Raw genomic sequence first — 56765 nt, 5'->3', positions numbered from 1 at the left:
CCGGCATGTCCGGTGGCGTGGCCTACCTGCTCGACGGCGACCGCAACCGGGTCAACCCCGAGATGGTCGACCTCGACCCGCTCGCGGACGAGGACCGGTCGATCGTGCACGACCTCGTCGAGCGGCACCACGCCGAGACCGGCTCCGCGGTGGCGCACGCGCTGCTCACCGACTGGGACAACGCGGTCGAGCGGTTCGGCAAGGTCATGCCCAAGGACTACAAGCGCGTGCTGCTCGCGACGGAGAACGCCGAGCGCGAGGGCCGCGATGTCAACCAGGCGATCATGGAGGCTGCTCATGGGTGACCCCAAGGGCTTCATGACCACTCCCCGGCAGACGCCGACCCGGCGGCCGGTGGACCTGCGGCTGATGGACTGGCGCGAGGTCTACGAGGACTTCCCGAAGCAGACCCTCGAGAAGCAGGCCGGGCGCTGCATGAACTGCGGCATCCCGTTCTGTCACCAGGGCTGCCCGCTGGGGAACCTCATCCCCGAGTGGAACGACCTGGTCTACCGCCGGGACTGGCGCGAGGCGATCGAGCGGCTGCACGCCACGAACAACTTCCCGGAGTTCACCGGGACGCTGTGCCCCGCCCCGTGCGAGGCGGCGTGCGTGCTCGCCATCAACGACGACGCGGTCACGATCAAGCAGGTCGAGATCGAGATCATCGACAAGGCGTGGGACGAGGGCTGGGTGCCCCCGATGGTCCCGGAGGTGAAGACCGGGAAGAAGGTCGCCGTCGTCGGGTCCGGGCCGGCCGGGCTGGCCGCCGCCCAGCAGCTGACCCGGGTCGGGCACGACGTCGTCGTGTTCGAGCGGGCCGACCGCATCGGCGGGCTGCTGCGCTACGGCATCCCCGAGTTCAAGATGGAGAAGGCGCGCCTGGACCGGCGCCTGGAGCAGATGGTCGCCGAGGGCACCCACTTCCGGGCCTCGGTCGACGTCGGCACCGACATCACCGTCGAGCAGCTGCGCGCCGACTTCGACGCGGTCGTCCTCGCCGGCGGCGCGACGGCGTGGCGCGACCTGCCCGCCGAGGGCCGCGACGCCGAGGGCGTCTACCAGGCGATGGAGTTCCTGCCGTGGGCCAACCACGTGCAGCAGGGCGACATCGACGCACCGCCCATCTCCGCCGAGGGCAAGGACGTCGTGATCATCGGCGGCGGTGACACCGGCGCCGACTGCCTGGGCACCTCGCACCGTCAGGGTGCGCGCTCGGTGACCCAGCTGGAGATCATGCCGACCCCGCCGGAGCACCGCACCGAGAACATGCCGTGGCCGACCTACCCCATGGTCTACCGCGTCTCCTCGGCCCACGAGGAGGGCGGCGAGCGGCTGTTCTCGGTCAACACGACCGAGTTCGTGAAGGATGCCGACGGCAAGCTCGCCGGCATCCGGATCGTCGAGGTGAAGCGCGGGGAGTCCGGCTTCGAGCCCGTCGAGGGCACCGAGCGGGAGCTCCCGGCGCAGCTGGTGCTGCTCGCGATGGGCTTCGTCGGCCCGGAGAAGGGCGCCCTGCTGAACGACCTCCAGGTCGACCTCGACGAGCGCGGCAACGTCGCCCGCGACGAGCGCTACATGTCCTCGGTCGACGGCGTGTTCGTCGCCGGTGACATCGGCCGCGGCCAGTCGCTGATCGTGTGGGCCATCGCCGAGGGCCGCTCCGCGGCAGCGGGTGTGGACGAGTGGCTCACCGGCCGCTCCGTCCTGCCCCGCCCGATCAACCCGGGTGACCGGCAGATCGCCTGACGTCGTACGCACCCGAGGGGCCCGGCCGCACCGGCCGGGCCCCTCGGGTGTGTCCGGGTGTGTGCCGGGGCGTCCGTCCGGGTGTCCGTCCGATCAGTCCATGCGGATCAGCTCGAAGGCGTCGTCGCCGATCCAGATCCGCACGCCCTCGGCGTCGTCGGAGATGTAGCCGTCCTCCTCCTCGCCGAGCTCGCGGATCGCGCCGAGCGCGAGCCGGTCGAACTCGACGACGCCGCCTCCCACGTCGACCGGCCGGTACTCCCGGGCCAGCAACGCGGTGCGGCACTCCGTCGCCAGCCACGCCGCGTTCTCCGTACCGACCTCGACCCGCCACCGCTCATCACGCATGCGACCAGTATGGCCTGCGTCACTCCGTCCGTCGCCGGTCTTCTACCGGCGGTCGTGACGCACTGCTCCTCATCGGACGCCCACCGCGAGCTGCTCCCGCCCGTCGCGGGCGCGGCGCCGCTCACGGTGGCGGGCAAGACAAGGGCCACTGCACCCACAACCCGACGGCAGGTCGGGCGTTGAACCCCGTGACCGGCATCTGCAGAACCGGGAGCCCCTGTCGATGCCGGGCACCATCGGGTCATCGGGTACCGCGGCCACGCGCCGCGGGCCCGATGCCCGGTGGTGTAGTCCCCGCCCGCACGACCGATGAGATCGCCGGGGCCCGCCGGTCATAGGTGGTGAGCGCCCCGGAACCGCCGGGGCCGTGCTCGCGGAGGCACCATGACCACCCCCTCCCCCACCCGCCGCCTGCCGGTCGCCGCGCACCGCGCACTGTGGGTGCTCCAGATCCTGCTCGGACTGTTCTTCGTCCTGGCCTCTGCCCTGCCGAAGTTCTGGGGGACCCGTTCGCCGTCGCGATCTTCGACGGGATCGGCCTCGGCCAGTGGCTGCGCTACGTCGTCGCCTTCCTCGAGCTGGCCGGCGGGATCGGGCTGTGCATCCCGCGCCTCGCCGCCCCGGCCGCCGCCGGGCTCGTCCTGCTGATGATCGGTGCGGCGCTCACCCAGGCCTTCGTCCTGCACGGCGGGGTACTCGTCGTCACGCCCCTCGTCCTCGGCGCCCTGGCTGCCGTGATCGCGGTCACGCGACGGAACGAGACGCTCGCCACGCATCGCTGACCTGCGTTTACGCTCAGCGATCGTCGGGCATGCCCAACGGGAGAAGACCGTTCCGGATACCCCGGTTCGCCCAGTCAGTCCCGTACAGGGGAGGAACCCGCCATGGCCGACCGCCACGTCAAGCCGGTCGACGACGGCTGGACCGTCGAGAAGGAAGACGCCCGACGCCCGAGTGCCCGTACCAGCACCCAGGCCGAGGCCATCACCCGGGCGGTGGAGATCATCGCCAACGACGGCGGCGGCAACCTCGTCGTCCACGGTACCGACGGCTCGGTGCGCGAGCGCCGCTCCATCGAGCCCGACGCCGACGCCGGCACCGCCACGAAGGCCGCCGCGGGCGCCACCGCCACCGCGGTCAAGGACACCGCGTCGAAGGCCGCCGACACGACCGGGAAGGCCGCCGACTCGATCGGCTCCGACACCCGGACGACCGCCAAGAAGGTCGCCGGCGAGACCGGTGACGGCGTTTCGAAGGCCGCCGACGCCGTCAAGGAGGGCGCCGACACGGTGGCCGCCGAGGCGCGCAAGGTCAACACGAACGGCAAGGCCCCGAAGAACGCCGGCAAGGCCGCGGCCCGGGCGGCCAAGGCCACCGGTGAGCAGCTCGCCGGCACCGCCGAGCGGACCGGCAAGCAGGTCGCCGGCGAGGCCCGGGCGTCCGCGGAGCGATCCGCCGAGACCGTCAAGGCCGTCGCCGACCAGGGCGCCGAGTCCGCGGTGCGCACCGCGGACCGGGCCGCGCGGGTGAGCGCTCGCGTCGAGGACGACCTCGACGACCAGGGGGCCCGCCTGGCCCGCAGGCTGTACGAGAACGGCGAGCGTGCCGCCTCGCAGCTCGACGACTTCGCCCTGCGCGTCTACAAGCCGCTCAACCCGATCCGGTTCACCAGCCGCGTCGCCGCCGGGGCGGTCGCCACCGCGTTCGGCGTGACCGGTGCGGTCACCGCGCGCGCGGGCAAGCTGTTCCAGCGCGGGACCCACAAGGCCACCGGCCGCTGAGTCCCCGCAGTACCACGACGGTGCCCCCGCCGACCTCGTCGGCGGGGGCATCGTCGTGTGTGGTCAGGACGTCGGGCGCAGCACGTAGTCGCCGGTGTCGTCGCTCCACTCCATCTCGATGAGATCCCGGGCGCGGGCCGCCTTCGCGAAGGACAGGAAGCTGCCGAAGCCGTAGCGCTTCTCGGAGAAGTCCGGCACCCGCGTCCGGAGCTGGTTCTTCAGCCCGGACAGCTGCGGCGGGTCCCCGGCCGCGGCGATCTCCCGCACCACGTCGACGAGCAGCGCGAACGCGTCGTGGTCGGCGTCCGGGTCGTCGGGCAGCGCCACCTCGGGGTCGCCCTGCGCCGCACCGGTGGTCAGCGTGACCGCGCCGCGGTCCTGCAGGTGGCGCAGCAGCTCGCCGAAGCCGCGGAACCCGTGGTCGGACTCGTCGAAGGTCGGGTCCTTGCGCAGGATCGCGCGCTTGAGCCGGGACGCCAGGACCGGACCGTCGGCCTGGCGGGTCAGCCCGCCGAGGGTGCTGACGACGAGGCCCGCGAGGTCGCGCTCCTCGGCCCCGGTGGTGGCAGTGTCGTCGCTGCCGTCGGAGAAGGTGACGTCGAACGGGTCCGGCGGGACGACCGGGGCCGGTTCCGGCTCCGGGGTCGCGACCGGGGCAGGTGTCGAGACCGGTCCCGCGGCCGGAGCCGGTGCGGGGCGGGGGCTCCCCCGGCGACGACGCGGCGGCGCGGGCGCCTGGGTCGGCTCGACACCGGGGAGCCGGTCGTAGAACAGGAACTCGTCGCAGGCGGGCGGCAGCAGCGCCGAGGTCGAGGACTGCACGCCGATCCCGATGACGCGCTTGTCCAGCTCACGCAGCTTGTGCATGAGCGGGGTGAAGTCGGAGTCGCCGGTGCCGATGGCGAAGGTGGTGATGAACCCCCGCTCGTAGGCGAGCTCTATCGCGTCGACGGCGAGCTTGATGTCCGCCGCGTTCTTGCGGGAGCCGCCGATCCGCTGCGGGATCTCGATGAGCTCGACCTGGGCGCGGGCCATCAGGCGGCGGTCCTCGTCGAAGGAGGACCAGTCGGCGTAGGCGCGGCGGACGACGACCCGCCCGCGCTCGGCGAGCGCGTCGGCCACCGGGCCGAAGTCGAACGGCACGACCCCGAGCCCGTCGCGGGCGCCGATCGCGAGGTTCTCGTAGTCGAGCAGCAGTGCGATGCGTTCGTCCTCGTGGGCCACCGCGGAATCCTAATGCGCTGGCCCGTGCGGCCGCCCGCAGGGCACGCTGCACCGATGCGCGCGGAGGACGTCGAGGACGCGGTGGCGGTCCTGGTCCGGGCCCTGGAGCCGGTGCCCGACGACGGCTGGTCCGCCCCGGCCGGGCCGCTGGAGTGGTCGTGCCGGGACACCGCGGTGCACGTCGCGGACGACCTGTTCGGCTACGCGGCCCAGGTGGCGCTCGCCCCCTCCGACCGCTACCCGCCGTTCGAGATCGTGGTGCCCGAGGGCGTCGGCACCGCCGGGCTGCTGCAGGTCGTCGCGACGGGCGGGGCGATGCTCGCCGCGGCCGTCCGGACCGCGCCGCCGGGGGTGCGCGGCTGGCACCCGTTCGGCGACGCGGACGCGGCCGGGTTCGCGGCGATGGGCGTCGTCGAGGTCCTGGTGCACACCCACGACATCACCCGCACGACCGCCCCGGGGTGGACGCTGCCCCCGGAGCCGTGCCGGGACGTGCTCGCCCGGCTGTGGCCCGGCGTCGACGCGGGCGACGACCCGGCCGGGGCGCTGCTCCACCACACCGGCCGGGCGTCGTGGCGCGGTGTGCCCGCCCCCGTCCGGTGGCGCTGGCACGGCGCGCCGCGCTGAGGGCGGTCGGTTCCCGCCCGGCCCCTCACCGGCTGCTCTGCGCACCGGCCGGTCCCTCACCGGCTGCCCGGCGGTCGTCGACGCCACGTCCGCGGCGACCGGACCGGCATCACCCGTCGGGACGGTGAACTCAGCGGATCCTCACCGGGTTCTCACCCGGGCCTCACGGCGGCACGGGATGATCTCGCGGGCACGACACGAGGAGAACCGTCCATGGACGCCGGCACCACCGGGATCGACGCGGTCCCGATCACCACGTGGCAGTTCGTGACGGGGTTCGTCCTCGCCGGCGTGGTGGTCCTCGTGCTGGTCGTCCTGGGGGTGCGGCGGGCCGGGCAGTCCCGGCACCGGTCGCTGCGGATCCTCGCCCGGCTGGGCGCGACGGGCGTCGTCGCGGTGGTGCTGCTGGCGAACACCCTGGTCGGGGTGAACGCCGCGCTGGACTACCTCCGGACCGTCGGTGACGTGGCCGGGACCGGACCGGCCGAGGGGATCGGGGTCGCGCAGCTGCTGCTGAGCCGGAAGGTCCCGGCGACCGGTCAGGTCGTGGAGGTCCCCATCCCGGGGACGGCGTCGCACTTCGCGGCCCGGCCCGCGGTCGTGTGGGTGCCGCCCGCCTGGTACCAGCGACCCCGGCCACAGCTGCCGGTGATCGTGCTGCTGCACGGGACCCCCGGACGTCCGGTGGACTGGGTGGACTCCGGGGGCGCCGCCGACGTCGCCGATGCCTGGGCCGCCCAGCACCACGGGGTCGCGCCGATCCTGGTGATGCCCGACGTCAACGGCACCTACACCGCGGACTCCGAGTGCGTCGACACCCCGACCGCGAAGGTCGAGACCTACCTGACCCGCGACGTGCCGCGGGTGGTGAGCAGGCTGTTCGGGACCCGGCCACCGGGACCGGCGTGGGCGGTCGCGGGACTGTCCGAGGGCGGCAGCTGCGCGGTGATGCTGGCGCTGCGCCACCCCACGGTCTTCGCCACCTTCGGCGACTACGCCGGGCTGCTCGGCCCGCGGGTCGGGGACTCCAACGGCGGGGTCCCGGACACCGTCGCCGAGCTGTTCGGCGGGTCGCAGGCCGCGTTCGCCGCGCACGACCCGGCGACGCTGCTGGCCGCGAACCGCGCCCCCAGGATCGCCGGCTGGTTCGAGGCGGGCGACGCCGACACCGACCCGGCCGCCGCCGCACGCACCCTGTCGGCGGTGGCGACCCGGGCAGGTGTGGAGAACCGGCTGGTGATCGTGCCCGGGGGTGGGCACGACTTCGACCTGTTCTCCCAGGCGCTGGCGGACTCCTACCCCTGGCTCGTGGGACGGGTGTCGGTCCCCGCGCCCTGACCCGGGGTCACGGGGCGCCGAAGCCGGCCGCCCCGAGGACCTGACGGCCCTCGTCGCCGTTCACGAACTGCACCCACTTCTGCGCCAGCTCGGCGTTCCTCGTGTTCTTCAGGACGACGATCGGGTACTCGTTGACCGCCTGCGACGCCTGCGGGATGTCGACGCCCTGCGCCTGCCCGCCGGACGCGGTGACGTCGGTCCGGTAGACGAGCCCGGCGTCGGCGTTGCCGGTGGTGACCTTCTGCAGCACCGACTTGACGTCCTGCTCCTCGGAGACCGGCCTGATGTCCACGCCGGCGGCCTGCTCGACCTTCTCCGTCGCCGAGCCGCACGGCACCTGCGGGGCGCAGACCACCGTCCGCAGGTCCGGCTTCGTCAGGTCCTGCAGCGACGCGATCCGCTTCGGGTTCTGCGGCGCGACCGCGATCTGCAGGGTGTTGGTGGCGAAGACCTCGGGCTGCCCCTGGGCGTTGCCCGCGTCGGTCACCTTGGTCATGTTGTTCTGGTCGGCCGAGGCGAACACGTCTGCCGGGGCGCCCTGGTTGATCTGCTGGGCCAGGGCCGAGGACCCGGCGAAGTTGAACACCACGTCGGTGCCGGGGTTGGCGGCCTTGAACTTCTTCTCCAGGTCACCGAAGGTGCCGGTCAGCGACGCCGCGGCGAACACCGTCAGCGTGCCGCCCTGCGCCTGCCCGCTCGGCTGGGCGGCGGTCCCGCCGCCCCCGTCTCCCCCGCCGCAGCCCGCCACTGCGAACAGCGCCGTCACCGCCAGCGCGGCCCCGGCCACTCGTCCTCGGATCCTCACGAACACCCTCCCGGGATCGACACCTCGCGCCGTTCGTAGATCACGAACTGCGGCTCGGCGGGCATCTTATGCACGCAATCGCCCACTGCACACCACCGATCGGCACGCAGGGCCGGTTCTCCGCGCCGTGGCTCGGTCGTCGACTCTCAGTGATCGCTCAGCGTTCTCTGTGGTTGCTCTGCGCAACGACCGGAAGGCTCCACCGCGGCGGCGGATCATGCCGCCACGACGCAGGAGGACGACGGCGCATGGTGCTGGAGACGCTGGTCCCGCCGGGGGCCGTGGCCCCGGGTACGACGGCGGAGGGGGCGACCGGCGGGCGGGACGGGGCCACCCCGGATCCGGCGGTGCGGCGATGAGCGCGGTCGAGACCACCGTCGAGATCGCTCCGGCGTCGGGGCCCTCGCGGCGACGCCGGCGTCGTCGCCGGGTGGGCGCGGTCCTGGCGGTGCTCGTGGTGCTGCTCGGCGGCGCGGGGGCCGGGATCGGCGCGGTGACCCTGGCCGCGCCCCCCGGGACCGGGCCGGTCGAGGCGACCGCCGAGTGGGCCCGCGACCACGGGCTGAACTGGCTGGTGACCGGCCTGGAGAAGCTCCAGTACGCCGCGGACGCGCCGTCCGAGGGCGGTACCCCGGCCGGTGGGATCCCGCGGGCTCCGGGTGCGCTGCCCGACCCGGCGACGACACCGCCGCTCGCCCCGGTCGCGGCCGGTGCCCCGCGGGCCGGGGAGGGCGTGTGGCAGACCGTGGTCGCCGACCACGGACGGCCCGCGGTGCAGGTGACCACCCTGCGGGTCGACGACACCCACACCTCCTACCTCGCCGGGGTGCTGCGGATGGATCCCGCGCTGGTGCGGGGCACCCTGCATCCGGGCGTCGGCGAGCCGGCCGGGCACTGGCGTGCGTCGACGTCGCTGGCCGGACGGGCCGGTGACGGGGTGGCGGTGGCGTTCAACGGCGGGTTCAAGCTGTCCGACCCCAGTCACAACGGCTACTACGCCGAGGGCCGTACGGTCGCGCCGCTGCTGCCCGGCAAGGCCAGCCTGGTCCTGCACACCGACGGCCGGGCCGACGTCGGGGCCTGGGGCACCGAGGTCGGGATGGGGCCGGACGTCGCGAGCGTGCGGCAGAACCTGCTCCCGCTCGTCGACGACGGCGCGGTGAACCCCACGTGCGCCACGGGCGGCACCGCGGAGTGGGGCAGCACGATCGGACAGAACGCGTTCGTCCACCGTTCCGGGTTCGGCGTGACCGCCGACGGCACCGAGGTCTACGTCGCCGGACCGGCACTGTCGGTGTGCACGCTGGGCAGGCTGCTCGCCGACGCGGGAGTGGTCCGCAGCATGGAGCTGGACATCAACCCGGCCTGGGTCAGCGGGACCTACTTCCACGACCGGCCCGGGCACGCCCCGCAGGGGTTCCCGCTGTTCCCGGCCGAGCAGGTGCCGCCGACCCACTACCTCACGCCGACGATGCGCGACTGGTTCGCCTGGTACCTGCGGTCGTGACCGGCCGGCGGGTCCCGCCGGGGACGGGTCAGTCCTCGGGCGGGGCCTCACCCAGCTCGTCGGCGTCCGCACCGGCGGCGGCGATCTCCTCCTTGACCACCCCGTAGGCGACCCCGGGGCCGTAGCCCTTGCGCGCGAGCATGCCGACCAGCTTGCGGGCGCTGGATTGCCGCTCCTCGCGGCTCCCGACGGGCAGGCTCCGCAACCGCCGCACGACGAGCTCACGGGCCCGGTCACGTTCGGAGGCGTCGTCGATGCCGGTGAGTGCCTCGTCGGCGATCTCGCGGTCGACGCCCTTGCGGTGCAGCTCCATCGCGATCGCCCGCTTGCCGAGGCCGCGGTGACGGTGCCGGGACCGGACCCACTGTTCGGCGAAGGCCTGGTCGTCGACGAGGCCGACCTCGTCGAACCGCTCGAGGACGCGGTGCGCGACCTCGTCGGGGATCTCCTTGCGACGCAGCGCGTCGCCGAGTTCCTTGACCGTGCGGGCGCGGTCGGTGAGCAGGCGCAGGCAGATGTCGCGAGCGCGGCTCTCCTGCTCCTGCGGTGTCTCGACGCGCGGGGTGCGCTCCTCGCTCCGGCGGCTCCCCCGGCCACGACCCTCACCACGACGACGGCCACGGGAGGTGGCGCCCGTCTCCCCGGCGCCCGTCGCTTCGGGGCCCGGCCCGGCAGGACCGGCGCTCCGGGACAGGTCGGCCGCGGTGTCCGGAGTGGTCGTGGCCGCCGCGGTACCCGCACCGGTCGTAGCCGCTGCGGTGGTCGGGCGCCGTCGGGGGGCCGCACGGTCGCGGCGGACTCCGCCGCGGTGTGTGCCTCGTCCCGACAGCTCCTCGAACGAGACCACGCGGGGCGCACCGGATCCGTCGCCACCACCGTCCGTGCCGCTGCCGGAAGCAGGGCCGGGGGCGGGGTCGTCGAAGGTCAGCCTGCGGACCGGGGCGGGCTTCGCCAGCCCGTCCGTCGCAGCGTCGGCCGCCGGATCCGTCGGCCGGGCCGTCGCGGGCGGGTCGGTGATCGCCGTGGTGGCCCCGTCGGCGCCGCTGAGCGTCGCGAACGAGACCTGGTGCGGACTCGCGTCCCACCCGGGGACGGCCGGGGGCTCCGCGGCGGGATCCTCCGGCTCGTCGCCGGTCGGGTCGACGGTCCGGATCGCGTGCGGATCCGGTGCGGCGGCGCCCGGCGGGGTCACGCCGAACAGATCGTCGAGCGGGACGGTGCGGGGCCCGGTCGGCTCCGCACCGTCCCGTCCGGACGTGCCTCCGGACCGGTCGTGGTCGCCGGTCACGCTCAGAAGTCGACCGGGGCCGGGAGGGGCTCGACCGGGCTGGTCTCCTCGGCGTCGACGACCGCGCCGATCCCCAGCTTCTCCTTGATGCGCTTCTCGACCTCGGCGGCGACGTCCGGGTTCTCCTTGAGGAACTTGCGGGCGTTCTCCTTGCCCTGCCCCATCTGGTCGCCCTCGTAGGTGTACCAGGCGCCGGACTTGCGGATGATCCCCTGCTCGACGCCCACGTCGATCAGCGAACCCTCCTTCGAGATGCCGACGCCGTAGAGCACGTCGAACTCCGCCTGCTTGAACGGCGGGGCCACCTTGTTCTTCACGACCTTGACCCGGGTCCGGCTGCCGACCATGTCGGTGCCGTCCTTCAGCGTCTCGATGCGGCGGATGTCCATGCGGACCGACGCGTAGAACTTCAGCGCCTTACCACCGGTCGTGGTCTCCGGGGACCCGAACATCACGCCGATCTTCTCGCGCAGCTGGTTGATGAAGATCGCCGTGGTGCCGGAGTTGCTGAGGGCACCGGTGATCTTCCGCAGCGCCTGGCTCATCAGCCGGGCCTGCAGGCCGACATGGCTGTCACCCATCTCGCCCTCGATCTCGGCACGCGGCACGAGCGCGGCCACCGAGTCGATGACGATGATGTCGAGCGCGCCGGAGCGGATCAGCATGTCCGCGATCTCCAGCGCCTGCTCACCGGTGTCCGGCTGGGAGACCAGCAGGTCGTCGGTGTCGACACCGAGCGCCTTGGCGTACTCCGGGTCGAGCGCGTGCTCGGCGTCGATGAACGCGGCGACACCGCCCGCGGCCTGCGCGCTCGCCACGCAGTGCAGCGCGACCGTGGTCTTACCGCTGGACTCCGGGCCGTAGATCTCGACGACCCGGCCGCGCGGGATGCCCCCGACGCCGAGCGCGACGTCGAGCGCGATGGAGCCCGTGGAGATGGCACTGATCGGGACGCGGGCCTGGTCGCCCAGGCGCATCACCGATCCCTTGCCGTGGTTCTTCTCGATCTGGGCGAGGGCGAGTTCGAGCGCCTTGCCGCGGTCCGGAGCGGACATCTCTTGACTCCTCGCTGGTGGTCGACGGTCGGGTCCTGCTGGTGTCTTTCGGGGAGGCACACCACAACGGTATGGGGTACCCCCGACAGTTTCGGGCCCGGATCGGCGCCTGTGGACAACTCGTCCGACACCACGCCGCAGGACCGGTACCGCAAGCCCTGCCGGAACCGTAGACGAACACGCGTTCGATCCGACACCGCGACACGCCGACCGGGCGCCCACGGGAGCCGAGCGGTCAGCACGACCGCCCGGCACACCGCTACCGCCGTGCGGGTGGGACCTCGTAGGCCGCGCACACCGCGCGCCAGATCCGGCGCAGGTCGACGCCGGCCTCGATCGCCTGCTCGACGGTCCGGCCGCCGAGCTCGGAGAAGACGTGGTCGCGGGACAGCGACGCCGCCCGCACCGGCCCGAACTCGCCCTCCATCAGTTCCCGGAAGTGGCTCAGTCGCACGTCCGCGAGGGTAGACGGGTCACCCGTTCCGTGCGGCGTCCGCCCGATGACGCCCCGGAGCAGGTATCCTGGGTGATATGTCCGAACTGCTCGCCACCGTCCCGGTCGACGTCGCCGACGAGGTCCTCGCGACGACCGGCATCGGATCGCCGCTGGCGTGGCAGATCGTGTCCCTGCTCGCGCTGCTGTCCGCGCTGGTCGTGCTGGTGCGCTGGTGGCTCCACCAGCGCCGACGCTGAGAGTCCCGCTCAGCCAGCCGCCGGGCGTCACGCACCGGCCGAACGCACCGCCACCAGCAGGAACGGCACCGTCACCACGACCGCCACCGCGCCGAGCAGCGCGTAGGACGACACCGTCACGAGCACCCCGGCCACGATTCCGGCGGCGGCACCGGCCAGGTTCATCGCCACGTCCACCGAACACCTGAACCATCGCGAGAACCGTCAGCAGCCAGGGCTGCGGGGGTCCTGGGGCGGGGAGACGGCGTCGGGTGCGGCGGTCACGGACGGATGCTGCCGTGCGACGGCCGCCGTGTGCCAGGGCGTTACGCTCCGGCCCGGCCACACGAGCGGAGGACGGTGGACATGGCGGGGACGACCCCGAACGCACGCAGGTCGGCGGGCGCGGACGACGCGGAGCTGCGGAACGCCTACCGCATGGTGTCCGACGTGCTGGCCGGGGCGGTCCGCGAGACGCTCGCCGCGCCGGGGCCGGATCCGGCCCGGTTCGCCGTGCGCCGGCTGACCGCGGTCGACCGGGACGTGCCGCCGGACGCCACGCCGCCCGGCTGGTCGCTGGCCTTCCTGGTGCTGGCCGACTGGTACGACGCCGCCCGCGCCGCGCTCGTCGACCACGACGACCGCGCCGAGCGGGCGCTGGCCTGGATCGGGCAGAACCTGGGTCCGCGGTACGCGGCCCGGGCGCGCTACACCATCGCCCCGCTCGTCGACCCGGCCGACGCCCGCGAGACCTCGCACTACGTCGACGCGCTGGGCGTGGACTTCCTGGCGTCGATGGTCTGGACGGTCGCGGCGGTCGTCGCGGAGTTCCCGGCCGAGGACGCCGCGGAGGTCTGGCCCCGTACCAGGGCCGACGCCGCCCGCTGACCTCGCAGGTCACACCCCGGTTCGACGGGTGCTCGACGGGTGGCTCGACGGGTGACTGTCGGACCCCACCCGCATGATGGTCGGCGTGACCGCACTCGAGGGCTTCTCCCCCGCCACCCGCCAGTGGTTCGAGGGGGCCTTCGCCGCGCCCACCGCGGCCCAGGAGGGCGCCTGGTCCGCGGCGCAGGCCGGGCGCAACGCCCTCGTCGTCGCGCCGACCGGGTCCGGCAAGACACTGGCCGCGTTCCTCTGGGCGCTCGACCGGCTCGCGGCCACGCCACCGCCCGCCGAGCGCAAGCACCGCTGCCGGGTCCTCTACGTCTCTCCGCTCAAGGCCCTCGCCGTCGACGTGCAGCGCAACCTGCGCTCGCCGCTGACCGGCATCCGCCAGGCCGCGCAGCGGCTCGACGAGCCGGTTCCGGACATCACCGTCGGGATGCGCACCGGCGACACCCCGGCCGACGAGCGGCGCCAGTTCCAGCGCACCCCGCCGGACGTGCTGGTGACCACTCCGGAGTCGCTGTTCCTCCTGCTCACCTCGGCCGCGCGGGAGTCGCTGCGCGGGGTGACGACCGTGATCCTCGACGAAGTGCACGCCGTCGCCGGCACGAAGCGGGGGGCGCACCTGGCGGTGTCGCTGGAACGGCTCGAGGAGATCACCGAGGCCACCCCACAGCGGATCGGGCTCTCGGCGACCGTGCGCCCGGTCGACGAGGTCTCGACGTTCCTGTCCGGTACGCGCCCGGTCGAGGTCGTGCAGCCCGCGATCCCCAAGACGATCCGGGTCGAGGTCCAGGTCCCGGTGCCCGACCTGGCCGCGCTCGACGAGCGGCCCGCGCCGGGCAGCACCGACGATGAGGTCGTCGGGTCCGCCGCGGGCACCGCACGCAGGCCCTCGATCTGGCCCGCCGTCGAGGAGCGGCTGCTCGGCCTGGTGCGCGAGCACCGGTCGACGATCGTGTTCTCCAACTCCCGCCGGCTCGCCGAGCGGCTGACCTCCCGGCTCAACGAGCTCGCCGCCGAGCAGGAGGCCACCGCACTGGAGGAGGCCGCGCTGGAGGAGGCCGCCGACCTCGACACCGCGCCGGACGCGTTCCCGGCCGAGGCGGTCGGGCAGTCCGGGGTGGGCGGCGGGGCCGCACCGACGGTCGCCAAGGCCCACCACGGCTCGATGTCGCGCGACCAGCGGACCCTGGTCGAGGAGGAGCTGAAGTCCGGCGTTCTGCCCTGCGTCGTGGCGACGTCCAGCCTGGAGCTGGGCATCGACATGGGCGCGGTCGACCTGGTCGTGCAGGTCGAGGCACCGCCGTCGGTCGCGTCCGGGCTGCAGCGGGTCGGGCGCGCCGGGCACCAGGTGGGCGCGGTGTCCGAGGGTGTCGTGTTCCCGAAGTACCGCGGGGACCTCGTGTCCTGCGCCGTCGTCGCCGAACGGATGACGACCGGGTCCATCGAGTCCACCCGCTATCCCCGGAACCCGCTCGACGTCCTGGCCCAGCAGATCGTCGCGATGGTCGCGATGGAGTCGTGGCGGCTGTCCGACCTGGCCGCGACGATCCGTCGGGCGGCCCCGTTCGCAGCACTGCCGGACTCGGCGCTGCACTCGGTGCTCGACATGCTGGCCGGGCGCTACCCGTCCGAGGAGTTCGGCGAGCTGCGCGCCCGCATCACCTGGGACCGGGTCACCGACGAGCTGCGCGGGCGCCCGGGCGCGCAGCGCCTGGCCGTCACCTCCGACGGCACCATCCCCGACCGCGGCCTGTTCACCGTGATGACCCCGGGCGGCGCGGACGGCGCCGGGTCGCGGGTCGGTGAGCTCGACGAGGAGATGGTCTACGAGTCCCGCGTCGGGGACACGTTCCTGCTGGGGACCTCGTCGTGGCGGGTCGAGGACATCACCCACGACCGCGTGATCGTCACCCCGGCGCCGGGGGTGCCCGCCCGGATGCCGTTCTGGAAGGGCGAGTCGATCGGGCGGCCGCTGGAGCTGGGCCGGGCGGTCGGCGCGTTCGTGCGCGAGATGTCCGGGCTGGCCGACGCCGACGCCCGCGAGCGCGCCACCGCGGCCGGGCTCGACGAGTGGGCCTGCGACAACCTGCTGTCCTATCTGCGCGAGCAGCGTGAGGCGACCCGGCACGTGCCGAGCGACCGCACGATCCTGGTGGAGCGGTTCCGCGACGAGCTGGGCGACTGGCGCCTCGTCGTGCACTCGCCGTTCGGTGCTCAGGTCAACGGGCCGTGGGCACTGGCGATCGCGGCCCGGATGCGGGAGCGACGCGGGGTCGAGGTGAGCGCGTCGGGCGCGGACGACGGGATCGTGCTGCGCCTGCCGGACGCGGTCGACGACAACGGCACCGAGGTCGTCCCGAACGCGGAGGACGTGCTGCTGGAACCGGGCGAGATCGAGCAGATCGTCGTCGCGGAGCTGGGGAACTCGGCGCTCTACGCCTCCCGGTTCCGGGAGTGCGCCGCGCGGGCGCTGCTGCTGCCCCGCCGCGACCCGCGCCGCCGCAGCCCGCTGTGGCAGCAGCGCCAGCGCTCGGCACAGCTGCTGGGCGTGGCGGGCAAGTTCGAGCAGTTCCCGATCACCCTGGAGGCGATGCGGGAGTGCGTGCAGGACGTCTACGACCTGCACGGGCTCCGCGAGCTGATGGGCGACGTCGCCGCGCGCCGGGTCAAGGTCGTCGAGGTCGAGTCCGCGCAGCCGTCGCCGTTCGCGCGCAGCCTGCTGTTCGGCTACGTCGGGATGTTTCTCTACGAGGCCGACGCGCCGCTGGCCGAGCGGCGCGCGGCCGCCCTGTCGCTGGACTCGACGCTGCTGGCGGAGCTGCTCGGCTCCGAGGCGATCCGGGAGCTGCTCGACCCGGAGATGCTGGCCGAGATCGAGGGGCAGCTGCAGCGCACCGACCCGGAGCGGCACGCCCGTGACATGGAGGGTGCCGCGGACCTGCTCCGGTTCGTCGGTGACCTGTCCGAGGCCGACGCGCGGGCCCGAGGCGTCGACCCGGCGTGGCTGGCGCAGCTGGAGCGCGACCGCCGGGCGCTGCGGGTGCGGATCGCCGGTGAGGAGCGCTTCATTGCGATCGAGGACGCCGGGCGCATCCGGGATGCGCTGGGCACGGCGCTGCCGGTCGGGGTGCCGGAGGCCTTCACCGAGCCGGTGCCCGACCCGCTCGGGGACCTCGTGCTGCGCTGGGCACGCACGCACGGACCGTTCACCGCCGCCGAGCTCGCCCGTCGCTTCGGGCTGGGAGTGGCCGTGGTCGCCGGAGTGCTGGAACGGCTCACCGGCACCGGGCGGCTGATGAAGGGCGAGCTGCGCCCGCAGGCCTCGGTGCCCGCCGGATCCGGCGGTGAGCCGGAGTACTGCGACGCCGAGGTGCTGCGCCGGCTGCGGCGCGCGTCGCTGGCGAAGCTGCGCCACGAGGTCGAGCCCGTCGAGCAGCGGGCACTGGGACGGTTCCTGCCGCAGTGGCAGGGCGTGCAGGTGCGGTCGGGCTCCGAGCGGCGCGGCCGGGTGCGCCGTGCACCGGGCGCGGAGGACGTGCTCGGTGTGGTCGAGCAGCTCGCCGGGGCTCCGCTGCCGGCGAGCGCGGTCGAGTCGCTGGTGCTGCCCGCCCGGCTGCCGGGCTACACCCCCGCGCTGCTCGACGAGCTGACCGCCGCCGGTGAGGTGACCTGGATCGGGTGCGGCGCGCTGTCCGGGCAGGACGGCTGGCTCGCGCTGGCCCCGGCCGACGTGGCGGACCTGCTGCTGCCCGCCCCGGACCTCGACACCGCGGGCACCCCGCTGCACACCGCGGTGCTGGCCGCGCTCGGGCTGACCGACCCGGCCGCGCTGACCGACCCGGGGGCGGCGCCCGATTCCGGGGGCGGTGCGCTGTTCTTCCGCGAGCTCGCGACCCGGGCCGGGGTCCTGCTGACCGAGCAGGGCGAGCCGGCTCCCTCCGACGACGACGTCGTCGCCGCCGTCTGGGACCTGGTCTGGGCGGGTGCGCTCACCAACGACACGCTCGGCCCGCTGCGGGCCCGGCTGTCCGGGGGCGGCTCACGACGGGGCGCCTCCGGGCGGCAGGGCGGGGCGCACCGCACGGCGCGGCGACCGGCCCGCGGACGCTACGCACAGCTGCGTGCGGGGCGGCCGTCGATGCCCAGCCGGACCGGGCCGCCGTCGGTCGGCGGGCGCTGGTCGGTGGCGGTGCCGCGCGAGCCCGACCCGACCCGCCGCGCGCACGCCGCCGCGGAGGCGTTCCTGGAGCGTCACGGCGTGCTGACCCGGGGCGCGCTGGGCACCGAGCGGGTCACGGGCGGGTTCGCCGCGGTCTACAAGGTGCTCCGGGCGATGGAGGAGTCCGGCCGGTGCCGACGCGGCTACATCGTCGAGGGGCTGGGCGCGGCGCAGTTCGCGGTACCGGGTGCGATCGACCGGGTCCGGGCCCTCGCCGGCACCTTCGACGCCCCCTCCACCTCCCCGCAGACCGGCCCGCGCCGCCTCGGCGCCGGTCCCGGGGCGGTCATCGCCGACCCCGCCGACCGTCCCGGCCCGTCCGTCCCCGACCCCGACGACCTCTCGGAGCCCGGCGGCCACGCCCCGCACGACGGCCATCCGGATCCCACCGGGTCCGCCGGTGACGCCGGGGACGGGGACCCGCTGCCTGGCGACCTCGTCGGTGACGCGTCCGGCTCCCCCGGGACCGACGACCCGTACGCCGGGGTGCCCGACGACCTGCGCGGCGGCCTGGGCGGGCTCGGCGGCGCGGGTCGCCACGCCGAGTTCGACGGGGGTGCCGGTCGCCGCCCGCAGGCACCACGGGAGGCGTGGCGCGAGCTGTCCCGGGTGGTGCTCGCCGCCACCGACCCCGCCCAGCCCTACGGCGCCGCCCTGCCGTGGCCGGACACGACCGGCGAGACCCGGCACCGCCCCGGTCGCAAGGCAGGCGCCCTGGTCACTCTCGTCGACGGGGCACCAGCGCTCTACGTCGAACGCGGCGGGAAGTCGCTGCTGTCGTTCACCGAGGACCGCGACGAGCTGCGCGCCGGGGCCGAGTCGCTCGCCGGGGCGGTGCACGAGGGTTGGCTGGGCTCGCTCGCCGTCGAGCGCGCCGACGGACAGGACTCGCTGGCCTCGGCGCTGTCGGAGGTGCTCACCGAGGCCGGGTTCCGGGTGACGCCGAAGGGGCTGCGGCTGCGGGCCTGACCGGCGACACCGCGCACCCCGGGTCAGTACCGCCGGTTGGCCAGGACCGGGATCGCCCGGCGGGCCGCGGTGACCGCGTCGAGGTCGAGGTCCACGACCAGGGTCCCCGGTGCGGCGTTCAGCGCCGCGACGACCGAGCCGGTCGGGCCGGCGACCGTGCTCGCCCCGATCCCGGTCGGGGCGCCACCATCGGGGACCGGGCGCCCCGCCGCCTCCGGGTCCGCCTGGTCGCAGGCCACCACGAAGGCCGTCGTGTCGAGGGCCCTGGCACGCACCAGCAGCTCCCACTGCTCGCGCTTGCCCGGCCCCGCGCCCCAGGACGCGGGCACGACGACGAACTGCGCCCCGGCGTCGCCGAGGGTCTGGAACAGGCCGGCGAACCGCAGGTCGTAGCAGGTCGCGAGGCCGACGGTGACGCCGTCGACGGTGACCGTGACCGGCCGGTCACCCGGGGCGACCGTGTCGGACGCGGCGAACCCGAACGCGTCGAACAGGTGGATCTTGTCGTAGTGCTCCTCGACACCCGGGCCGGTGACGAGCAGGGTGTTGCGGACGCGGCCGTCGTCGGCGGGGGTGAACATCCCGGCGACCACGGTGACCCCCGCACCGGCGGCGATCCCGCGGACGCGGGACGCCCAGGGGCCGTCGAGGGGCTCGGCGACCGGGCCGAGCGGCACGCCGAAGCGGCACTGGGTGGCCTCGGGGAACACGACCAGCCGCGCGCCCCGGGCGGCCGCGCCGGCGACGCCGTCGGCGACCAGGGTGAGGTTCTCCGCCGGGTCGGTGGTGGCGGCGATCTGGACGAGGGCGATCCGCATGGCGTCTCCTGGGGTGGTTCGGTGTATACGTGTCGTATGCCGACGTCACGGGAGTCCGGTCGCGACCGCGCGTTGCACTACCTGCGCGAGACCGTCCTGGTGGACCCGCGGGTGCAGGGCACGTTCCTCAACGAGAACGAGCTCGCCGGCCGGATCGGGGTGTCGCGCACCCCGGTCCGTGAGGCGTTGCTGCTGCTCGTGGCCGATGGCCTGGTCGAGATGCTGCCCGGTCGCGGCGCCTACGTGCCGCCGTTGACCGGCCGGCAGATCTCCGAGCTGATGGAGCTGCGCGGGGTCCTGGAGAAGCACGCGGCGCGCGCGGCGATGGGCGCCGACGGTGTGCCGTTCGAGGCGATGAACGCTGCCCTGGACCGGCAGCGCGAGCTCGCCGGCGCCGGCGGGGACCCGGCCGAGTTCATCGAGCTCGACATGGTCTTCCACCAGGCGCTCGTCGACGCCACCGGGAACGCGCTGCTCTCGCGGACCTACGCCGGGCTGCGGGTGCGCCAGCGCCGGGTGGGCGTGACCGCGCTGTTCCGGACCGAGGACCGGCGGCAGGCGGTCTGCGCCGAGCACGACCGGATCGTCGCGGCGCTGGCCGGCGACGACCCGGACGCGGCGGCGGAGGCGATCGACGAGCACCTGCAGCTCACCCTGCGCGTGCTGCTCAGGGCGTGAGGGCGAGGTAGGCCTCGTCCTCGTCGTGGTCCGGGTCGCGACCGATGACCAGCCCGACGACGGTCAGCGCGCAGGCGATGGCCAGGTAGGCCGCGACCGGCACCCAGTTCCCCGACCCGCCGGACAGCGCGGTGAACGCCAGCGGCGCGACGGCGCCCCCCACCACGCCGGCGATGGTGTAGGCCAGCGAGCTGCCGGTGTAGCGCAGCCGCGGTGAGAACTGCTCGGTGACGAACGCGGCCTGCGGCCCGTACATGAACGAGTGCAGGCCGAGCCCGACCACGATGCCGACGACGAGCAGCGCGAACGAGCCGCCCGCGATCATCGGGAAGAAGACGAACGGCCACACCGCTCCCCCGACCGCGGCGACGCCGTAGACCAGGCGCCGGTTGAACCGGTCGGTGAGTGCCCCGGCCAGCGGGATCGCGGGCAGCTGCAGCGCCGAGCCGATCAGGATCGCGCCGAGCACCTCCGACCGGGAGAATCCGAGGTGGGTGGTGGCGAAGGTCAGCACGAAGACGGTGAACAGGGCGTAGCTGACGTCCGGACCGATCCGGCTGAGGATCCCGGCGAGCAGCGGGCGGCGTTCGGTGGTGAACACCTCACGCACCGGCGCCGACGGTCGGTCACCGGACTCGGCGATCGCGCGGAAGACCGGGGTGTCCTCCAGCTTGAGCCGGATCCACAGCCCGAACGCCACCAGCACGGCCGACAGCAGGAACGCCAGCCGCCAGCCCCAGTCCAGGAACTGCTGGTCGGTCAGCAGCAGGGTGAGCAGGGCCAGGACACCGTTGGACAGCAGGTTCCCCGCGGGCGGCCCGACCTGGGCGGCCGAGGCCCAGAACCCGCGCCGGCGCGGCTCGCCGAACTCGCTGGAGAGCAGGACCGCGCCGCCCCATTCCCCACCGACGCCGACGCCCTGGGCGAAGCGCAGCAGCACCAGCAGGATCGGGGCCGCGACGCCGATCGTGCCGTAGGTCGGCAGCAGCCCGATGAGGAACGTCGCGACGCCGATCAGCACGAGCGTGATGACCAGGACCTGCTTGCGACCGATGACGTCGCCGAGCCTGCCGAACACGACACCGCCGAGCGGGCGCGAGACGTAGCCGACGGCGTAGGTGGAGAACGCGAGCAGCAGACCGGTCACCGGGTCCGCGGCCGGGAAGAACAGCACCGGGAACACCAGCGCGGCCGCCGCGGAGTAGACGGCGAAGTCGTACCACTCGAGCGAGGTGCCGGTGAGGCTCGCGACGAAGGCCTTGCGCAGGTCACGGCGGTCGACCGGTGGTGACGAGGAGGCGGAGGGCGAGGTCATCGCGGGCTCCCGGGGTCGGGCGGTGGGGTGGACGGGCCTCATACTTGCTGTATACACAGTGTGTGCGCAACCCTCGTGCGCATCGGTAACGCGACGTACACATCTGACGGAGGTCCCCCGTGACGCTCGAGCTGACCCTGCCCGACGGCGACACCCGCTCGGTGGAGGTCCACCGGGTCTTCAACGCCGGCTACGCCGGCCGCGCCCAGGAGGAGGTCGCCGCGCACGTCGCCGAGCTGGCCGAGCTGGGTGTGCCCGCCCCGGACACGGTGCCCGCGCTGTACCCGGTCTCGCCGTACCTGGCGTCGCAGACCGACCGGGTCCCCGCCCAGCACGACCGGACCTCCGGCGAGGCGGAGTGGGCACTGGTCGTCGGCGACGACGTCACCGACCCGCTGCTGACCGTCGCGTGCGACCACACCGACCGCGCGCTGGAGGTGCACGGTGTGGCCTGGAGCAAGAACGCCGGTCTCGACGTCCTGGGGCGCAAGGCCTGGCGGCTCTCGGAGGTCGCCGACCGGCTCGACGACATCACCCTGCGCGCGTGGGTCCGTCACGGCGGCGACCACGACGGCACCGAGGCGCTCGTGCAGGACGCGACGCTGGCGGCCCTGCTGCCGCCCGCCTACTGGGTCGAGGTGCTGCGCGAGCGCGGCTGGCTGGTGCCCGGCACCGTCCTGCTGTCGGGGACCGTCGCGATGAAGGCGGGGGTCGACCAGTTCGCCGACGCCTGGCGGGTGGAGCTGCACGACCCCGCCACCGGCGACACGATCGGCCTGACCTACGAAGTCGACCGGCTCCCGGCGCCGATCGGCTGACCGCCCGGCCGGGTGGCACCATCCCGGTCATGATCCGTCGCTCCCTCACCACCCCGTCCCGCGACCGGCGCCTCGCCGTCGGGCTCGCGGGACTGCTCGGCACCGCCGCCGTCCTGCACGCGGTGCGGCCCGAGCCGTTCGACTCGATCGTGCCGCGCAGCCTGCCCGGTGAACCCCGGTTCTGGACCTATGCCTCCGGGGTCGCCGAGGGCGCCGTCGCCGCGGCGGTCGCGCTTCCGCGGACCCGGCGTGCGGGCGGCTGGGCCGCGGCCGCGCTGTTCGCGGCGGTGTTCCCGGCGAACGTGTCGATGGCGCTGCACTGGAACCGCAAGGCTCCGCTGTACCGGGCGATCGGCTGGGGGCGGCTGCCGCTGCAGGTCCCGCTGGTGCTGTGGGCGCTCCGGATCGCCCGCAGCGCCCCGCGCGGCTGACCCGAGGATGGGCCGCCGGTAGACCGAAGTCGATCGTCGGCCACCCGATGCCCGCTGCGCCGGAGGGACCCGCCGGGGTCTGATGGCGCCGGGCCCGGGACCGACGGCGCCCACGTCGTCGCTCGGGGGGACACATGACGTCGTCGACCACGGTCCGGGACTCCGACGCCGCACCCGCGGCCGTCCCTCCGCTCGCGCGGCTGCCCGTGGGGATCGTCGCCGCGGTGGTGGCCGCCGTCCACCTCGTGATGGGGGCGCTGGGCCGCGGGCACTGGTTCGACGAGGCGCTGATGCTCGCGATCGGGCGTCACCACCTGGACTGGGGATCGGCCGACCAGCCGCCGGTCGCGCCGGCACTGGCCGGGCTCGCCGACGCCCTCGCGCCGGGGGTGAACGGGGTGCTGCGGATCGTGCCGTCCCTGTCGACGGCCGGCGCGGTCGTCGTCGCGGCGCTGATCGCCCGGGAGCTGGGCGGGGACCGCAGGGCCCAGGTGCTCACCGCGCTCGCCCAGGCCACCGGGCTGTGGGTGACGATGTTCGGGCACTTCGTGACGCCGTACTCGCTCGAACCGCTGCAGTGGGCGCTGCTGCTGTGGCTGCTGGTCCGCTGGACCCGGGTCCGCGACGACCGGCTGCTCCTCGCCGTCGGGCCGCTGCTCGGCCTGGCCGCGCTCACGAAGTTCCAGGTGATCCTGCTCGGCGCGGTGCTGGTGGTCGCGATCGGCGTGGCCGGGCCGCGGGCGATGCTGCGCCGGCCGGCGTTCTGGTGGGCCGCGGTGGTCGGTGCGCTGATCGCGTCGCCGACGCTGGTGTGGCAGGCCGTGCACGGCTGGCCGCAGCTGCGGATGACCGCGGTCGTCGCGCAGGAGTCGATCCTGTTCGGCGGTCCGGGCCCGAACGCGGTGGCGATGCTGCTGCTGGCGGGCCTGCTCGGCACGGTGCTCGTGGTGGTCGGCGCGGTCGCGGCGTTCACGGTGCCGCGGCTGCGGCCCTACCGCTTCGTGGCGGTCATCTTCCTGCTGCTGTGGGTCGTGTTCGCGGTGACCGTCGGGCGCGCCTACTACCTCTGCGGGCTGCACGGCGCCGTCGCCGCGTTCGGTGCGGTGTGGTTCCAGCAGCGGCGCGAGGCCGGGCGACGACGGTGGTCTTGGGTGGCGTGGCCCGCGGGGGTGCTGTCGGTCGCCCTCGCCACGACGATGCTGTCCGCGAGCGTCGCCGCGGCCGACCCCGCCGTGCCGGAGCGGATCGTCACCGAGGTCGCCCGGGTGCGCGACGGGCTGCCCCCGGACCGGCGCGACCGTGCGGTCGTGGTGGGCGACTCCTACATCTTCGCCGCCTACGTCGACACCGCCGACCCCGCGCTGGGCCTGCCCCCCGGGTACAGCGGCAACCGCAGCTACGGCTACTTCGACCCGCCCCCGGACGACCAGGACGTCGTGATCTTCCTCGGGAAGGACCCCGGCCTGCTCGCGCCCACCGGGGTGGCGCTGCGGCCGGTCGCCGACCTCGGCGACGGCAACCGCATCTGGCTGGGCGAGGGCATGACGCATCCGTGGTCGCAGGTGTGGCCGCAGCTGCGGACACTCGTCGTCGGCTGAGCCGGCGACTGAGCCGGCGCCCTGGCCCGGCCGGGTCGTCCGCCGAGCCCGGGCCGGGTCCGGCCGGCCCGGGTAGCGTCGCGCTCGTGCCCGAGGGAGACACCGTGTACCTGGCCGGCAAGCGGCTGCACGCCGCGCTGGCCGGGCACGAGCTGCTGCGCGGCGAGCTGCGCCACCCGCGGCTGGTCGAGCACGATCTGGCCGGGCTGACCGTCACCGGCGTCGTCTCCGTCGGCAAGCACCTGTTCACCCGTTTCGACGACGGCCGCAGCCTGCACAGCCACTTCCGGATGGACGGCTCCTGGCACCTGTACCGCCCCGGGATGCGCTGGCGCCGGGTCGCCCACGAGGCGCGCGCGGTGCTGGCGACCGCCGACCGGGTCGCCGTCGGATTCGCCCTGCACGACCTGGAGCTACTCCCGACCGACGACGAGCACACCCTCGTCGGGCATCTCGGGCCCGACCTGCTCGACCCGGCCTGGGGGCCCGCCCACGACGCCGAAGCGCTGCACCGGATGACCGCCCGCGCCGACCACCCGCTCGGGCTGGTGCTGCTCGAACAGCGGGTCATGGCCGGCCTCGGCAACCTCTACCGCAACGACATCTGCTTCCTGCTCGGGTTCACCCCGTGGGTGCCGGTCCGCGACGTACCCGACCTGCCCGGGGTCATCGACCTGTCGCGGCGGCTGCTGTCGTCGAACAAGGACCGCCCGGAGCAGACCACGACCGGCTCGCTGGCCGCGGGCGAGGCGCACTGGGTGTTCGAGCGGGCCGGGCGGCCGTGCCGCCGCTGCGGCACCCGCATCCGGACCGCCGACCAGGGCAACGACCACCGGGCCCGGGTCACCTACTGGTGCCCGCGCTGCCAGGCCGGGCCGTCGCCGCGCCCGGTGCGCCGCGGCACCGGCCCGCGTCGCGGCGCACCCGGGCGGCCGCCGCCCGGCGCGGCCCGCACGCCCTGACCACGTCGGCCACGTCGCGACCGACGGCCGGAGCCGGCGAGACGCCCGGAGCCGCATCGCCCGGCCCGGACGGGCCCGGACACACGTCCGCCGCGGCCCCGGGATCGGGACCGCGGCGGACGGTGTGGAACGGCTGAGCGGCTCAGGCGGTGCCGGGCTGCTGCTGGTTCTGGGTGTTCTGCTGCTGGGCCGGTGCCGGCGAGGACGGCAGCTGCTGGGTCGACTCGCCCTGGCCGACCTGCGGAGCCTGCTGTCCACCGGCGATCGGCGCCCCGGACATCGACGCCCGGATCTGCTCCAGCCGCGACATGCCTGCCATGTCGGTGGTCGACTGCTGGACCTCCAGCATCCGGCCCTGCACCGAGTTCTGGGCCAGCTCCGCGGACCCGAGCGCGGTGGCGTACCGCTTCTCGATCTTGTCGCGGACCTCGTCGAGCGAGGGCGCGTTGCGCGGCGCGGACAGCTCGCTCATCTGCTGCAGCGACTTCGCGGCCTGCTCCTGCATCTTGGCCTGCTCGAGCTGGCTGAGCAGCTTGGTGCGCTCGGCGATCTTCTGCTGCAGCATCATCGAGTTCCGCTCGACGGCCTGCTTGGCCTGGGCGGCGGCACCGATCGACTGGTCGTGCAGCGTCTTGAGGTCCTCGACGCCCTGCTCCGCGGTCACCAGCTGGGTCGCGAAGGTCTGCGCCGACTGCTCGTACTGCTGGGCCTTCTCCTCGTCGCCCTGGGAGCGGGCCTGGTCGGCCAGCACGAGTGCCTGCCGCGCCGACGACTGCAGCTTCTCGATCTCACCCAGCTGCCGGTTCAGCTTCATCTCCAGCTGACGCTGGTTGCCGATCACCGCGGCGGCCTGCTGCGACAGCTGCTGGTGCTGGCGCTGGGCGTCCTCGATGGCCTGCTGGATCTGCACCTTCGGGTCGGCGTGCTCGTCGACCTTCGACGAGAACAGGGCCGACAGATAGCTGAAGAACTTGGTGAATCCGTTGGCCATCTCTGCGCGTCCTCCGCCTGCGTTCGCTCGCGACCGTGCCCGCCACCACGGCGGGCGTGCGGACCCCGGACCGACCCCGCGTTCCCCCCGTGGTCGGAACCGGGCCTCCGGCCCTGTCCATCCTGGCATCGCTGCCGGTCTGCCCGCACCCTACCGCGCAGGAGCGGTCGGCCGGGGTCGGCGGTGCGATCAGGCGGCCGAGGCCACCGGCCCGCCCGAGGACGCCGGTGCGGCGACCACGGAACCCGGCCGTCCGGCCAGGCGCAGCTCGGCGTGACGCTGCCCGATCGGGACGAGCACGTCGTCGCGGCGGCTCGCGGCCGCGGCGGAGGTCGCCGTCGCCATCTCGGCGGCGACGGTGGTCAGCAGGTCCGGCACGGAGACCCCGAGTGCCTCGCAGATCGCCGCGAGCAGCTCGCTGGAGGGCTCCTTGCGCCCGCGCTCGACCTCGGAGAGGTACCCGAGGCTCACCCGCGCGGCCCGCGAGATGTCGCGCAGCGTGCGCCGGCGCGCCGTGCGCACCTCACGCAGCCCACTGCCGATCGCTTCCCGCAGCAGCATGTGCCCTCCTCGACTGCTCCCCGGACATCCGGTGATGTCTCACCGTACCGACTTCTCCGGTTCCTCCGCGCCGTGACGCTGTACGCCCACGGCGAACACCTCAACACCACACGGGCGCCGGATCGTCCCCGCAGGTCAGGCGGCCCGGGGCCGGACGGCCTTGCGGACGTAGTCGGCGCCGGTCACCACGGTGAGCACCAGCGCGACGGCCATCACCACCCACTGGAGCACGAGCACGGCGGTGGCGGCCGCGGTGCCGGGGCCCAGCAGCTCCGGCAGCGGCAGCAGGAACAGCCCGATCGCGACCGTCTGGGCGACGGTCTTGGCCTTGCCGCCGCGACTGGCCGGGATGACGCCGTGCCGGCGGATCACGACGAAGCGCAGCACGGTGATGCCCAGCTCGCGGACGACGATCACGATCGTCACCCACCAGGGCAGCACACCGAGGATCGACAGCCCGATCAGGGCCGCGCCCATCAGTGCCTTGTCGGCGATCGGGTCGACCAGCGCGCCGAACCAGGTGACGAGCCCCCGGCTGCGGGCCAGCTGGCCGTCGAGCCGGTCGGTGGCCGCCGCGCCGACGAACACCGCGAACGCGACCAGCCGCCACACCACGTCCTCGCCGCCGCCGACGAACAGCGCGACCACGAACACCGGGACGAGCAGCAGCCGCAGGACCGTCAGCGCGTTCGCGATGTTCAGCAGGGGCGGGTCGCCGACTCCGGCGGCGCCCCCGGCCGGGTGCGAGCTCATCCGGCCGCGGAGGCCGCCGGGACGGCGGCGGCCGGTGCGTTCGGGTCGATCAGCTCGAGGGCCTCCACCAGCAGGTCGACGCCCTCGGTGTCCACGACGCGGCAGCGGACGAGGTCACCGGGACGCAGCGAGTCCGGCTCGGGGCCGTCCTGCGCCGCCGCGACGACGGTGCACTCGCCGTCGGCGTCGGGGCCCTGGTGGGCGGCACGGCCGGTGCAGTCGTCCTCGTCGCCCTCGGCGGACTCGACCAGCACGACGACCTCGGTGCCGATGCGCTCCTCGGCGCGCTGCTCCATCAGCTCGTCGACCAGCGCCGAGATCCGCGCGACGCGGGCCCTGACCTCGGCCGGATCGACGTGGCCGTCGTAGCCCTCGGCCTCGGTGCCGTCCTCGTCGGAGTAGCCGAACACCCCGACGGCGTCGAGCCGGGCGCCGGTCAGGAACGCCTCCAGCTCGGCGAGGTCCTCCTCGGTCTCGCCGGGGAACCCGACGATGACGTTGGAGCGGATCCCGGCCTCCGGCGCCAGCGCGCGGATGCGCTCGCAGAGGTCGAGGAAGTCGGTGCGCGACCCGAACCGGCGCATCCGGCGCAGCACCCGCGCCGACGCGTGCTGGAACGACAGGTCGAAGTACGGCGCGACGCCCGGCGTGGTCGCGATGACGCGCAGGAGGTCGGGCCGGAGCTCGGCGGGCTGCAGGTAGGCGACCCGGATCCGCTCGACGCCCTCGATCGCGGCGAGCTGCGGGAGCAGGTCGACCAGCGCGCGGGTGCCGCCGGGGAGGTCCTTGCCGTAGCTGGTGGAGTTCTCGCTGACCAGCACGAGCTCGCGCACGTCCTGCCGGGCGAGCCAGGCGGCCTCGCCGAGCACGTCGGCCGGCGGGCGGGACACGAAGCTGCCGCGGAAGCTCGGGATCGCGCAGAACGCGCAGCGGCGGTCGCAGCCCGAGGCCAGCTTGAGCGAGGCCACCGGCCCGCCGGACAGGCGGGTGCGCGCGATGTCGGGCACCCAGTCGTGGCCGGGGACCGAGACGTCCGCGGTCGCGGCCGGGCGCTCCGCCGGCGAGATGGGGAGGAGCTTGCGACGGTCGGTGGGGACGTGCGGGGCCGGGGCATGCCCGCCCAGGACGTCGCCGAGCCGCTCGGCGAGCTCGGGGTAGGCGTCGAAGCCGAGCACCGCGTCGGCCTCGGGGAGGTCGGCGGCGAGCTCGGCGCCGTAGCGCTCGGCCAGGCACCCGACCGCGACGACCTTCGCCCCGGCGGGACGCGCCACGTCCGCCGCGGCCAGCACCGTGTCGATCGAGTCCTTCTTCGCCTGCTCCACGAACCCGCAGGTGTTGACGACGATGACGTCGGGGCTGCCGTCCTCGGCGTCGACCAGTTCCCAGCCGGACCCGGCCAGACGGCCGGCGAGCTCCTCGGAGTCGACCTCGTTGCGCGCGCAGCCCAGGGTCAGCAGGGCGGCGCGCCGGGGCGCAGTCTCGGGGGAAGCCACGAATACCAGGGTAGACGGCGCCGTCGGCGACCCCGGTCTAGGCTCTCCTGCCGTGCCCGACCCCGTGTCCGCCCCGGTCCCCGACGTGATCGTCCGCCGCGCCCGCACCCGCGACGTCCGCCGGATCCGTGAGCTCGTCGACGAGTACGCGGGCACCGTCCTGCTGGCCAAGGAGACCGTCACCCTCTACGAGGCGGTCCCGGAGTTCCTGGTCGCCGAGGTCGACGGCGTGGTCGTCGGCTGCGGCGCGCTGCACGTGCTGTGGGAGGACCTGGGCGAGATCCGCACGGTGGCGGTGTCGCCGTCGGTGGTGGGTCGCGGGGTGGGCCACCGGATCGTCTCCGCGCTGATCGACGGCGCGCGCGAGCTGGGCCTGGAGCGGCTGTTCGTGCTCACCTTCGAGAAGCAGTTCTTCGCCCGGCACGGCTTCGCCGAGATCGACGGGACGCCGGTGTCGGCCGAGGTGTTCGCGGCCATGCTGCGCAGCTACGACGCCGGCGTCGCCGAGTTCCTCGACCTCGCCCACGTCAAGCCGAACACCCTGGGCAACGTGCGGATGCTGCTCACCCTCTGACCTCACCCGGCGGCGCTACCCTGGCCCGCATGTCCGACGGGGCCCGGCGCTGGCGTCCCTCCGCACGGCTGCGCCCGCTGGTCTCCGGGATCTGGTGCTGGTCCTCCCCCGCGGGTCCGACGGGGACGCACCAGGGCGTGTCCAGCGCCCACCTGACCGTCGTGCTCTGCCTGGACGGCACGGTCGACCTGCTCGCCGCCCCGGACCCGCGACGCGGCCCGGGCCGGTTCACCGCATCGGCGGCCGGCCTGCACACCGCGCCCGCGCTGCTCGCCTCCGGCGCCCCGCAGTCCGGGATGCAGCTGGAGATGACCTGGCGCGGCGCCCGCACGCTGCTCGGGCTGCCCGCCGGCGAGCTGGCCGGCGACGTCGTCGACCTCGCGCTGCTCCTCCCCGGCCTGGACACCCTGCTCGACCGGCTGCGCGCCGAGCCGGGGTGGGCCGGGCGGTGCGCACTGCTCGACGCCGCGCTGTGCCGCGTCGCCGACGCCCGGGACGGCCCCGGCGAGCCGGCACCGGAGGTCGTGCACGCCTGGGAGCTGCTGGTCCGCAGCGGCGGGACCGCCCGCGTCGCCGACGTCGCCGGGGAGGTCGGCTGGTCGCCACGCCACCTCGGTGAACGGCTGCGACGCGAGACCGGGCTCGGGACGAAGGCCGCGGCACGGGTCATCCGGTTCGAGCGGGCGTGCACGCTCCTGCGCCGCCCGCTCGCCCCTCCGCTCGCCGAGCTGGCCGCGACCTGCGGCTACAGCGACCAGCAGCACCTGGCCCGCGAGTTCCGCGAGCTCGCGGGGACCACCGCGCTGAGCTGGCGGGCCGAGCGGGTCGCGCCGGCGGCTCCGATTCGTCCACGACCGGCCCGCGCGGCCTCGGCACCCTCGTCCTCATGAGCGACCTGCCCAGCCTGTCCAGCCCCGACCCGCGCGCCCTGGTCACCTTCCTGACCTCGGCACTGGACTTCACCGAGCGCGCCGTCCACACCGGCGACGACGGCGCGATCGTCCACGCCGAGCTGGTACGCCCCGGGTCGACCGGCGCCCCCGGCGGCGTGATGCTCGGCCCCACCCACGACGGGTGCCGCCCGCCCGGCGGCGCCGCCGTCCATCTCGTGTGCGACGACCCGGACGCCCTGTTCGTCCGTGCCGTGGCGGCCGGCGCCACCGTCGTGCACGCGCCCTTCGACGCCGACTACGGCAGCCGCCTGTTCGAGATCGCCGACCCGGACGGCAACCACTGGAGCGCGGGCACCTGGTACGAGTAGCGGGTGGTCCGCCTCGCCCTGCACACCCCGGAGATCCCGCCGAACACCGGCAACGCGATCCGGCTGGCCGCCAACACCGGCGCCGAGCTGCACCTGGTGCGCCCACTCGGCTTCTCCCTCGACGAACGCTCGGTGCGCCGGGCCGGGCTCGACTACGCCGATCTCGCCGAGGTCGTCGTGCACGACGACACGGCCGCGTTCGCCGGCTGGGTGCGGGCCGCCGGGGCGCGGGTGTTCGCGTTCGTGCCCGGTGCGCCGGTCCGCTACACCGACGTCGCCTACTCCGGCGGGGACGTGCTGCTGTTCGGCCGCGAGTCGACCGGGCTGCCGCCCGAGGTCGCGGCGGCGGACTGGGTGACGGGCACGGTGGCGCTGCCGATGCGGCCGTCGAACCGTTCGCTGAACCTGGCCAACGCCGCCGCCGTCGCCGTCTACGAGGCGTGGCGGCAGCAGGGGTTCAGCTGATCCCGTCGAGGAGCCGGGCGATCCCGGTGTCGAACACCCGCTGCAGGTCGTACGGGTAGTCGCCGACCCGGCGCAGCGCGGGCCCGCCGTGACGGCGCAGCGCAGCCCGCAGCCCCGGGTCGTGCTCGGACCAGGTGTCGGCGTCGACGCCGGTGTCGGCCTGCGCCTCCTGCTCCGCGGCCAGGGTCAGCGCCATCCCCCGCACGAATCCGGTCAGCGCCAGGTGCAGGTCGAACCGCTCCACCGGGTCCGCGACGACCTCCTCCAGCGCGGCCAGCTCGAACTCGGCGAAGCGCAGCAGCGACGGCAGCGCCTGCGGCCGGGACAGCGACAGCACCCGCGCCAGCCACGGGTGCCGCCGGTGCACCCGCCACTGGGCGTGCGCAGCGCCCTCCAGCCGGGCCCGCCACGGCCCGTCGGCCGGGGGCAGCACCAGCTCGGCGAACACCGTCTCGAGCATCGCCAGCAGCAGCTCGTCCCGGCTGCGAACCAGCCGGTACAGCGACATCGTCGGCACGCCGAACGCCCCGGCGAGGCGCCGCATGGACAGCGCGGCCAGGCCCTCGTCGTCGGCGATGCCGATCGCGGTCCGCACCAGCCGGGCCGTGTCCGGTGGCGGAGCGGTGCCCGCAGGCGTGGCCCGCTCCGCCACCACCGACCCGACCCGCGCCGTCGTCCGCAGCAGGCCCTCCTCGCGCAGCCGGGTCAGCGCCCGGGCGGCGGTGGACATCGCGACACCGTGCTCGGCCACCAGCGCGCGCACCGACGGCGCGCGGTCCCCGGGCCGCAGATCCCCCGACTCGACACGGGCACGCACCGCGGCCGCGACCCGGTCCGTGGGCGAACCGTCCACCGGCCACCTCCCTGTACCACCTGTGCCGCTACACGACACCCGTCATCGCAGCTCGCAGCGGCATCGTCGACGCGTACACCGTACCGAGGAGGACACATGACCGACATCCTGATCAGCGGGGCCGGTATCGCAGGGACGACGTTCGCGTGGTGGCTGCGCCGGCACGGGTTCCGCCCGGTCGTCGTCGAGTCGGCGCCGGGGCCACGGCCCGGCGGGCAGGCCGTCGACGTCCGGGGGCCCGCGCTGACCGTCGTCGACCGGATGGGGCTCGGAGCCGCACTGCGCGCCGCCCGCACCGCGATGGACGGCATGTCCCTGGTCGACGAGGACGGCACCGAGGTCTTCCGCAGCACCGAGGTGACACTCACCGGGGGGCCGGTCGCGAGCGACGACGTCGAGATCCTCCGCGACGACCTCGCCGCGCTGCTCACCGGTGCGCTCGACGGCGTCGAGCACCGGTGGGGCGACCGGGTCGTCGCGCTCGATCCGGACCCGGCGGGCGGGGCCCGGGTGCGCTTCGCGTCCGGCACCGAGGAGCACTACGACCTCGTGGTGGGCGCCGACGGCCAGCACTCCGGCGTCCGGCGCCTGGCTCTCGGCCCCGACGACGACGACCGGCTGGTCCCCCTCGGCCAGCACGTCGCCGTGTTCACCCTGCCCAACACCTTCGGGCTGCGCCGCTGGCAGGTGTTCCTCCAGCGTCCGGACGCGATGGCCGGGCTCTACACCGCCCACGACGACACCGAGGTCCGGGTGATGCTCGGCTTCTCCGACCCGGACGCCACCTACCACCACCGCGACCTCGGGGCGCAGCGCGCGCTGGTGACGCGGCACTTCGCCGGCGAGGGTTGGTGGCTGCCCGAGCTGCTCGCGGGGATGGACCGTACCGAGGACCTGTACCTCACCCCGATCACCCAGGTCCGGCTGCCGACCTGGTCACGCGGTCCGGTCACGCTCCTCGGCGACGCCGCCTGGTGTCCCACGCTGCTGTCCGGTCAGGGCACCACGCTCGCCGTCGTCGGCGCCTACGTGCTGGCCGGGGAGCTCGCGTGCTCCGGCGGCGATCCCGGACCGGCGGCCGCCGCCCACGAGCGGCGGATGCGCGACTGGGTGGAGGCCAACCAGGAGCTGGCGCTGACCAACGCCGCGCGGGTCCGGGACCTCACCACCCCGGACGCCGCCGCTCCCGGGCTCGTCGAGCACTGGGCCGCGACCGCCGCGACGGCCCTCACGCTCCCCGAGTACTGAGCGCGCCGTGCGGGGTCAGTACTGCCGGACCGCCTGCACGTCGAGCTGGATCCGGATCGTCGACCCGACCACCGGCAGACCCTTGGCGATGGTCTGCTGCCAGTTGAGCGTGTAGTGCTCCCGGTGCAGCTGGGTGGTGGCGATCGCGCCGACCCGGTCGCCGTTCCACTCCGCCGAGCCCAGGAAGGTGGTGTCCAGCGAGACGTCGCTGGTCAGGCCGTGCAGGGTCGGGTCGCCGTCCACCGTCCACCGGTTCCCGCCGTGCGCGGCGAAGCGCACGCTGGAGAAGCGCAGCTCGGGGAAGCGCTCGACGTCGAGGAAGTCGGCGGAGCGCAGGTGGGTGTCGCGGGCGGCGACGTTGGTGTCGACGCTGGCCGCGTCGATCACGACGTCCACGGAGGACTCCTCGAACGGCTCGGCGATCCGGATCTGCCCCTGGAACCGGTTGAACCGGCCGTACACCTTGGACATCCCGATGTGCCGGGCGACGAAGCGGACCGAGCTGTGGTCGCCGTCGATGACGAAGACACCGGGCCGCGGCGGGCGCAGCGCCGGGTCCTCACCGAGGACGATGTGGCCCATGTCGGCGTGCTCGCCCCAGGACACCTCGACGACGTCGGTGACCTGCTGGTAGCCGCCCGCCTCGACCCGCACTCGGTACCGGCCGGGCATCAGCGACGCGGCGAACCGGCCGAACGGGTCGGTCTCGACGTACACGGCACGCCGGTCCGCGGGGTCCATCACGGACACCTCGGTGCCGGCCAGCGCACCGCCCTGCTGGTCGCGGACCTGGCCGGACAGCACCCCGCCGGTCAGCGGAATCGGGACGAGGGCGTGCCGGTCGGTGGTGCCCCGCGCCGGGCGACGACGGTCCTTCTTCCTCCAGAACACCAGCCAGTACCTCCCCTGCCCGGCGTCGACGGGCAGCACGACGTGCGATCACCGGACGGCGACCCGAGGCCACTGTGGCACGAACGTGACCGTCCCGTTAAGCCGTGAGCCCGAAATGTCGATCACCGGCGGTGTCGGGATCATCACCGCCCGAGACCGTCACCCGGCGGGGGGTCACTCGTCGTCGTCGGCGACCTCGCCGCCGTCGGCGGTCCCGCCGCCCCGGATCAGGAGGAGCGCGCCCTCCAGCTCGTCCGGCTTGACCAGCACGTCGCGGGCCTTCGAGCCCTCCGAGGGCCCGACGATGTTGCGGGTCTCCAGCAGGTCCATCAGCCGGCCCGCCTTCGCGAACCCGACCCGCAGCTTGCGCTGCAGCATCGACGTCGACCCGAACTGCGAGGTGACGATCAGCTCAGTGGCCTGCAGCAGCAGGTCGAGATCGTCGCCGATGTCGGCGTCGATCTCCTTCTTCTCGCCGGCCTTCTGCGCGGTGACGCCCTCGGTGTAGCTGGGCTCGGCCTGCTCCTTGGTGAACGCGACGACCTTGGAGATCTCGTCGTCGTCGACGAAGGCGCCCTGCATGCGGACCGGCTTGCCGGCGCCCATCGGCAGGTAGAGCGCGTCGCCCATGCCGATCAGCTTCTCCGCGCCCGGCTGGTCGAGGATGACCCGGCTGTCGGTCAGCGACGACGTCGCGAACGCCAGCCGGGACGGGACGTTGGTCTTGATCAGACCGGTGACGACGTCCACCGACGGCCGCTGGGTCGCCAGGATCAGGTGGATCCCGGCCGCACGCGCCTTCTGGGTGATCCGGACGATCGCGTCCTCGACGTCGCGCGGGGCGGTCATCATGAGGTCGGCGAGCTCGTCGACGATGCACATGATGTACGGGTAGGGCCGGTACACCCGCTCCGATCCGGGCGGGGCGGTGATCTCCCCGGTGCGGACCTTGCGGTTGAAGTCGTCGACGTGCCGGACCCGGTTGGCCTGCATGTCCTGGTAGCGCTGCTCCATCTCCTCCACCAGCCAGGCCAGCGCCGCGGCGGCCTTCTTCGGCTGGGTGATGATGGGCGTGATCAGGTGCGGGATGCCCTCGTAGGGCGTCAGCTCGACCATCTTCGGGTCGATGAGGATCATCCGGACCTCGTCCGGCGTGGCCCGGGTCAGCAGCGACACCAGCATCGAGTTGACGAAGCTGGACTTGCCGGAGCCGGTGGAGCCCGCGACCAGCAGGTGCGGCATCTTCGCCAGGTTCGCGACGAGGTAGTGGCCCTCGATGTCCTTGCCCAGACCGATGCCCATCGGGTGCTGCTCGGCGCGGGCGTTGCCCGAGCGCAGGACGTCGCCGAGGCGGACCATCTCGCGGTCGGTGTTGGGCACCTCGATGCCGACAGCGGACTTGCCGGGGATCGGCGCGAGGAGCCGCACGTTGTCGTTGGCGACGGCGTAGGCGAGGTTGCGCTGCAGCTGGGTGATCTTCTCGACCTTCACCGCCGGGCCGAGCTCGATCTCGTAGCGGGTGACCGTCGGGCCGCGGGTGAAGCCGGTGACCTGGGCGTCGACGTTGAACTGGTCGAGGACCCCGGTGATCGCCTCGATCATCGCGTCGTTGGCGGAGCTGCGGGACTTCGGCGGCGGGCCGGACTCCAGGGTGTCCGCCGGCGGAAGGATGTACTCGGTGTCGGACTGCGGCTGGCGGATCGCCATCGAGAGCTGCTCGCCCTCGATCGGCTCGTCGGCCACCTGCGGCGTCTCGACGACGGGCTTGCGCGGCTTCTTCGCCGGCGGCGCGGCGGCCGCGGGGACGGCGGCGGGGACGTCGTCCTCCGGGGCACCGGGCAGCGACGGGTCCACCGGGGCCGGGGCGTGCTCGCCCTCCTCCACCCGGAACGCGTCGGCCTCCGCGGCACCCTGCCTGCGCCGCGCCGGGCGACGCCGCTTCGGGGTCTGGTCGGCGTCCTCGGCACGGCCCTCCCGCTCGGCGACGGCGTCGGCCACCGTGCGCGGGCGGTCCGCGCCGGACTCGCCCTCGCCGTCCTGCTCGGGCGGCAGCTGCCCGGTGAGCCTGCGGACACGGTCCGGCAGCTCCCGCACCGGGATCCCGGTGACCAGCAGCACCGAGTAGAGGGTCAGCAGGACGAGGACGGGGACGGCCGTCCACAGGCTGAGCCCGGCCTTCAGCGGGGTCCCCGCGACGTAGCCGAGCGCGCCGCCCGCGCCACGCCAGGCGTCGGGCTCGGCGGGCGCTCCGGCGCCCAGGTGCACCAGCCCGAGCACGCCGAGGGCGAGCAGCAGGCTGCCGGTCACGATCCGCGGCCGGGCCTCCGGGTGCCCCTCGGTGGTGACCAGCACGATGCCGATGCCCAGCAGGATCGCCGGCAGCGCGACGCCGGCCTGCCCCATCACCGCCTGCACGAGGAAGGTGAACCAGTAGCCGACCGAGCCGCCGGCCTGCCACCACAGCCCGGCGGCGGCGATGACGGCGAGCACGAGCATGCCGAACCCGATGCCGTCGCGGCGGTGCGCGGGGTCGATCTCGCGGGTGCGCCCGACCGCGCGCCCGGAGGCGCGGACGGTCTTGGCCACCCCCCGGCCGACCGCGTCGATCCCGCGGTCGACCAGGTCGGGGCCCTGGCGCCGGGCCGGCGGCCTCCGGCCTGCCGACGGACGCCTGCGGGCGGTGGACGCGCGCGAGCCCGACCGCCCCGAGCCGCGGCCCGCGGCCGCAGTCGTGGTGGTCCTGCCCGTGCCCGTGCGTCCTGCCATGTCACACACGGTAGCCCGGTTCGGTGATCGAACCGGGGACCGACGCGGCTGTGGAGGGGTCGACGACCCCTCCACATGCTCACACCGCGATGACCGTGGGGACGATCATGGGGCGGCGACGGTAGGTGTCCGACACCCAGCGTCCGACGACGCGCCGCACGCCCTGGGCGATCCGGTGCGGGTCGGTGACGCCCTCGTTCTCCAGCCGGGACAGCTCGTCCTCGACCAGTGCCTGGGCGGCGTCGAGCGCCTTCGGGTCGTCGGAGAACCCGCGACCGGACAGCGTCGGGCGCGAGAGCGCGCGGCCGGTCTTGTGGTCGATCGCCACGTTGATCGCGATGAAACCGCCCTCGCCGAGCGCGATGCGGTCACCGAGCGTGGTCTCGCCCACATCGCCGACCGACAGCCCGTCGACGTAGACCTGCCCGACCTCGACCCGGCCGGTGATCGCCGCGCGGCCGTCGACGAGGTCGACGACCACGCCGTTCTCCGCGATGACCACCGACTCCTCCGGCACCCCCGTGCGACGCGCGAGCGCGGCGTTGGCCCGCAGGTGGCGCCACTCCCCGTGCACCGGCATGACGTTCGACGGGCGCACCGCGTTGTAGAGGAACAGCAGCTCGCCGGCCGGCGCGTGCCCGGAGACGTGCACCTTGGCGTTGCCCTGGTGCACGACGGTGGCGCCGAGCCGGGTCAGCCCGTTGATCACGCCGAAGACGGCGGTCTCGTTGCCGGGGATCAGCGAGCTGGCCAGGATGATCGTGTCGTCCGGGCGGATCGTGATGCTGCGGTGGTCCCCGCGCGCCATCCGGGACAGCGCGGCGAGCGGCTCACCCTGCGATCCGGTGGAGACGAGCACCAGCTTCTCGTCGGGCAGGCGCATCGCCTCGTCGATGTCGACGAGCAGCCCCGGCGGAATGTTCAGCAGCGAGTGGTCGTCGGCCAGGCCCATGTTGCGGACCATGGACCGTCCGGTCAGGCACACCTTGCGGCCGTGGGCCTGCGCGGCGTCGAGCACCTGCTGGACACGGTGCACGTGGCTGGCGAAGCAGGCCAGGATGATGCGCGACGGCGCCCGGCGGGCCAGGTCGGAGATGACCGGCCCGATGTCGGCCTCGGGGGTGACGAAGCCCGGCACCTCGGCGTTGGTGGAGTCGACCAGGAACAGGTCGACGCCCTCCTCGCCCAGCCGGGAGAACCCGCCCAGGTCGGTGAGCCGCCCGTCGAGCGGGAGCTGGTCCAGCTTGATGTCACCGGTGTGCAGCAGCAGCCCGGCGGGCGTGCGGACGGCGACGGCGACGGCGTCGGGGATCGAGTGGTTGACCGCGAAGTACTCGCAGTCCCAGCCGCCGTGGGAGACGCGGTCGCCCTCGCGGATCTCCTGCAGGTGCGGGGTCAGGCGGTGCTCCTTGCACTTCGCCGCGACCAGGGCGAGCGTGAACCGGGACCCGACGACGGGGATGTCCGGGCGCATCCGCAGCAGCCACGGCACGGCACCGATGTGGTCCTCGTGGCCGTGGGTGAGCACGAGCGCGTCGATGTCGTCGAGGCGGTCCTCGATGGTGCGGAAGTCGGGCAGGATCAGGTCGATGCCCGGCTCGGAGTCGGAGGGGAACAGCACGCCGCAGTCGACGATGAGCAGCCGGCCCTCGTACTCGAAGACGGTCATGTTGCGACCGACCTCACCGATGCCACCGAGCGCGTAGACGCGCAGGCCGCCCTGCGCGAGGGCGGGTGGCGGGCCGTCCGGGAGCTCCGGACGCTCGATGTGCTCCGGCGGCGCGGAGAGCGACCGGCCGGGCCGGTTGCGTCGGTCGTTGCGCTGGGGACTCACAGGGGTTCGTGCCTCACATGGGTTCGTGTTCTCGGGTTCGTGTCAGGGGGGTCGGGTCGCGTCGCCGCGGGGCGGGCCGGGCGCGCGACGGCGACCGGGGGACCTACGTCCGGTGGTAGGCGACCTCGGCGCCGAGGTCCGCCGCGGTGCGGCCGCCCAGGGCGCCGTGGCCCGGCTGGTACAGCGGGAGGTTCGGGCGGGCCTGCGGGTCGAGCGCCACCCCGGCGACGGCGAGGTCCCCGGCGATCGCGGCGATCTGGTCCTCGGTGGCGGGCGGCAGCGGCAGCCGGGTGTCGCCGACGTCGATGCCCCGCAGGCGCAGCGCGGTCTTGGCGAACACCGCGCCACCGACCCGGCCCATCCCGCGGATGACCGGGAGCATCGCGTAGTGCAGCGCGCGGGCCCGCTGGTGCTCACCGGCGTGGTAGGCGTCGATCATGGCGCGCAGCCGGTCGGCGACGACGTGGCCGATCACGCTGACGAAGCCGACCGCCCCGACCGAGAGCCACGGCAGGTTCACCGGGTCGTCGCCGGAGTAGTAGGCGAGCGTGGTGGTGGCCAGCACCTCGGTGCCGACGCGCAGGTCGTTGCGGGCGTCCTTCACCGCGACGATGCGGGGGTTCTGCGCCAGGCGCTGGAAGGTGTCGACGTCGATGCCGATGACGCTGCGCGGCGGGATGTCGTAGAGCATCACCGGCAGGTCGCCCGCATCGGCGACCGCGGTGAAGTGCGCGAGCAGGCCCTCCTGCGGCGGCCGGGAGTAGTACGGCGTGACCACGAGCAGCCCGTGCGCACCGGCGCGCTCCGCGCTGCGGGCCAGCTCGATCGAGTGCGCGGTGTCGTACGTGCCGGCCCCGGCGACGATCGTCGCCCGGTCCCCCACCGCGGACACGACCGCGCGGATCAGCTCGGACTTCTCGGTGTCCGACGTGGTCGGGCCCTCGCCGGTGGTGCCGTTGACGACGAGCCCGTCGTTGCCGAGGTCCACCAGGTGGGTCGCCAGCTCCTCGGCCTTGGCCAGGTCCAGCTCGCCGTCGGCGTCGAACGGCGTGACCATCGCGGTCAGCACCTCGCCGAACGGTCGGCGCGGCGGGTGCTGCTGCCCGCCGGGGGCGGGATCGGGACCGGTGCTCATGACTGGTGACGGTACCGCCCGGTACCGACGGATCCCGGTCAGATCCCGGTCGGTGCGCCGCGGTAGGCCTCCACGTCGGCGGGCAGACCGGTCACCTCGACCCGCGCCGCGTCCCGGCCGAAGGCGTGCAGCACCAGCTCGGCGGGCTCGCCGGTCACCGTGACCACGCCGAACCCGGTCGCGACGACCTGGGTCGCGCCCGCCGGGCGGGCCAGGACCACGCCGACCGGGCTGCGCCGGAACAGCAGCCTGGCCTGGGTGTGCAGCAGGTTCCACAGCTGCCCGTCGCGCCCCGGGTCGGACGGGCGGGGCTCCCAGCCGGGCTCCCCGCGGCGCAGGTCCTCGTGGTGGACGAAGAACTCGGCACCGTTGGCGATCTCGTCGATCTTGCCGACCTTGAACGGCGACCACGCGGGCGGGCCCTTGCGCAGATCGTCGATCATGTTCGGCCAGGCCGCGGACGCGTAGCCGTCCATCGCCTTGTCGGTCATCGCCGACAGCGCGGGCAGCACGATCCCCCCGGCGCTCCACGGCTGCCGCTCGCGGACCAGCAGGTGGGTGAGCAGGTCGCGGGCGTTCCAGCCCTCGCAGAGCGTCGGGCGGTCGGGTCCGGAGCGTTCGAACTCGGCGCAGAGGGCGGCACGTTCGGCGGTGGCGAGGCTCACCGTCCCCAACGTAGTACCGGACGTGCGCGACCGCACCGCGACGAACGGTCGACAGAAGTCCGACGGAACGCACGTCTTGTGTAGCTGGTGATACAGATCTCACCCGTCCGTGTGTCGATACTCCGATCCGTCCCACTCATCGCTTCTCGACGGGGAGAACACACGTGACGAACGCTGCCACCACGCAGCCACCGCGGTCGATGCGCCGGATCGCGCTCGCGAGCATGACCGGCACGGTCATCGAGTTCTACGACTTCTTCATCTACGGGACCGCCGCGGCCCTGGTGTTCAACAAGGTCTTCTTCCCCGAGCTCGGGGCGGCGGCCGGTACCGCACTCGCGCTGGCCACGTTCGGTGTCGCCTTCGTCGCGCGGCCGTTCGGGTCGGTGCTGTTCGGCCACTTCGGCGACCGCCTCGGCCGCAAGGGCACGCTGGTCACCACGCTGCTGCTGATGGGCTTCTCGACGCTCGCGATCGGCCTGCTGCCCACCACCGGCACGATCGGCGTCCTGGCGCCAATCCTGCTCGTGGTGCTGCGCATCCTGCAGGGCCTCGCCGTCGGCGGCGAGTGGGCCGGGGCGACCCTGCTCACCGCGGAGAACGCGCCGACCAAGGCCCGCGGGAAGTACGCGCTGTTCCCGCAGCTCGGCCCGTCGGTGGCCTTCGCGCTGGCGTCGGCGACCTTCCTGGTCACCGCGCTGACCATGAGCAACGAGGCGTTCCTGGCCTGGGGCTGGCGCATCCCGTTCATCGGCTCGGTGCTGCTCGTCGCGGTGGGGCTCTACGTGCGGCTCGCGCTGGAGGAGACGGCGGGCTTCCGCAACAGCGGCCCGGTGTCGACGAAGCTCCCGATCACCGAGGTGTTCACCACCCGGCCGGCCGCGGTGCTCCTCGGGGCCGGCTCGACCACCGCGGTGTTCGCCTTCTTCTACATCGGCGTCACCTACCTGACCAGCTACGGCACCCAGCAGCTGCAGCTGCCGCGCCCGTCGGTGCTGGCCATGGGCATCGTCGGCGGCATCGTCTTCGCCCTGACGACGATCGCCTCGGCGATCCTGTCCGACCGGGTCGGGCGACGGAAGATGGTCGTCGGCGGCAACATCGCCTCGGTCGCCGCCGGGCTGGTCGCGTTCCCGATCATCGACATCGGGACGGTGTGGTCGTTCGGGCTGGGCCTGTCGCTGGTGCTCGGCGTCGTCGGCATCGCCTACGGGCCGATCGGCGCCCAGCTGCCGGAGCTGTTCCCGACCCGCTTCCGCTACACCGGCGCCGGGATCGCCTACAACCTCGCCGGTGTGTTCGGCGGCGGCGTGGTCCCGCTCTTCGCCGCGGCACTCGCCGCGTCGACGCTGGGCAGCCTCGGCATCGGCCTGCTGCTCTCGGCGGTCTCGCTGCTCAGCCTGCTCTGCACGCTGGCCCTGCCGCAGACCGACGCGGACTCCCTCGCCGAGCAGGACGCACAGCTCGCGGCCGCCTGACCGGCCACCGGGGCGGCCCGTCCGGGCGGGCCGCCCCGCACCCACCCGGTGCCGGCGGCCGCCGGTCGGCACCCCCGGACCCGACGGCCCGGACGCACCCCTCGGCGTCCGGGCCGTCCGCCTACCCGCAGGCGCCCCGGCCCACTACCGTCCGGACGAACCATCGGCGACGGCCGGGAGGCGGGACCATGAGCAGCGCGGCGCGGAGGCCGGACGGCACCGTGCGGGCGCTGCCCGCACCCGATCCCGACGACCACCCGGTCTCACCGTTCCTGACCGCACCGTGGACCTCGGTCACCGCCCGGATCGCGGAGCTGGGCAGCCCCCGCCAGTACGCCCGTGGCGAGCACGTCTACACCCAGGGCCAGCTGTCGTCGCGGTTCCATCTCGTCGTCTCCGGGCGGGTGCGGATCTACCTGCACCGACCCGACGGCTCGGAACGCTCGCTGGCCTACGCCGAGCCCGGCGCCACCCTCGGCGAGGCGGCCTGCGTCGACGGACGGCCCCGCCACCTCGCCTCGGTCTGCACCCTGCCGTCGGAGATCGTCTCGGTGACCCGCGACGCGCTGCTGACCGCCGCCCGCGACGAGCCGGAGCTCCTGCTCGAGATCACCCGTCGGATCGCCTACAAGCAGCGGGTCATGCAGCTGCACGTGCTCATCGAGGGGCTGCCCGCCCGCGAGCGGATCATCCTGCTCCTCGGCCACCTCGTGGAGGCCTACGGCGAGATCGCGCTCGACGAGGTGGCCCGGCTGTCGATCCGCCCCGCCGTCGACGAGCTGGGGCTGCTCGTGGGACTCACCCGGGTCACGACCAGCCGGGAGCTGTCCCGACTGGTCGCCGAGGGCCTGCTGGAGAAGGAGGGACGCGGGTTCGTCGTGCGGGACCTGCCGGACCTGCGACGACGGGTGCACGCCGTCCTCGCCTGAGCTCTCGCTCGGCGCCGATGCTCGCTCGGCAAGCCTCGCTCAGCCTTCCGCGACCAGCGGGCTGGAGGCGATCTCGGTCCCGTCGGCGAGGGTCTGGATCTGGAAGTCCGCGAACACGTTCGGGACCTCGGCCTGCAGCTGGCGCAGGCACTCGACGGCGAGCTTGCGGATCTCGACGTCGGCGGCCTCGGAGGCGCGCATCGCGATGAAGTGCCGCCACGCCCGGTAGTTCCCGGTCACGACGATCTTGGTCTCGGTCGCGTTCGGCAGCACCGACCGCGCGGCCTGACGGGCCTGCTTGCGCCGCAGCGTCCCGTTCGGCACGTCGGCGAAGCGCGCCTCGAGCCCCTCGAGGAGCTTCTCGTAGGAGGCGAGCGCGTCGGCCGAGGCCTGCAGGAACAGCTCGTGCAGCTCCGGGTCCTGGGCGATGACGTCCGGCTCGACCATCGCGGCGTCCCGCTCGGGGACGTAGCGCTGGGAGAGCTGGGAGTAGGAGAAGTGCCGGTGCCGGATCAGCTCGTGGGTCAGCGAGCGCGAGATGCCGGTCAGGTAGAAGCTGACCGAGCCGTGCTCGAGGACCGAGAGGTGCCCGACCTCGAGGATGTGGGCGATGTAGCCGGCGTTGGTCGCGGTGCGCGGGTTCGGCTTGCCCCACGACTGGTAGCACGCGCGACCGGCGAACTCGGCCAGCGCCTGGCCGCCGTCGGCGTCGGTGGACCACGGGACGTCCGCGGGCGGGGTGAACTCGGTCTTCGCGACGAGCTGCACGGTCAGCGGGACGGTCTTCGGCGCGGTCTCCGGCATGCCGCGAGGGTAACGACCGGTGTGCCCGGCACCCGCCGGGCCCCGCGCCCGCACCCACGGTGGCGGCCACGGCACCCCCGGTACGCTGCGACGTCGCGGCCGACGCCACGAACCGGTGGCGTGATGTCATCAGTGACGCCATAGTGGTGTCATGGACCTCACGCCGTACGTCGCGCAGCTGCGCGACGACCTCGCCGCCGCGGCGGCCGCGGGCGACGAGCAGACCCGCCGCACCGCGGCACTGCTCGGCTCCGCGATCGAGCCCGCAGCCCGGCTCGCGATCATGAACGCACTGTCGGACCTGGCCTCGGAGGCGACCGCCGCGCTCGGCGACCGTTCTGTCGAGGTCCGCCTGCACGGCCGGGAGGTGCGCGTGTCGGTGTCCGGCGGCGACCCGGAGCCCGGACACGCACCCACCCCGGACCCCGCTCCGGCGGGCGAGGGGACGTCCCCGTTCGGCGGCACCGCCGCCTCCGGTGGTCCGACCTCCTCCGGCGGCCCGGCGACCGGCGGATCGCCGTTCTCCGGCGACGCCGGTGACATCAGCCGGGTCACCCTGCGCATCGTCGAGCAGATCAAGGCCCAGGCCGAGCGGGCCGCCCAGTCGCAGGGCGTCTCGCTCAACACCTGGGTGTCCCAGGCCGTGCAAGGGGCACTGGCCGGCGCGGAGGGGCGCACCGGCCGACCGCACCGCGACGGGCGCAGCCTGAAGGGATGGGTGCAGGGATGAGCGACGAGCAGACCGGCCCCGTCGGGCCGGACGACGCCGGCGGTGACGCCACGCACGGCGGCGGCGCCCACACCGACGGCACCGGTGCGAGCAACGGCGACGCCGGCCACCCGCCGACCGGTCACTCGTCGACCGGCGACACGGCCCCCGGCGGTGCGGGCACCGGGGACGCCGGCACCGGCACACCCTCCCGCGCCGAGCGGTTCGACTGCGCCGGTGCCGCCGAGATCGAGGTGACGACCGGCGCAGGCCGGGTCCGGATCGACCTGGTCGACGGCGCCGACGAGGTGCGCGCGGAGATCACCGCCGACCGCAGCGCCGCACCCTGGTCCGGCGGCCTCGGTGGGCTGCTGGACTGGATCGGCAGCTCGATGACCGGCCGCGCCGGCGTCCCCCAGGCCGGGGCGGGCTGGTCCGGGCGCGGGTTCGACCCGATCGTCGGTGCCCCCTGGGAGGCCACCGGAGATCCCTCGGCCGACGCCGTCGACGCCGTCACCGTCGAGTGGTCGGCGGCGACGCGACGCCTGGTGGTGCGCGGTCCGGACGACGCCGCCCTCGGCGCAGTGCCGCTGGTGGTGACCATCTCCGCGCCCGCCGGGTCGCGGCCCGCGGTACGGACCGGCGCGGCTTCGGTCGAGCTGACCGGCCGCGCGTCCTGGGCCGCGGTGCGGACCGGGTCCGGTGCGGCCCGGCTCGCCGAGGTGCACGGCGACGCCGACGTCACCACCGGTGCGGGGTCGATCGACCTGGGCACGTGCTCCGGCCGGGCCCACCTGCGTGCCGGCTCCGGCGGGGTCGAGGCCGGATCGCTCGGCGGCGCGTCGCGCATCCGGACCGGCAGCGGCGACATCCGTGTCGGCGAGCTCACGGCGGACCTGGAGGTGCGCTCGGGGTCGGGGGACGTGGTCGTCGCCGATGCGGTGTCCGGTGACGTCCGCCTCGGCACCGGGTCGGGGTCGGTCCGGGTCGGGGTGCACTCCGGTGTCGCCGCCGAGCTGGACCTGTCGACCGGGTCGGGCCGTGCCCGCTCCGAGCTCGACGTCCGCCACGACACCCCGCCGACGGCGCCGGCGGTGCGGCTGTCCGGGCGCACCGGCAGCGGTGACGTCCTGGTGACCCGCGCCTCCGTGGCGGTCTGACCCACACCAGGTATCTCGCTCGTCGAGATGATCGGCGAGCGAGATACCGGCGTAGGATCGGCGTCGTGGACCGCACCGAGATCGCCGCGACGAACGCCTCCATGACCGCCCGGGTCCTGCAGATGCCTCCGGCCCCCGTCCCGGACGGCGGCTATGCACTGCGTGTGCTGCGCACCCGCGGGCGGCGCAGCGAGGAGCCGCGCGACACCCCGATCGGCGTCGTCGGGCACGACGGTGCCACCTACCTGGTCTCCCCCACCGGTGGGCGGGACTGGGTGCGCAACCTGCGGGCGACGCCGGAGTGCGCGATCCGCTCCGCCGCGGGCGACGAGCCGCACCGGGCGGTGGAGCCCGACCGCGCCGAGGCCGCGGCGGCCGTCGTCGGCTACCTGCGGGCGCTCGATGTGCCGTGGACCCTGGCGGCGTTCCCGGTGCCGGCCGACGCCACCGAGGAGCAGGTCGCCGAGCACCTGGACGCGATCGCGGTGTTCCGTCTCGACCCCGCCTGAGCCGTCAGCGGGCGGCGACCTCGGCACGCAGCTCCGCGGCCAGGTCGCCCCGCTCCCCCACGGCGACGCCGTCGAGCCCGAGCCAGCCCGCCATCGTCGCGAGCTCACCGGCCAGCTCGGCGGCGATCCGCGGGCGCGGTGCGGTGGCCCCGGGCTCGGCGAACGCCCCGGGCACCCGCAGCACGCCGGCCGCCCGGTCGGCCTTGAGGTCGACGCGGCCGACGAGCTCGCCGTCGAGCAGGAACGGGAAGACGTAGTAGCCGTACTCCCGCTTCGGCTCCGGCACGTAGATCTCGATGCGGTAGCGGAATCCGAAGATCCGCTCGGTCCGGCCCCGCTCCCAGACCAGCGGGTCGAACGGACACAGCAGCGCCCGCCCGGTCACCGTGCGCGGCACCCGGGCGGCCGGGTCGCGGTAGGCGGGCCGGTCCCAGCCGCGCACGCTCACCGGCTCCAGGGCACCCGCGTCGACCAGCTCGGCGATCGCGGTGCGGGTGCGTTCCGGGCCGAGCCGGTAGTAGTCGCGCAGGTCGGTCTCGGTACCGACCCCCAGTGCGGAGGCGGACCGCGCGACGAGCTCACGCGCCGCGTCGGCCGGGTCGGGGGCGGGCAGCGCGAGGATCTCCGGCGGCAGCACCCGCGAGGGCAGGTCGTAGCGGCGCTCGAAGTGCACACGCGTGCCGACCGCCAGCTCGCCGACGGCGAACAGGTACTCGCAGACCCGCTTGACCTCCGACCGCTCCCACCAGGTCGCTCCCGGCGGGCGCGGGCGCACCTCACCGGCCCGCCCGTGCGGGGCGAGCGCCTTCTCGATCGCACCGGCGCCCAGCGGCCCGGACTCCGCCACCACGTCGAGGATGTCCCCCGCCAGGGACGGGTGCTTCTCCAACAGCGGGCCGTAGTGCTTCCACCAGCGCCGCGGCAGCGCCTCGTGGGAGAGCAGCGGCATGTCCTGGACCGGGACCAGACTCGCCTCGTGCGCCCAGGTCTCCGCCAGCAGGCGCGGTCGCCGCGCGCTCGGTGACCAGGCCGCGTCGTCGAGGAGGGCGGTGGGATAGGCACCGAGCCTGCTGAACAGCGGCATGTAGTGCGCGCGCACCGCGATGTTGACCGAGTCGAGCTGGAGCAGCTTCACCCGGTCCAGCACCCGGCCGAGGTGGCGACGGGTGACCGGCCCGGACGGCCGTGGATCGGTGAAGCCCTGGGCCGCGAGGAAGGTCCGACGGGCGACGTCGGCGGAGATCGTGCGCACGGCCGGGATGCTGCCACGGGGCACCGACAGGATCCGGCACGGCGTCGGGTGACCTCCGGCCGGCCAGCTGCCGGGCGGGGGGCCACCGGCACCCGGCCGACCACCGCCCGGGGCGGCTCCCGCGTCCGGCTGGGTGGTGACGTCGACGGCTGCGGTCAGCGCGACCGTGTAGCCCGTGGTCGGGTCGCCGGTGACCGTGGCGAGCTGCAGGGCCCCGCCGTCGTCGCCGAAGACGGTGTCGGAGGCGAGCGAGACCTTCGCCAGGTTCGTGACCGACTGCTCGTAGCCGGCGGTGGCGTAGACGGCGGCGCACACGTCCTGCGGGAGGGCCACCTGGGAGGTGGCGACCGCGTTGCCGGCGTCGGTGATGTCGGCCTGCGCGGGGTACACCTCGAAATGGATGTGCGGCCAGCGGCCGTCGTAGCAGGCCGGGACGATGCTGGTGAAGCGCACCGCCCCGTCGCTGCCGGCGACCTGGACCCCCCGCAGGTAGTTCTCGGCCTCCAGCCCCTCGGAGTACAGGGAGTACCGGCCTTCCCGGTCGCAGTGCCAGACGTAGACCGCGGCACCGGCCATGCCGGCGGCGGCCATGTCGGTGATCGTGAGCTCCAGGGTCATCGGTACCCCGGCCGCGGTCGCCGAGCCGCTGCCGAAGCTCGACCGGATGTCGCTGCGCACCACCCCGGACTCGGTGAGCACGTTCGCGCCGTTGGAGCCGTCGCCGGGGTACGGGCCCGCCGTCTCGTCCGGGATCTCGCCGGTCGAGGTCGCGGTCGTCGCCGACGGGGCCGCGGTGCCGCAGGCCGCGAGCCCGGCGGTGACGGCGCCGACGCCGAGCACGGCCAGCATGCGGCGCCTGCCGAGCAGGGTGCCGAGGTCGAACCCGAGACCCTGGTCGACGACCTCGTCGTCGGGGCGGGGCAGGGCACGGCCCTGGTAGCGCGGCATGGCGGGTCCTCCGGTGCGTCGTCGTGCGGGACTGTCGTGCGGAACGAGAACGACGGTAGGAACCGGACATGGGCCCCGGATCGCACCGCCCTGTGGACCCGCTGTGGACCCGGGCGGTGACGTGGCCCGCGGGGTCGCACGGTAGGCATGACCCATGGCCACCGCGACCGTCCGCCCCGCCACCGACGACGACGTGGGCGCGATCATGGCGATCCAGGACCGCACCTGGCGCACCGCCTACGCCGGGCTGCTGCCCGAGGAGGCGTTCGCGGGACTCACCTCGGACGCCGCGCGCTCGCACTGGAGCGACGCCGTGCACGCCGGCGACGGCTACCACCTGTTCGTCGCCGTCGAGGGGGACGAGACCGTCGGGTTCGCCGCCGCCGCCCGCTACGCCGGGGCCGACGGTCTGGCGATCGCCGAGGTCAGCACGCTGCTGGTGGAGCCGCGCTGGGGCAGGCGCGGGCACGGCGGGCGGCTGCTCGCCGCCGTGGCGGCCGCGCTGCGGGAGTCCGGCTCGGACACCGGGCGCACCTGGGTGCCCGAGGCCGACACCGCCTCACGGAACTTCTACAGCCGCGCCGGTTGGGCGCCCGACGGCGCGGTGCGCACGCTGGACACCGGCTCCTCGACGCTGCGCGAGGTCCGCCACGCCGGGACGCTGGACCTGCACCTGGTCGACTGAGGACTCAGCCGAGCCCGAGCAGCGGCTCCAGCCCGATCGTCAGCCCCGGGCGCTCGCGCACGGCACGCACCGCGAGCAGCACGCCCGGCATGAAGCTGGTCCGGTTCATCGAGTCGTGGCGCAGGGTGAACACCTCGCCGTCGGTGCCGAGGACGACCTCCTGGTGCGCGATCAGCCCGGGCATCCGGACCGCGTGCACGTGGATGCCCTCGACGACCGCGCCACGGGCGCCGTGCGGGTCGTCGGTGGTGGCGTCGGGAACCTTGCCGAGGCCGGCCTCGCGCCGTGCCGCGCCGATCACCGACGCGGTCCGCGCGGCGGTGCCGGACGGGGCGTCGACCTTGCCGGCGTGGTGCAGCTCGATGACCTCGGCGGAGTCGAAGAAGCGGGCGGCCTGTGCCGCGAAGTGCATCATCAGCACGGCGCCGACCCCGAAGTTCGGGGCGACGAGCACGCTGCCCGAGCCGTGCTCGTCGAGGATCGCGCGGACCTCGTCGAACTTGGCGGCGTCGAAGCCGCTGGTCCCGACGACCGGGGCGACCCCGCGCGCCAGGCACTCGCGGATGTTGGCGATCGCGGCGCCGGGGTGGGTGAAGTCGACGGCGACGTCGGCGCGGTCGAGGGCGGACAGGTCGTCGCCCGCGTCCAGCGCGGCGACCAGCTCGGTGTCCTCGGCGGCCTCGACCGCCCGGCACACCTCGCTGCCCATCCGGCCCTTCGCGCCGAGGACCGCCACCTTGATCGTCACCGTGTCCGTGCTCACGGGCGTCACCCTACGACGAGGCCGCCGATCCACACCGCGACCGTGACCAGCCCCGCGGCGAGCTCGATCAGGATGCTCCAGCCCACGGCGGCGAGCGCCTCGCGTGCCGAGCGCCAGGCGGTGGCGGCGTCGGGCAGACGGGCGAGCTCGGCCAGCCAGACCCCGAGCACGAACCCGAGGAACAGCCCGACCACGGGCACGACGAAGAACCCGACGACGCCCAGCACGAGCCCGGCGAACAGGGTGCGGGTGGGGACCCCGGCGGCCTTGAGCCGGCGTCCGGGGAGCAGGTACTTCGCGACCTGGCCGGCGACGGTGACGAGCACCGCGATGCCGAGCACCCACCAGCCGACCGCATCGCCGCGCGGGACCGCCCAGACCGCGACCCCGCCGACGATCAGCAGCGGCCCGGGCAGGACGGGCAGCACGATCCCGGCCAGGCCGACGAGCATCATCAGGCCGGCGACGACGGCGAGGGCGGTCATGGCGCCCAGCCTGCCAGCAGGTCCGGCGATTCCCTCGGACGAACCCGCGGCGACGGGAGGGTGTCATCATCACGAGTGGGTAAACGCTGTGAGCCGGGACTACCAACTTCTGGTACTGGCGTGCCAGCCTCGAAGTCACCCGAAACAGTGACACCCGCTCACCTGCGGTCGTCCCACCACCCGCGCGCTGCCGGTCACCACCGCACCGCGGACGAACAGAGAAGAGCAGCGTGCTCCGGTACCTCCTGCGCAGGGGCGCCGGGTGGCTCGCGATGATCGTCGTCGCGACCAACCTGGTCTACTTCCTCGCGAACTCCTTCCTCGACCCCCGGGTCAACTACCTGCAGTTGCGACCGCCGCGCACCGACGCGGAGATCGCCCGGTCGCTGGGCCAGTACAACCTGGACTCGAACGTCCCGGTCCTGGAGCGGTGGTGGATCTGGATCACCGGGATCGTGACCCGCTGGGACTGGGGCACCAGCCCGATCGGCGACCCGGTGAACGCGCAGGTGGCGTTCCGTGTCGTGGTGTCCGGGCAGCTGGTGTTCTTCTCGCTGCTGCTGTCGATCGTGATCGGGGTGGCGCTCGGGGTCTACTCGGCCCAGCGCCAGTACCGGCTCGGTGACCGCGCCGCCCAGCTGACCTCGGTGTTCACCCTGAACATCCCGTCGGCGGTCGCGGCGCTGGCGGTCGTGTTCGTCGCCATCGCGATCAACCAGGGTGTCGGCGGGACGCTGTTCTACGTCGCGGGGTCCGAGTCGCCCGGGGTCACCGGGTTCTGGCCGCTGCTGGTCGACCGGGCCCAGCACCTCGTGCTGCCGACGATCTCGCTGCTGATCATCTCCTACGCGGGTTACCACCTGCTGCAGCGCTCGATGCTGCTCGACGTGGTCAACTCCGACTACGTGCGGACCGCCCGGGCCAAGGGGCTGACCCGCAGGCAGGCCATCCGGCGTCACGGGCTGCGCAGCTCGATGATCCCGGTGGCGACTCAGGTGGCGTTCGCGATCCCGGCGCTGTTCACCGGTGCGGTGATCACCGAGAAGACCTTCGCCTGGCAGGGCATGGGCGACTACTTCATCCGCACCATCTCGACCAACGACATCCACGGCGTCGTCGCCACGGCGGCGTTCGGCGCGGTGACGACGGCGGTCGGCGCCATGCTCGCCGACATCGCGGTCGTCGCCCTCGACCCGAGGGTGCGGGTGAACTGACATGAGCCTGAACATGCCCGAGCTCGCCCCCACCGTCTCCGACGGTGCCGACGGCGCCCCGGAGCCGGGCGCACCCCGTCGTCGCCGGGGTGCGCGCGCCGCGCTGGTGTGGCGTCGCTACCGGCGCAACCGGCCCGCGATGGCAGGCCTGGTCGTCTTCGGCCTGCTGGTGCTGTTCTCCCTGGTCGGCGGGTTCCTCTCCCCCTACGACCACACCGACGTCGACTTCGCGGCGCTGACCGCGGCGCCGTCGCTGGACCACCCGCTGGGCACCACGGCCGGCGGCAACGACGTCTACGCCCAGGCCGTGCACGGCCTGCAGCGCTCCCTGACCATCGCCGTCACGGTCTCGCTGCTGACCACCCTGATCGCCGCGGTGGTCGGGGCGGGCGCGGCCTACCTGGGCGGCGGGCGGACCTGGGCCCGGCGCGGCGAGCGCGTCCTGCTCACGGTCGTCCACTTCCTGATGGTGGTGCCGTCGTTCCTGATCCTGGCGCTGGCCTCCCAGTGGGGGTCGGGCGACTACCGGATCCTGATCGTCGCCCTGACCCTGCTGGGCTGGATGACCACCGCCCGCGTGGTCTGGACCGTCGCGACGACGCTGCGCGAACGCGAGTACGTCTCGGCCGCCCGCTTCATGGGGGTGTCCGGGCCGGGGATCGTCTTCCGCCACCTCATCCCGAACATCGGCTCGCTGCTCATCGTCACCTTCACCCTGAACGTGGCGAGCACCGTGCAGAGCGAGACCGCGCTGTCGTTCATCGGGTTCGGCGTGCAGATCCCCGACGTCTCGCTGGGCACGATGCTCGCCGACGGCGGCTCGTCGATGGCGACCGCGCCGTGGATCTTCATCGTGCCGTCGGTGCTGCTGGTGCTGCTGACCGCGTCGCTCGCGTTCGTCGGCGACGGCCTGCGCGACGCCCTCGACCCGACCTCCCGGGCCGGAGGCAGCGCATGAACGCCCCCGTGCTGTCCGTGCGCGACCTGACCGTCGCGTTCCCCTCCGAGGCCGGCCGGGTGGCGGCCGTCCGCGGCGTCGACTTCGACCTGTTGCCCGGGCGCACGCTCGGCATCGTCGGCGAGTCCGGATCCGGCAAGTCGGTGACCTCGCTGGCGGTGATGGGCCTGCTGCCCGAGACGGCGTCGGTGACGGGCTCGATCACCCTGGCCGGCCGCGAGCTGGTCGGACTGTCCGACGAGGACCTGTCCGGGATCCGCGGCAACGACATCGGGATGATCTTCCAGGACCCGCTGTCCTCGCTGACGCCGATCTTCACCGTCGGCGACCAGCTCGTCGAGGCCATGCAGATCCACCGCGACATCGGCCGCGCGAAGGCCCGCGAGCGTGCGGTCGAGCTGCTCGACCTGGTCGGCATCCCCGACCCCCGACGACGCGTGCGCGCCTTCCCGCACGAGTTCTCGGGCGGCATGCGCCAGCGCGTCATGATCGCGATGGCGATCGCGAACGACCCGTCGGTGATCATCGCCGACGAGCCGACGACCGCCCTGGACGTCACCGTGCAGGCCCAGATCCTCGACGTGCTGAAGGTGGCACGCGACGAGACCGGCGCCGCCGTCGTCATGATCACCCACGACCTGGGGGTGGTCGCCGGGGTCGCCGACGACGTGCTCGTCATGTACGCCGGGCGCCCGGTCGAGACGGCCCCGGTGGACGAGCTGTTCGCCGCGCCGCGGATGCCGTACACGATCGGTCTGCTCGGCGCGGTCCCCCGCGTCGACAGCGTCGAGCGGCGCCCGCTGGTCCCGGTGCCCGGCAGCCCGCCCGCACCGACCGACCTGCCGACGGGCTGCCCCTTCGCGCCGCGCTGCCCGGTCGCCGTCGATGCCTGCCGCACCGCCGAGCCGCCGCTTCGGCCCGTCCCGGGTCGCGACGACCACGCCGCCGCCTGCGTGCGGACCGGTGAGATCGTCGACGGTGCGATCGACGGCGAGCCCGTGTTCGCCGTTCCGGACCTCCTCCTCGACGACGACCGCACCGGCGACCGCGAGAGCCGCCCCGCGGTGCTGTCGGTGAGCCACCTGCGCAGGACGTTCCCCCTCATGAAGGGGTCCCTGGTGCGACGCCGGGTCGGCACGGTGCACGCCGTCGCCGACGTGGACCTCGACATCCGGCGCGGTGAGACCCTCGGCCTGGTCGGCGAGTCCGGCTGCGGCAAGACCACGACGCTGCTGGAGATCATGAACCTGCTCCCGCCGGAGAGCGGGACGATCGAGATCGCCGGAACCGACGTCGCCACGCTGCGCGGCCGCAGCGACATCGCCGCGCTGCGGCGCGAGATCCAGATCGTGTTCCAGGACCCGATGGGCGCGCTCGACCCGCACATGACGGTCGGCGACATCCTCACCGAGCCGCTGCGGGCGGCCGGCTGGACCGACCGGGACCGGGTAGCCACCCGGGTCGACGAGCTGATGGCGCTGGTCGGTCTGGACCCGGAGCACGTCGACCGGTTCCCGGCGGCGTTCTCCGGCGGGCAGCGCCAGCGCATCGGGATCGCCCGCGCGCTGGCGACGAAGCCGTCGCTGCTGGTGCTCGACGAGCCGGTGTCCGCCCTCGACGTCTCGGTGCAGGCCGGGGTGCTGAACCTGCTCACCGAGCTGCAGCGCGAGCTGGGGCTGAGCTACCTGTTCGTCGCGCACGACCTGTCGGTGGTGCGGCACGTCGCGGACCGGGTCGCGGTCATGTACCTGGGCCGGATCGTGGAGTCCGGCGCGGTCGCCGACGTGTTCGGCAACCCGCAGCATCCCTACACCCAGGCGCTGCTGTCGGCGATCCCGGTGCCGGACCCGCAGGTCGAACGGACCCGGCAGCGGGTGGTGCTCTCCGGGGACCTGCCCAGCCCGACCGACGACGCGCCGGGCTGCGCGTTCCTGGGCCGCTGCCCGCTGGCCCGGACGCTGTCCGAGCAGGAGCGCTCGCGCTGTGCCGGCGAGACCCCCGAGCTCCTGGTCAAGGACGGCGCGAGCGACGCCGACTCCGACCACCGCAACGCCTGCCACTTCCGCTGACCCACCTCGACCCCGACCGGGGAACCGAACGAAGGAGAGACATGCGCAGACCCATCCGACGCGGGGCGACCACCGCCGCCGTCGCGGCGCTGGCCCTGGTGCTGGCGGGCTGTGGCGGAGGTGGCTCCGGCGGGCCCGCGCAGACGGCCGAGTCGCTGTCGACGACGCCGTCGTACAACGCCCAGCCCTACGAGAACGTCAAGGACGGCGGCCAGGTCACCCTGCCGTTCCGCTCGGACCTGAACCCGCAGTTCAACTACTTCCAGGGAGACTCCACCACCGACACCCGGCTCTCCTGGACCTTCTACAACCCCGTGGTGATCTCGTTCAGCCCGACCGGGGACCCGATCGTCAACCCCGACTACGTGACGAAGGCCGAGCCGGTCGACAGCGGCGGGAAGACCACCGTCACCTACACGATCAACCCGAAGGCCGTCTTCAACGACGGCACGCCGATCGACTGGCGGGCCTTCGAGTCGACCTGGAAGGCCAACAACGGGAAGGACACCGCGTTCATCCCGAGCTCGACCGACGGCTACGACCGGATCGCCTCGGTGACCCGCGGTGCCGACGACAAGCAGGCCGTCGTCGCCTTCAACGGGCCCAACCCGTGGTGGCCGAGCCTGTTCAACTACCTCGTGCACCCGAAGGCGGCCACCCCCGACGTCTTCAACAAGGGCTACCTGAACAACCCGCACCCCGAGTGGGGAGCGGGCCCGTACACCGTGGCGAACTACGACAAGCAGAACGCCACGATCACCTTCGAGCGCAACCCGAAGTGGTGGGGCAAGAAGGGCAAGCTCGACCGCATCACCCTGGTGCAGATGGAGCAGCAGGCCAAGATCAACGCGTTCCGCAACGGTCAGCTCGACGCGACCGAGGCCGAGACCGCGGACTTGCTCGCCCAGGCCCGCTCCGTGCCGAACGCCGACATCCGCATCTCCGGCACCCCGGCGAACTACCTGCTGATGCTGAACAGCACCACCCCGGTCCTGAAGGACCCCGTGGTCCGCAAGGCGATCTTCGACTCGGTCGACCGCCAGCAGATCGCGAAGATCACCTTCCAGGGCCTGGACTACACCGAGACCCCGAGCGGGTCGCTCACGCTGCAGCCCTATCAGAAGGGCTACGAGGACAACCTCGCGAGCGCCGTCACCTTCGCCCCGGAGGCCGTCAAGCGGGATCTGGACGCGGCGGGCTGGGTCGCAGGTCCGGACGGGATCCGCGCCAAGGACGGGCAGAAGCTGACCTTCTCCTACGTCCAGACCGGAGACACCCCGACCAAGCGGGCCACCTCGGGTGCGCTCGTCGCGATGCTGAAGAACGTCGGCATCGACATGCAGGTCCGCGTCGTGCCCTCGACCGACTTCTCGAAGATCCTGTCGAACAAGGAGTTCGACATGGTCTTCCTCGGGTTCAAGTCCACCGACCCGTACGGCGTGGCCTACATCTGCCAGCAGTACTGCTCGGACTCGCAGCTGAACCGCTCCGGGACCGGTAGCAAGGAACTCGACGCCGAGCTGCGCAAGGTCAACACCCTGCCGACCGCCGACGAGCAGTACGCCGCCGCCAACGTGGCCGAGAAGAAGGCGCTCGCCACCTATGGCGTGCTCCCGGTCTACTCCGGTCCGAGCATCTGGGCAACCAAGCCCGGCCTTGCGAACTGGGGTTCGGCGCTGTTCGCGTTCCCGCCGCTGCCCGAGACCCTCGGCTGGCAGAACGGCAGCTGACCCACCGGCATCATCACGCCGGGGAGCCCCGGACCACCCGGTCCGGGGCTCCCCCGCGTCGTGGCACCCGCGTCGTGGCACCGGCGTCCTGGCCACCCCGCGTCCCGCTCCCAGGGTCACCCTCGTTGCCCTAGACGCCACGAGGGTGACCCTGGGAGCGCCTGGGAGGCCCTCGTGTGCCCCTGAGGGCGGCCGCAAGGGTGGCGTCAGGCCAGGTCGCGCAGGGCGACCGGGAGGTCGTCGACATCGGCGTAGGGCCCCACGACCGCCGCCGTCAGCGGCTGGGCCAGCAGGTCCGCGGCCAACGCCGCGACCTCGCCCGGGGTGACGGCGTCGATGCGGGCGAGGCTGTCGGCCAGCGACCGCTGCCGACCGTGGTCCAGCTCGGCGCGGCCGAGCCGGTTCATCCGCGACGCGGTGTCCTCACAGCCCAGCACCAGTCCCCCGCGCAGGGCGCCCTGGGCACGGACGACCTCCGCCTCGGTC

Annotated in this window: 53 protein-coding genes and 2 pseudogenes (1 of these 55 running past the window's edge); 30 read left to right on the top strand and 25 right to left on the bottom strand. The window is 74.0% G+C overall.

All coding sequences use genetic code 11. The features are described from left to right. Positions 1-305, top strand: partial view of a glutamate synthase large subunit gene (gene gltB / locus KPL59_RS34390; RefSeq protein ID WP_374111714.1) — the 3' end only. The gene continues 4177 nt to the left of window position 1, outside the view; 305 of the gene's 4482 nt are visible here — the last part of the coding sequence; its start codon lies off the left edge, out of view; its stop codon occupies positions 303-305. After that, positions 298-1749, top strand: a complete 1452-nt coding sequence (locus tag KPL59_RS34385) for a glutamate synthase subunit beta (RefSeq protein WP_226363276.1) — start codon at positions 298-300, stop codon at positions 1747-1749. Before gltB ends, KPL59_RS34385 begins: the two co-directional genes overlap by 8 nt. A 93-nt stretch (positions 1750-1842) precedes the next feature. On the opposite strand, the gene KPL59_RS34380 is transcribed toward KPL59_RS34385, so the two are convergent. After that, positions 1843-2097, bottom strand: a complete 255-nt coding sequence (locus KPL59_RS34380) for a hypothetical protein (protein WP_226363275.1) — start codon at positions 2095-2097, stop codon at positions 1843-1845. A 437-nt stretch (positions 2098-2534) separates the two neighbouring features. Between KPL59_RS34380 and KPL59_RS34375 the strand changes: the two genes are divergently transcribed. Further along, entirely contained in the window at positions 2535-2879 is a 345-nt protein-coding gene (locus KPL59_RS34375) for a DoxX family protein (RefSeq protein WP_226363274.1), read from the top strand. Between the two features lie 102 nt (positions 2880-2981). Next, entirely contained in the window at positions 2982-3878 is an 897-nt protein-coding gene (locus KPL59_RS34370; protein WP_226363273.1) for a DUF2188 domain-containing protein, read from the top strand. Between the two features lie 63 nt (positions 3879-3941). Here the strand turns inward: KPL59_RS34370 and KPL59_RS34365 are convergent, their stop codons facing one another. After that, entirely contained in the window at positions 3942-5102 is a 1161-nt protein-coding gene (locus tag KPL59_RS34365) for a PIN domain-containing protein (RefSeq protein WP_226363272.1), read from the bottom strand. A gap of 54 nt (positions 5103-5156) precedes the next feature. Between KPL59_RS34365 and KPL59_RS34360 the strand changes: the two genes are divergently transcribed. Together KPL59_RS34360 and KPL59_RS34355 are read left to right on the top strand one after the other, a co-directional pair. Next, positions 5157-5729, top strand: coding sequence for a maleylpyruvate isomerase N-terminal domain-containing protein (locus tag KPL59_RS34360; protein ID WP_043278606.1), 573 nt, complete (start codon positions 5157-5159; stop codon positions 5727-5729). 213 nt (positions 5730-5942) lie between these two features. Further along, positions 5943-7067: an alpha/beta hydrolase family protein gene (locus KPL59_RS34355; protein WP_226363271.1), complete on the top strand. Its 1125-nt coding sequence runs from the start codon at positions 5943-5945 to the stop codon at positions 7065-7067. Between the two features lie 7 nt (positions 7068-7074). Here KPL59_RS34355 and modA read toward each other — a convergent pair whose 3' ends face one another. Next, on the bottom strand, positions 7075-7872 hold the full coding sequence (gene modA / locus KPL59_RS34350; protein ID WP_226363270.1) for a molybdate ABC transporter substrate-binding protein: 798 nt from the start codon (positions 7870-7872) through the stop codon (positions 7075-7077). A gap of 355 nt (positions 7873-8227) precedes the next feature. Between modA and KPL59_RS34345 the strand changes: the two genes are divergently transcribed. Further along, entirely contained in the window at positions 8228-9379 is a 1152-nt protein-coding gene (locus KPL59_RS34345) for a hypothetical protein (protein WP_226363269.1), read from the top strand. Between the two features lie 28 nt (positions 9380-9407). Here the strand turns inward: KPL59_RS34345 and KPL59_RS37350 are convergent, their stop codons facing one another. The 3 genes from KPL59_RS37350 to KPL59_RS34330 all read right to left on the bottom strand — a co-directional run bounded on the left by KPL59_RS37350 (position 9408) and on the right by KPL59_RS34330 (position 12176). After that, positions 9408-10667: a RecX family transcriptional regulator gene (locus KPL59_RS37350; RefSeq protein WP_308188003.1), complete on the bottom strand. Its 1260-nt coding sequence runs from the start codon at positions 10665-10667 to the stop codon at positions 9408-9410. A gap of 2 nt (positions 10668-10669) precedes the next feature. Next, the gene (recA, locus tag KPL59_RS34335; RefSeq protein ID WP_020624149.1) at positions 10670-11722 is read right to left on the bottom strand and encodes a recombinase RecA; all 1053 of its coding nucleotides are present in this window, start codon (positions 11720-11722) and stop codon (positions 10670-10672) included. A gap of 259 nt (positions 11723-11981) precedes the next feature. Then, positions 11982-12176 (bottom strand): DUF3046 domain-containing protein, encoded by a 195-nt coding sequence (locus KPL59_RS34330; protein WP_043278601.1) that lies wholly within the window; start codon positions 12174-12176, stop codon positions 11982-11984. A gap of 77 nt (positions 12177-12253) precedes the next feature. Here KPL59_RS34330 and KPL59_RS34325 point away from each other — a divergent pair, with 77 nt between their 5' ends. Next, the gene (locus KPL59_RS34325; protein ID WP_020624151.1) at positions 12254-12415 is read left to right on the top strand and encodes a hypothetical protein; all 162 of its coding nucleotides are present in this window, start codon (positions 12254-12256) and stop codon (positions 12413-12415) included. Positions 12416-12442: 27 nt separating this feature from the next. On the opposite strand, the gene KPL59_RS34320 is transcribed toward KPL59_RS34325, so the two are convergent. After that, positions 12443-12592, bottom strand: a complete 150-nt coding sequence (locus KPL59_RS34320) for a hypothetical protein (RefSeq protein WP_226351627.1) — start codon at positions 12590-12592, stop codon at positions 12443-12445. Between the two features lie 168 nt (positions 12593-12760). Between KPL59_RS34320 and KPL59_RS34315 the strand changes: the two genes are divergently transcribed. Beyond that, the gene (locus KPL59_RS34315) at positions 12761-13282 is read left to right on the top strand and encodes a hypothetical protein (protein ID WP_226363268.1); all 522 of its coding nucleotides are present in this window, start codon (positions 12761-12763) and stop codon (positions 13280-13282) included. Between the two features lie 76 nt (positions 13283-13358). Beyond that, positions 13359-18476, top strand: a complete 5118-nt coding sequence (locus tag KPL59_RS34310; RefSeq protein WP_374111713.1) for an ATP-dependent helicase — start codon at positions 13359-13361, stop codon at positions 18474-18476. A gap of 23 nt (positions 18477-18499) precedes the next feature. Here KPL59_RS34310 and KPL59_RS34305 read toward each other — a convergent pair whose 3' ends face one another. Next, positions 18500-19294 carry a carbon-nitrogen hydrolase family protein gene (locus KPL59_RS34305; protein ID WP_226363266.1) on the bottom strand — a complete coding sequence of 265 codons (795 nt, stop codon included), beginning with the start codon at positions 19292-19294 and terminating at the stop codon, positions 18500-18502. A 36-nt stretch (positions 19295-19330) separates the two neighbouring features. Here KPL59_RS34305 and KPL59_RS34300 point away from each other — a divergent pair, with 36 nt between their 5' ends. Then, entirely contained in the window at positions 19331-19972 is a 642-nt protein-coding gene (locus tag KPL59_RS34300; protein ID WP_020622813.1) for a GntR family transcriptional regulator, read from the top strand. Here KPL59_RS34300 and KPL59_RS34295 read toward each other — a convergent pair. Next, positions 19962-21287: an MFS transporter gene (locus KPL59_RS34295; RefSeq protein WP_226363311.1), complete on the bottom strand. Its 1326-nt coding sequence runs from the start codon at positions 21285-21287 to the stop codon at positions 19962-19964. The two genes, KPL59_RS34300 and KPL59_RS34295, sit on opposite strands and share 11 nt — an antisense overlap. A 119-nt stretch (positions 21288-21406) precedes the next feature. Here KPL59_RS34295 and KPL59_RS34290 point away from each other — a divergent pair, with 119 nt between their 5' ends. The 4 genes from KPL59_RS34290 to KPL59_RS34275 all read left to right on the top strand — a co-directional run bounded on the left by KPL59_RS34290 (position 21407) and on the right by KPL59_RS34275 (position 25096). Beyond that, positions 21407-22105, top strand: coding sequence for a DUF2848 domain-containing protein (locus KPL59_RS34290; protein WP_020622815.1), 699 nt, complete (start codon positions 21407-21409; stop codon positions 22103-22105). Between the two features lie 29 nt (positions 22106-22134). Beyond that, a complete protein-coding gene (locus KPL59_RS34285; protein WP_226351611.1) occupies positions 22135-22536 on the top strand; it encodes a MauE/DoxX family redox-associated membrane protein in 402 nt (133 codons plus the stop codon). Positions 22537-22670: 134 nt separating this feature from the next. Then, positions 22671-24134 carry a glycosyltransferase family 39 protein gene (locus KPL59_RS34280; RefSeq protein WP_226363265.1) on the top strand — a complete coding sequence of 488 codons (1464 nt, stop codon included), beginning with the start codon at positions 22671-22673 and terminating at the stop codon, positions 24132-24134. Positions 24135-24220: 86 nt separating this feature from the next. Then, complete coding sequence (locus KPL59_RS34275) at positions 24221-25096, top strand: DNA-formamidopyrimidine glycosylase family protein (RefSeq protein ID WP_226363264.1); 876 nt, start codon at positions 24221-24223, stop codon at positions 25094-25096. A gap of 142 nt (positions 25097-25238) precedes the next feature. Here the strand turns inward: KPL59_RS34275 and KPL59_RS34270 are convergent, their stop codons facing one another. From KPL59_RS34270 to rimO, 4 genes are all read right to left on the bottom strand, one after another. Next, on the bottom strand, positions 25239-26087 hold the full coding sequence (locus KPL59_RS34270; protein WP_226363263.1) for a PspA/IM30 family protein: 849 nt from the start codon (positions 26085-26087) through the stop codon (positions 25239-25241). 189 nt (positions 26088-26276) lie between these two features. After that, on the bottom strand, positions 26277-26648 hold the full coding sequence (locus KPL59_RS34265) for a helix-turn-helix domain-containing protein (RefSeq protein ID WP_020623215.1): 372 nt from the start codon (positions 26646-26648) through the stop codon (positions 26277-26279). 135 nt (positions 26649-26783) lie between these two features. After that, entirely contained in the window at positions 26784-27401 is a 618-nt protein-coding gene (pgsA, locus tag KPL59_RS34260; protein ID WP_226363262.1) for a CDP-diacylglycerol--glycerol-3-phosphate 3-phosphatidyltransferase, read from the bottom strand. Beyond that, a complete protein-coding gene (gene rimO / locus KPL59_RS34255; RefSeq protein ID WP_226351620.1) occupies positions 27398-28894 on the bottom strand; it encodes a 30S ribosomal protein S12 methylthiotransferase RimO in 1497 nt (498 codons plus the stop codon). Before rimO ends, pgsA begins: the two co-directional genes overlap by 4 nt. A gap of 52 nt (positions 28895-28946) precedes the next feature. Between rimO and KPL59_RS34250 the strand changes: the two genes are divergently transcribed. Genes KPL59_RS34250 through KPL59_RS34235 form a run of 4 tightly spaced genes read left to right on the top strand, consistent with a single transcriptional unit; the run spans position 28947 to position 31194 of the window. Beyond that, positions 28947-29468 (top strand): amino-acid N-acetyltransferase, encoded by a 522-nt coding sequence (locus KPL59_RS34250; protein ID WP_020623218.1) that lies wholly within the window; start codon positions 28947-28949, stop codon positions 29466-29468. Between the two features lie 29 nt (positions 29469-29497). Continuing rightward, positions 29498-30358 (top strand): helix-turn-helix transcriptional regulator, encoded by an 861-nt coding sequence (locus tag KPL59_RS34245; RefSeq protein WP_226363261.1) that lies wholly within the window; start codon positions 29498-29500, stop codon positions 30356-30358. Then, complete coding sequence (locus KPL59_RS34240; RefSeq protein ID WP_226363260.1) at positions 30355-30729, top strand: VOC family protein; 375 nt, start codon at positions 30355-30357, stop codon at positions 30727-30729. Before KPL59_RS34245 ends, KPL59_RS34240 begins: the two co-directional genes overlap by 4 nt. A 3-nt stretch (positions 30730-30732) precedes the next feature. Continuing rightward, positions 30733-31194, top strand: a complete 462-nt coding sequence (locus KPL59_RS34235) for a tRNA (cytidine(34)-2'-O)-methyltransferase (protein WP_060712813.1) — start codon at positions 30733-30735, stop codon at positions 31192-31194. Here KPL59_RS34235 and KPL59_RS37345 read toward each other — a convergent pair. Continuing rightward, entirely contained in the window at positions 31187-32047 is an 861-nt protein-coding gene (locus tag KPL59_RS37345) for a GntR family transcriptional regulator (protein ID WP_226363259.1), read from the bottom strand. The two genes, KPL59_RS34235 and KPL59_RS37345, sit on opposite strands and share 8 nt — an antisense overlap. Positions 32048-32143: 96 nt before the next feature. On the opposite strand from KPL59_RS37345, the gene KPL59_RS34225 reads away from it, so the two are divergent. Next, positions 32144-33295: an FAD-dependent monooxygenase gene (locus tag KPL59_RS34225; RefSeq protein ID WP_226351615.1), complete on the top strand. Its 1152-nt coding sequence runs from the start codon at positions 32144-32146 to the stop codon at positions 33293-33295. Between the two features lie 15 nt (positions 33296-33310). Here KPL59_RS34225 and KPL59_RS34220 read toward each other — a convergent pair whose 3' ends face one another. From KPL59_RS34220 to KPL59_RS34200, 5 genes are all read right to left on the bottom strand, one after another. After that, positions 33311-34225, bottom strand: coding sequence for a YceI family protein (locus tag KPL59_RS34220; RefSeq protein WP_226363258.1), 915 nt, complete (start codon positions 34223-34225; stop codon positions 33311-33313). Between the two features lie 135 nt (positions 34226-34360). Beyond that, on the bottom strand, positions 34361-36952 hold the full coding sequence (locus tag KPL59_RS34215; RefSeq protein WP_226351613.1) for a DNA translocase FtsK: 2592 nt from the start codon (positions 36950-36952) through the stop codon (positions 34361-34363). A gap of 79 nt (positions 36953-37031) precedes the next feature. Further along, on the bottom strand, positions 37032-38720 hold the full coding sequence (locus KPL59_RS34210) for a ribonuclease J (RefSeq protein ID WP_226363310.1): 1689 nt from the start codon (positions 38718-38720) through the stop codon (positions 37032-37034). 169 nt (positions 38721-38889) lie between these two features. Beyond that, positions 38890-39921, bottom strand: a complete 1032-nt coding sequence (dapA, locus tag KPL59_RS34205; protein WP_149663884.1) for a 4-hydroxy-tetrahydrodipicolinate synthase — start codon at positions 39919-39921, stop codon at positions 38890-38892. Between the two features lie 38 nt (positions 39922-39959). Continuing rightward, on the bottom strand, positions 39960-40586 hold the full coding sequence (locus KPL59_RS34200) for a TIGR03085 family metal-binding protein (RefSeq protein WP_226360736.1): 627 nt from the start codon (positions 40584-40586) through the stop codon (positions 39960-39962). A 164-nt stretch (positions 40587-40750) separates the two neighbouring features. On the opposite strand from KPL59_RS34200, the gene KPL59_RS34195 reads away from it, so the two are divergent. Next, positions 40751-42064 carry an MFS transporter gene (locus KPL59_RS34195; protein WP_083695124.1) on the top strand — a complete coding sequence of 438 codons (1314 nt, stop codon included), beginning with the start codon at positions 40751-40753 and terminating at the stop codon, positions 42062-42064. 188 nt (positions 42065-42252) lie between these two features. Then, positions 42253-42993, top strand: a complete 741-nt coding sequence (locus KPL59_RS34190) for a Crp/Fnr family transcriptional regulator (RefSeq protein ID WP_226360726.1) — start codon at positions 42253-42255, stop codon at positions 42991-42993. Positions 42994-43032: 39 nt separating this feature from the next. Here KPL59_RS34190 and thyX read toward each other — a convergent pair whose 3' ends face one another. Next, positions 43033-43797, bottom strand: coding sequence for an FAD-dependent thymidylate synthase (gene thyX / locus KPL59_RS34185; protein ID WP_020627863.1), 765 nt, complete (start codon positions 43795-43797; stop codon positions 43033-43035). Between the two features lie 151 nt (positions 43798-43948). Here thyX and KPL59_RS34180 point away from each other — a divergent pair, with 151 nt between their 5' ends. The 3 genes from KPL59_RS34180 (at position 43949) to KPL59_RS34170 (ending at position 46175) form a co-directional block, all read left to right on the top strand. Continuing rightward, a complete protein-coding gene (locus KPL59_RS34180) occupies positions 43949-44527 on the top strand; it encodes a toxin-antitoxin system HicB family antitoxin (protein WP_226351609.1) in 579 nt (192 codons plus the stop codon). Beyond that, positions 44524-45666 carry a DUF4097 family beta strand repeat-containing protein gene (locus KPL59_RS34175; protein ID WP_226360725.1) on the top strand — a complete coding sequence of 381 codons (1143 nt, stop codon included), beginning with the start codon at positions 44524-44526 and terminating at the stop codon, positions 45664-45666. Before KPL59_RS34180 ends, KPL59_RS34175 begins: the two co-directional genes overlap by 4 nt. A gap of 65 nt (positions 45667-45731) precedes the next feature. After that, positions 45732-46175: a nitroreductase family deazaflavin-dependent oxidoreductase gene (locus KPL59_RS34170; RefSeq protein ID WP_226360724.1), complete on the top strand. Its 444-nt coding sequence runs from the start codon at positions 45732-45734 to the stop codon at positions 46173-46175. A gap of 4 nt (positions 46176-46179) precedes the next feature. Here the strand turns inward: KPL59_RS34170 and KPL59_RS34165 are convergent, their stop codons facing one another. Further along, positions 46180-47427 (bottom strand): winged helix-turn-helix domain-containing protein, encoded by a 1248-nt coding sequence (locus KPL59_RS34165; RefSeq protein WP_226351607.1) that lies wholly within the window; start codon positions 47425-47427, stop codon positions 46180-46182. Between the two features lie 429 nt (positions 47428-47856). Continuing rightward, positions 47857-48276 (bottom strand): annotated as a pseudogene (locus KPL59_RS34160) (3,4-dioxygenase subunit beta); the annotation flags it as partial. 253 nt (positions 48277-48529) lie between these two features. Here KPL59_RS34160 and KPL59_RS34155 point away from each other — a divergent pair. Then, on the top strand, positions 48530-49060 hold the full coding sequence (locus KPL59_RS34155; protein WP_020627869.1) for a GNAT family N-acetyltransferase: 531 nt from the start codon (positions 48530-48532) through the stop codon (positions 49058-49060). A 4-nt stretch (positions 49061-49064) separates the two neighbouring features. Here KPL59_RS34155 and dapB read toward each other — a convergent pair whose 3' ends face one another. After that, positions 49065-49823 (bottom strand): 4-hydroxy-tetrahydrodipicolinate reductase, encoded by a 759-nt coding sequence (dapB, locus tag KPL59_RS34150; protein ID WP_226351605.1) that lies wholly within the window; start codon positions 49821-49823, stop codon positions 49065-49067. A 5-nt stretch (positions 49824-49828) separates the two neighbouring features. Then, a complete protein-coding gene (locus KPL59_RS34145; protein ID WP_226351604.1) occupies positions 49829-50308 on the bottom strand; it encodes a DUF456 domain-containing protein in 480 nt (159 codons plus the stop codon). Between the two features lie 230 nt (positions 50309-50538). Here KPL59_RS34145 and KPL59_RS34140 point away from each other — a divergent pair, with 230 nt between their 5' ends. Genes KPL59_RS34140 through KPL59_RS34125 form a run of 4 tightly spaced genes read left to right on the top strand, consistent with a single transcriptional unit; the run spans position 50539 to position 56279 of the window. Continuing rightward, positions 50539-51522, top strand: a complete 984-nt coding sequence (locus KPL59_RS34140; RefSeq protein ID WP_226360723.1) for an ABC transporter permease — start codon at positions 50539-50541, stop codon at positions 51520-51522. Position 51523: 1 nt separating this feature from the next. After that, positions 51524-52480 carry an ABC transporter permease gene (locus tag KPL59_RS34135; protein ID WP_226360722.1) on the top strand — a complete coding sequence of 319 codons (957 nt, stop codon included), beginning with the start codon at positions 51524-51526 and terminating at the stop codon, positions 52478-52480. After that, positions 52477-54549, top strand: coding sequence for an ABC transporter ATP-binding protein (locus tag KPL59_RS34130; protein ID WP_226360721.1), 2073 nt, complete (start codon positions 52477-52479; stop codon positions 54547-54549). Before KPL59_RS34135 ends, KPL59_RS34130 begins: the two co-directional genes overlap by 4 nt. A 41-nt stretch (positions 54550-54590) precedes the next feature. Further along, the gene (locus KPL59_RS34125; protein WP_226360720.1) at positions 54591-56279 is read left to right on the top strand and encodes an ABC transporter family substrate-binding protein; all 1689 of its coding nucleotides are present in this window, start codon (positions 54591-54593) and stop codon (positions 56277-56279) included. A gap of 206 nt (positions 56280-56485) precedes the next feature. On the opposite strand, the pseudogene KPL59_RS34120 reads toward KPL59_RS34125, so the two are convergent. Continuing rightward, a pseudogene (locus KPL59_RS34120) lies at positions 56486-56765 on the bottom strand (insulinase family protein); the annotation flags it as partial.

Source organism: Pseudonocardia sp. ICBG1142 (assembly GCF_020496255.1).
Classification (GTDB): Bacteria; Actinomycetota; Actinomycetes; order Mycobacteriales; family Pseudonocardiaceae; genus Pseudonocardia.
This window is presented reverse-complemented; position numbering and strand designations above follow the sequence as displayed.

Bases quoted from the DNA above. Each gene is read 5' to 3' on its own strand.
- KPL59_RS34385 (WP_226363276.1), top strand. From the start codon at position 298: ATGGGTGACCCCAAGGGCTTCATGACCACTCCCCGGCAGACGCCGACC.
- KPL59_RS34380 (WP_226363275.1), bottom strand. From the start codon at position 2,097: ATGCGTGATGAGCGGTGGCGGGTCGAGGTCGGTACGGAGAACGCGGCG.
- KPL59_RS34370 (WP_226363273.1), top strand. From the start codon at position 2,982: ATGGCCGACCGCCACGTCAAGCCGGTCGACGACGGCTGGACCGTCGAG.
- KPL59_RS34360 (WP_043278606.1), top strand. From the start codon at position 5,157: ATGCGCGCGGAGGACGTCGAGGACGCGGTGGCGGTCCTGGTCCGGGCC.
- KPL59_RS34355 (WP_226363271.1), top strand. From the start codon at position 5,943: ATGGACGCCGGCACCACCGGGATCGACGCGGTCCCGATCACCACGTGG.
- KPL59_RS34345 (WP_226363269.1), top strand. From the start codon at position 8,228: ATGAGCGCGGTCGAGACCACCGTCGAGATCGCTCCGGCGTCGGGGCCC.
- recA (WP_020624149.1), bottom strand. From the start codon at position 11,722: ATGTCCGCTCCGGACCGCGGCAAGGCGCTCGAACTCGCCCTCGCCCAG.
- KPL59_RS34325 (WP_020624151.1), top strand. From the start codon at position 12,254: ATGTCCGAACTGCTCGCCACCGTCCCGGTCGACGTCGCCGACGAGGTC.
- KPL59_RS34315 (WP_226363268.1), top strand. From the start codon at position 12,761: ATGGCGGGGACGACCCCGAACGCACGCAGGTCGGCGGGCGCGGACGAC.
- KPL59_RS34310 (WP_374111713.1), top strand. From the start codon at position 13,359: ATGGTCGGCGTGACCGCACTCGAGGGCTTCTCCCCCGCCACCCGCCAG.
- KPL59_RS34305 (WP_226363266.1), bottom strand. From the start codon at position 19,294: ATGCGGATCGCCCTCGTCCAGATCGCCGCCACCACCGACCCGGCGGAG.
- KPL59_RS34300 (WP_020622813.1), top strand. From the start codon at position 19,331: ATGCCGACGTCACGGGAGTCCGGTCGCGACCGCGCGTTGCACTACCTG.
- KPL59_RS34295 (WP_226363311.1), bottom strand. From the start codon at position 21,287: ATGACCTCGCCCTCCGCCTCCTCGTCACCACCGGTCGACCGCCGTGAC.
- KPL59_RS34285 (WP_226351611.1), top strand. From the start codon at position 22,135: ATGATCCGTCGCTCCCTCACCACCCCGTCCCGCGACCGGCGCCTCGCC.
- KPL59_RS34280 (WP_226363265.1), top strand. From the start codon at position 22,671: ATGACGTCGTCGACCACGGTCCGGGACTCCGACGCCGCACCCGCGGCC.
- KPL59_RS34270 (WP_226363263.1), bottom strand. From the start codon at position 26,087: ATGGCCAACGGATTCACCAAGTTCTTCAGCTATCTGTCGGCCCTGTTC.
- KPL59_RS34265 (WP_020623215.1), bottom strand. From the start codon at position 26,648: ATGCTGCTGCGGGAAGCGATCGGCAGTGGGCTGCGTGAGGTGCGCACG.
- pgsA (WP_226363262.1), bottom strand. From the start codon at position 27,401: ATGAGCTCGCACCCGGCCGGGGGCGCCGCCGGAGTCGGCGACCCGCCC.
- KPL59_RS34245 (WP_226363261.1), top strand. From the start codon at position 29,498: ATGTCCGACGGGGCCCGGCGCTGGCGTCCCTCCGCACGGCTGCGCCCG.
- KPL59_RS34240 (WP_226363260.1), top strand. From the start codon at position 30,355: ATGAGCGACCTGCCCAGCCTGTCCAGCCCCGACCCGCGCGCCCTGGTC.
- KPL59_RS34225 (WP_226351615.1), top strand. From the start codon at position 32,144: ATGACCGACATCCTGATCAGCGGGGCCGGTATCGCAGGGACGACGTTC.
- KPL59_RS34215 (WP_226351613.1), bottom strand. From the start codon at position 36,952: ATGGCAGGACGCACGGGCACGGGCAGGACCACCACGACTGCGGCCGCG.
- dapA (WP_149663884.1), bottom strand. From the start codon at position 39,921: ATGAGCACCGGTCCCGATCCCGCCCCCGGCGGGCAGCAGCACCCGCCG.
- KPL59_RS34190 (WP_226360726.1), top strand. From the start codon at position 42,253: ATGAGCAGCGCGGCGCGGAGGCCGGACGGCACCGTGCGGGCGCTGCCC.
- thyX (WP_020627863.1), bottom strand. From the start codon at position 43,797: ATGCCGGAGACCGCGCCGAAGACCGTCCCGCTGACCGTGCAGCTCGTC.
- KPL59_RS34180 (WP_226351609.1), top strand. From the start codon at position 43,949: ATGGACCTCACGCCGTACGTCGCGCAGCTGCGCGACGACCTCGCCGCC.
- KPL59_RS34175 (WP_226360725.1), top strand. From the start codon at position 44,524: ATGAGCGACGAGCAGACCGGCCCCGTCGGGCCGGACGACGCCGGCGGT.
- KPL59_RS34155 (WP_020627869.1), top strand. From the start codon at position 48,530: ATGGCCACCGCGACCGTCCGCCCCGCCACCGACGACGACGTGGGCGCG.
- KPL59_RS34145 (WP_226351604.1), bottom strand. From the start codon at position 50,308: ATGACCGCCCTCGCCGTCGTCGCCGGCCTGATGATGCTCGTCGGCCTG.
- KPL59_RS34135 (WP_226360722.1), top strand. From the start codon at position 51,524: ATGAGCCTGAACATGCCCGAGCTCGCCCCCACCGTCTCCGACGGTGCC.
- KPL59_RS34130 (WP_226360721.1), top strand. From the start codon at position 52,477: ATGAACGCCCCCGTGCTGTCCGTGCGCGACCTGACCGTCGCGTTCCCC.
- KPL59_RS34125 (WP_226360720.1), top strand. From the start codon at position 54,591: ATGCGCAGACCCATCCGACGCGGGGCGACCACCGCCGCCGTCGCGGCG.